This window comes from Fundidesulfovibrio terrae (assembly GCF_022808915.1).
GTDB lineage: Bacteria > Desulfobacterota > Desulfovibrionia > Desulfovibrionales > Desulfovibrionaceae > Fundidesulfovibrio > Fundidesulfovibrio terrae.
The window spans coordinates 170,946-227,149 of the sequence record NZ_JAKZFS010000004.1; the positions used below are offsets into that span (position 1 = coordinate 170,946).

General features: G+C 65.2%; 55 protein-coding genes (2 of these 55 cut by a window edge). 25 read left to right on the top strand and 30 right to left on the bottom strand.

Features of this window, described 5'->3' with window-relative positions; genetic code table 11:
* From ahbC to ML540_RS13690, 14 genes are all read left to right on the top strand, one after another.
* On the top strand, positions 1 to 1,121 hold the 3' portion of the coding sequence (gene ahbC / locus ML540_RS13625; RefSeq protein ID WP_243362036.1) for a 12,18-didecarboxysiroheme deacetylase. Its footprint begins 61 nt before the window's first position; the window shows 1,121 of its 1,182 coding nt (coding positions 62–1,182); its start codon lies beyond the left edge, outside the window; its stop codon occupies positions 1,119 to 1,121.
* Between the two features lie 335 nt (positions 1,122 to 1,456).
* Entirely contained in the window at positions 1,457 to 2,431 is a 975-nt protein-coding gene (gene hemB / locus ML540_RS13630) for a porphobilinogen synthase (protein WP_243362038.1), read from the top strand.
* A gap of 9 nt (positions 2,432 to 2,440) precedes the next feature.
* Positions 2,441 to 3,634, top strand: a complete 1,194-nt coding sequence (ahbD, locus tag ML540_RS13635) for a heme b synthase (RefSeq protein ID WP_423747895.1) — start codon at positions 2,441 to 2,443, stop codon at positions 3,632 to 3,634.
* Between the two features lie 86 nt (positions 3,635 to 3,720).
* The gene (gene ahbA / locus ML540_RS13640; protein ID WP_243362041.1) at positions 3,721 to 4,173 is read left to right on the top strand and encodes a siroheme decarboxylase subunit alpha; all 453 of its coding nucleotides are present in this window, start codon (positions 3,721 to 3,723) and stop codon (positions 4,171 to 4,173) included.
* Positions 4,170 to 4,835: a ribulose-phosphate 3-epimerase gene (gene rpe, locus ML540_RS13645; protein ID WP_243362043.1), complete on the top strand. Its 666-nt coding sequence runs from the start codon at positions 4,170 to 4,172 to the stop codon at positions 4,833 to 4,835. The genes ahbA and rpe overlap by 4 nt, the downstream gene beginning before the upstream one ends.
* A complete protein-coding gene (locus ML540_RS13650) occupies positions 4,832 to 5,161 on the top strand; it encodes an Hpt domain-containing protein (protein ID WP_243362044.1) in 330 nt (109 codons plus the stop codon). Before rpe ends, ML540_RS13650 begins: the two co-directional genes overlap by 4 nt.
* Before the next feature lie 61 nt (positions 5,162 to 5,222).
* Positions 5,223 to 6,179: a GDP-L-fucose synthase gene (gene fcl, locus ML540_RS13655; protein ID WP_243362046.1), complete on the top strand. Its 957-nt coding sequence runs from the start codon at positions 5,223 to 5,225 to the stop codon at positions 6,177 to 6,179.
* 5 nt (positions 6,180 to 6,184) lie between these two features.
* Positions 6,185 to 7,348: a glycosyltransferase gene (locus ML540_RS13660; RefSeq protein WP_243362049.1), complete on the top strand. Its 1,164-nt coding sequence runs from the start codon at positions 6,185 to 6,187 to the stop codon at positions 7,346 to 7,348.
* Positions 7,349 to 7,429: 81 nt separating this feature from the next.
* Positions 7,430 to 10,429, top strand: a complete 3,000-nt coding sequence (locus ML540_RS13665; RefSeq protein WP_243362051.1) for a DUF2079 domain-containing protein — start codon at positions 7,430 to 7,432, stop codon at positions 10,427 to 10,429.
* Positions 10,422 to 11,984, top strand: a complete 1,563-nt coding sequence (locus ML540_RS13670) for a DUF2079 domain-containing protein (protein WP_243362053.1) — start codon at positions 10,422 to 10,424, stop codon at positions 11,982 to 11,984. Before ML540_RS13665 ends, ML540_RS13670 begins: the two co-directional genes overlap by 8 nt.
* On the top strand, positions 11,981 to 14,851 hold the full coding sequence (locus tag ML540_RS13675; protein WP_243362055.1) for a hypothetical protein: 2,871 nt from the start codon (positions 11,981 to 11,983) through the stop codon (positions 14,849 to 14,851). The genes ML540_RS13670 and ML540_RS13675 overlap by 4 nt, the downstream gene beginning before the upstream one ends.
* A complete protein-coding gene (locus tag ML540_RS13680) occupies positions 14,848 to 16,089 on the top strand; it encodes an oligosaccharide flippase family protein (protein ID WP_243362057.1) in 1,242 nt (413 codons plus the stop codon). The genes ML540_RS13675 and ML540_RS13680 overlap by 4 nt, the downstream gene beginning before the upstream one ends.
* 10 nt (positions 16,090 to 16,099) lie before the next feature.
* Entirely contained in the window at positions 16,100 to 16,675 is a 576-nt protein-coding gene (locus tag ML540_RS13685) for an SIS domain-containing protein (protein WP_243362059.1), read from the top strand.
* A 132-nt stretch (positions 16,676 to 16,807) separates the two neighbouring features.
* Entirely contained in the window at positions 16,808 to 17,668 is an 861-nt protein-coding gene (locus tag ML540_RS13690) for an isocitrate lyase/PEP mutase family protein (RefSeq protein ID WP_243362060.1), read from the top strand.
* Between the two features lie 353 nt (positions 17,669 to 18,021).
* On the opposite strand, the gene ML540_RS13695 is transcribed toward ML540_RS13690, so the two are convergent.
* The gene (locus ML540_RS13695) at positions 18,022 to 18,939 is read right to left on the bottom strand and encodes an SPFH domain-containing protein (protein WP_243362062.1); all 918 of its coding nucleotides are present in this window, start codon (positions 18,937 to 18,939) and stop codon (positions 18,022 to 18,024) included.
* Positions 18,940 to 18,942: 3 nt separating this feature from the next.
* Entirely contained in the window at positions 18,943 to 19,398 is a 456-nt protein-coding gene (locus ML540_RS13700) for an NfeD family protein (RefSeq protein WP_243362064.1), read from the bottom strand.
* A 199-nt stretch (positions 19,399 to 19,597) separates the two neighbouring features.
* Between ML540_RS13700 and ML540_RS13705 the strand changes: the two genes are divergently transcribed.
* Positions 19,598 to 19,888 carry a hypothetical protein gene (locus ML540_RS13705; RefSeq protein ID WP_243362065.1) on the top strand — a complete coding sequence of 97 codons (291 nt, stop codon included), beginning with the start codon at positions 19,598 to 19,600 and terminating at the stop codon, positions 19,886 to 19,888.
* An 86-nt stretch (positions 19,889 to 19,974) separates the two neighbouring features.
* Here the strand turns inward: ML540_RS13705 and ML540_RS13710 are convergent, their stop codons facing one another.
* A complete protein-coding gene (locus ML540_RS13710) occupies positions 19,975 to 21,168 on the bottom strand; it encodes an anaerobic nitric oxide reductase flavorubredoxin (RefSeq protein WP_243362067.1) in 1,194 nt (397 codons plus the stop codon).
* A 200-nt stretch (positions 21,169 to 21,368) separates the two neighbouring features.
* Here ML540_RS13710 and ML540_RS13715 point away from each other — a divergent pair, with 200 nt between their 5' ends.
* The gene (locus ML540_RS13715; protein WP_243362069.1) at positions 21,369 to 21,698 is read left to right on the top strand and encodes a hypothetical protein; all 330 of its coding nucleotides are present in this window, start codon (positions 21,369 to 21,371) and stop codon (positions 21,696 to 21,698) included.
* 84 nt (positions 21,699 to 21,782) lie between these two features.
* Here ML540_RS13715 and ML540_RS13720 read toward each other — a convergent pair whose 3' ends face one another.
* From ML540_RS13720 to flgB, 8 genes are all read right to left on the bottom strand, one after another.
* Positions 21,783 to 21,998 carry a hypothetical protein gene (locus tag ML540_RS13720; protein ID WP_243362071.1) on the bottom strand — a complete coding sequence of 72 codons (216 nt, stop codon included), beginning with the start codon at positions 21,996 to 21,998 and terminating at the stop codon, positions 21,783 to 21,785.
* Positions 21,999 to 22,206: 208 nt separating this feature from the next.
* A complete protein-coding gene (locus ML540_RS13725; protein WP_243362073.1) occupies positions 22,207 to 23,526 on the bottom strand; it encodes a FliI/YscN family ATPase in 1,320 nt (439 codons plus the stop codon).
* Entirely contained in the window at positions 23,523 to 24,257 is a 735-nt protein-coding gene (locus ML540_RS13730) for a FliH/SctL family protein (protein WP_243362076.1), read from the bottom strand. The genes ML540_RS13725 and ML540_RS13730 overlap by 4 nt, the downstream gene beginning before the upstream one ends.
* Position 24,258: 1 nt before the next feature.
* Entirely contained in the window at positions 24,259 to 25,254 is a 996-nt protein-coding gene (gene fliG, locus ML540_RS13735; RefSeq protein ID WP_243362078.1) for a flagellar motor switch protein FliG, read from the bottom strand.
* 3 nt (positions 25,255 to 25,257) lie between these two features.
* Entirely contained in the window at positions 25,258 to 26,856 is a 1,599-nt protein-coding gene (fliF, locus tag ML540_RS13740) for a flagellar basal-body MS-ring/collar protein FliF (protein WP_243362080.1), read from the bottom strand.
* A 23-nt stretch (positions 26,857 to 26,879) separates the two neighbouring features.
* Positions 26,880 to 27,227: a flagellar hook-basal body complex protein FliE gene (gene fliE, locus ML540_RS13745; protein ID WP_243362082.1), complete on the bottom strand. Its 348-nt coding sequence runs from the start codon at positions 27,225 to 27,227 to the stop codon at positions 26,880 to 26,882.
* 10 nt (positions 27,228 to 27,237) lie between these two features.
* Positions 27,238 to 27,675: a flagellar basal body rod protein FlgC gene (gene flgC, locus ML540_RS13750; protein WP_243362084.1), complete on the bottom strand. Its 438-nt coding sequence runs from the start codon at positions 27,673 to 27,675 to the stop codon at positions 27,238 to 27,240.
* Positions 27,676 to 27,677: 2 nt separating this feature from the next.
* A complete protein-coding gene (gene flgB / locus ML540_RS13755) occupies positions 27,678 to 28,091 on the bottom strand; it encodes a flagellar basal body rod protein FlgB (RefSeq protein WP_243362087.1) in 414 nt (137 codons plus the stop codon).
* 391 nt (positions 28,092 to 28,482) lie between these two features.
* On the opposite strand from flgB, the gene ML540_RS13760 reads away from it, so the two are divergent.
* Positions 28,483 to 29,055: a tetratricopeptide repeat protein gene (locus tag ML540_RS13760; RefSeq protein ID WP_243362089.1), complete on the top strand. Its 573-nt coding sequence runs from the start codon at positions 28,483 to 28,485 to the stop codon at positions 29,053 to 29,055.
* Positions 29,056 to 29,229: 174 nt separating this feature from the next.
* Positions 29,230 to 29,820, top strand: a complete 591-nt coding sequence (locus tag ML540_RS13765) for an IMP cyclohydrolase (protein WP_243362091.1) — start codon at positions 29,230 to 29,232, stop codon at positions 29,818 to 29,820.
* A gap of 255 nt (positions 29,821 to 30,075) precedes the next feature.
* On the opposite strand, the gene bla is transcribed toward ML540_RS13765, so the two are convergent.
* From bla to ML540_RS13810, 9 genes are all read right to left on the bottom strand, one after another.
* Complete coding sequence (gene bla / locus ML540_RS13770) at positions 30,076 to 30,954, bottom strand: class A beta-lactamase (protein ID WP_243362093.1); 879 nt, start codon at positions 30,952 to 30,954, stop codon at positions 30,076 to 30,078.
* 284 nt (positions 30,955 to 31,238) lie between these two features.
* A complete protein-coding gene (locus ML540_RS13775) occupies positions 31,239 to 31,865 on the bottom strand; it encodes an FMN-binding negative transcriptional regulator (protein ID WP_243362095.1) in 627 nt (208 codons plus the stop codon).
* A 101-nt stretch (positions 31,866 to 31,966) separates the two neighbouring features.
* Entirely contained in the window at positions 31,967 to 32,989 is a 1,023-nt protein-coding gene (locus tag ML540_RS13780; protein WP_243362098.1) for an alpha-hydroxy-acid oxidizing protein, read from the bottom strand.
* Positions 32,990 to 33,029: 40 nt separating this feature from the next.
* On the bottom strand, positions 33,030 to 34,601 hold the full coding sequence (locus ML540_RS13785; RefSeq protein ID WP_243362099.1) for a DHA2 family efflux MFS transporter permease subunit: 1,572 nt from the start codon (positions 34,599 to 34,601) through the stop codon (positions 33,030 to 33,032).
* Positions 34,602 to 34,605: 4 nt separating this feature from the next.
* Positions 34,606 to 35,682, bottom strand: a complete 1,077-nt coding sequence (locus ML540_RS13790) for an HlyD family secretion protein (RefSeq protein WP_243362102.1) — start codon at positions 35,680 to 35,682, stop codon at positions 34,606 to 34,608.
* Positions 35,679 to 36,191: a MarR family winged helix-turn-helix transcriptional regulator gene (locus tag ML540_RS13795; protein ID WP_243362105.1), complete on the bottom strand. Its 513-nt coding sequence runs from the start codon at positions 36,189 to 36,191 to the stop codon at positions 35,679 to 35,681. Before ML540_RS13795 ends, ML540_RS13790 begins: the two co-directional genes overlap by 4 nt.
* A 270-nt stretch (positions 36,192 to 36,461) precedes the next feature.
* A complete protein-coding gene (gene purN / locus ML540_RS13800) occupies positions 36,462 to 37,136 on the bottom strand; it encodes a phosphoribosylglycinamide formyltransferase (protein WP_243362106.1) in 675 nt (224 codons plus the stop codon).
* Between the two features lie 2 nt (positions 37,137 to 37,138).
* On the bottom strand, positions 37,139 to 38,656 hold the full coding sequence (cobA, locus tag ML540_RS13805) for a uroporphyrinogen-III C-methyltransferase (RefSeq protein WP_243362108.1): 1,518 nt from the start codon (positions 38,654 to 38,656) through the stop codon (positions 37,139 to 37,141).
* Positions 38,657 to 38,796: 140 nt separating this feature from the next.
* Positions 38,797 to 39,291 (bottom strand): peptidylprolyl isomerase, encoded by a 495-nt coding sequence (locus ML540_RS13810; RefSeq protein WP_243362111.1) that lies wholly within the window; start codon positions 39,289 to 39,291, stop codon positions 38,797 to 38,799.
* A gap of 175 nt (positions 39,292 to 39,466) precedes the next feature.
* Between ML540_RS13810 and ML540_RS13815 the strand changes: the two genes are divergently transcribed.
* Complete coding sequence (locus tag ML540_RS13815) at positions 39,467 to 39,715, top strand: hypothetical protein (protein ID WP_243362114.1); 249 nt, start codon at positions 39,467 to 39,469, stop codon at positions 39,713 to 39,715.
* A gap of 85 nt (positions 39,716 to 39,800) precedes the next feature.
* On the opposite strand, the gene ML540_RS13820 is transcribed toward ML540_RS13815, so the two are convergent.
* The 10 genes from ML540_RS13820 to ML540_RS13865 all read right to left on the bottom strand — a co-directional run bounded on the left by ML540_RS13820 (position 39,801) and on the right by ML540_RS13865 (position 50,186).
* A complete protein-coding gene (locus ML540_RS13820) occupies positions 39,801 to 40,925 on the bottom strand; it encodes a DegT/DnrJ/EryC1/StrS family aminotransferase (RefSeq protein WP_243362116.1) in 1,125 nt (374 codons plus the stop codon).
* Between the two features lie 62 nt (positions 40,926 to 40,987).
* Positions 40,988 to 43,597 carry an ArnT family glycosyltransferase gene (locus ML540_RS13825; RefSeq protein ID WP_243362117.1) on the bottom strand — a complete coding sequence of 870 codons (2,610 nt, stop codon included), beginning with the start codon at positions 43,595 to 43,597 and terminating at the stop codon, positions 40,988 to 40,990.
* Between the two features lie 48 nt (positions 43,598 to 43,645).
* Positions 43,646 to 44,278, bottom strand: coding sequence for a class I SAM-dependent methyltransferase (locus tag ML540_RS13830; protein WP_279343443.1), 633 nt, complete (start codon positions 44,276 to 44,278; stop codon positions 43,646 to 43,648).
* The gene (locus ML540_RS13835) at positions 44,275 to 45,282 is read right to left on the bottom strand and encodes a glycosyltransferase family 2 protein (protein ID WP_243362120.1); all 1,008 of its coding nucleotides are present in this window, start codon (positions 45,280 to 45,282) and stop codon (positions 44,275 to 44,277) included. Before ML540_RS13835 ends, ML540_RS13830 begins: the two co-directional genes overlap by 4 nt.
* 53 nt (positions 45,283 to 45,335) lie before the next feature.
* On the bottom strand, positions 45,336 to 46,031 hold the full coding sequence (locus tag ML540_RS13840) for an amino acid ABC transporter permease (RefSeq protein WP_243362122.1): 696 nt from the start codon (positions 46,029 to 46,031) through the stop codon (positions 45,336 to 45,338).
* 3 nt (positions 46,032 to 46,034) lie between these two features.
* Positions 46,035 to 46,733, bottom strand: a complete 699-nt coding sequence (locus ML540_RS13845) for an amino acid ABC transporter permease (protein WP_243362130.1) — start codon at positions 46,731 to 46,733, stop codon at positions 46,035 to 46,037.
* A gap of 77 nt (positions 46,734 to 46,810) precedes the next feature.
* Entirely contained in the window at positions 46,811 to 47,626 is an 816-nt protein-coding gene (locus tag ML540_RS13850) for an ABC transporter substrate-binding protein (RefSeq protein ID WP_243362139.1), read from the bottom strand.
* Between the two features lie 28 nt (positions 47,627 to 47,654).
* On the bottom strand, positions 47,655 to 48,383 hold the full coding sequence (locus ML540_RS13855) for an amino acid ABC transporter ATP-binding protein (protein WP_279343444.1): 729 nt from the start codon (positions 48,381 to 48,383) through the stop codon (positions 47,655 to 47,657).
* Between the two features lie 124 nt (positions 48,384 to 48,507).
* Positions 48,508 to 49,368, bottom strand: coding sequence for a cyclic di-GMP-binding domain-containing protein, MshE-related (locus ML540_RS13860; protein ID WP_243362141.1), 861 nt, complete (start codon positions 49,366 to 49,368; stop codon positions 48,508 to 48,510).
* Complete coding sequence (locus ML540_RS13865; RefSeq protein ID WP_243362143.1) at positions 49,365 to 50,186, bottom strand: tetratricopeptide repeat protein; 822 nt, start codon at positions 50,184 to 50,186, stop codon at positions 49,365 to 49,367. Before ML540_RS13865 ends, ML540_RS13860 begins: the two co-directional genes overlap by 4 nt.
* A gap of 105 nt (positions 50,187 to 50,291) precedes the next feature.
* Between ML540_RS13865 and ML540_RS13870 the strand changes: the two genes are divergently transcribed.
* From ML540_RS13870 to ML540_RS13895, 6 genes are all read left to right on the top strand, one after another.
* Positions 50,292 to 51,497 carry an efflux RND transporter periplasmic adaptor subunit gene (locus ML540_RS13870; RefSeq protein WP_243362145.1) on the top strand — a complete coding sequence of 402 codons (1,206 nt, stop codon included), beginning with the start codon at positions 50,292 to 50,294 and terminating at the stop codon, positions 51,495 to 51,497.
* Complete coding sequence (locus tag ML540_RS13875; protein ID WP_243362146.1) at positions 51,494 to 52,240, top strand: ABC transporter ATP-binding protein; 747 nt, start codon at positions 51,494 to 51,496, stop codon at positions 52,238 to 52,240. The genes ML540_RS13870 and ML540_RS13875 overlap by 4 nt, the downstream gene beginning before the upstream one ends.
* Entirely contained in the window at positions 52,215 to 53,375 is a 1,161-nt protein-coding gene (locus ML540_RS13880) for an ABC transporter permease (RefSeq protein ID WP_243362147.1), read from the top strand. Before ML540_RS13875 ends, ML540_RS13880 begins: the two co-directional genes overlap by 26 nt.
* Before the next feature lie 3 nt (positions 53,376 to 53,378).
* A complete protein-coding gene (locus tag ML540_RS13885; RefSeq protein WP_243362148.1) occupies positions 53,379 to 54,542 on the top strand; it encodes an ABC transporter permease in 1,164 nt (387 codons plus the stop codon).
* Positions 54,543 to 54,678: 136 nt separating this feature from the next.
* The gene (locus tag ML540_RS13890) at positions 54,679 to 55,665 is read left to right on the top strand and encodes a hypothetical protein (protein WP_243362149.1); all 987 of its coding nucleotides are present in this window, start codon (positions 54,679 to 54,681) and stop codon (positions 55,663 to 55,665) included.
* Between the two features lie 112 nt (positions 55,666 to 55,777).
* A protein-coding gene (locus ML540_RS13895; RefSeq protein ID WP_243362150.1) for a hypothetical protein crosses the window boundary here: on the top strand, positions 55,778 to 56,204 show its 5' end (the start). The gene runs 563 nt beyond the window's last position; only the first 427 of its 990 coding nucleotides appear in the window; it begins with the start codon at positions 55,778 to 55,780; its stop codon lies off the right edge, out of view.

Sequence of the window (56,204 nt, forward strand, 5' to 3'; positions counted from 1 at the left end):
GACGCCATTCCGGCAAGCTCCCTTCCCATCTGCTCCAGTTCTCCAAGGACAAGAAGCCGGTGGTGGTCTGGAACATGACCAAACGCTGCAACCTGAAGTGCGTCCACTGCTACGCCAAGGCCACCGAGGAGACCGGCAGCGACCCCATATCCACCGAACAGGGCAGGGCCCTGATCGACGATCTGGCCGCCTACGGCGCGCCGGTCATGCTCTTCTCCGGCGGCGAGCCCCTGGTCCGCAAGGACCTGGTCGAACTGGCCCACCACGCCGTGGGCAAGGGCATGCGCGCGGTCATCTCCACCAACGGCACCCTCATCACCAAGGAAAAGGCCCGCGAGTTGAAATCCGTCGGCCTCTCCTACGTGGGCATCTCCGTGGACGGCCTCGAGGAAATCCACGACAAGTTCCGCGGCGTGCCCGGGTCCTTCAAGAAGACTCTCCAGGGCATCGAGAACTGCAAGGCCGAGGGTCTCAAGGTCGGCATGCGCTTCACCATCAACAAGCGCAACTGGACCGAAATCCCGGGCCTGTTCGACCTGATCCGCGACTTGGAAGTGCCCCGCATCTGCTTCTACCACCTGGTCTACTCCGGGCGCGGCTCCGAGCTTATCAAGGAAGACCTGGACCACGCCGAGACCCGCCAGGTCGTCGACCTCATCATGGACAAGACCCGCGAGCTCTTCGAGGCCGGGCATGAGAAGGAAGTCCTCACCGTGGACAACCACGCCGACGGCCCCTACGTGTACTTCCGCCTGCTCAAGGAAGACCCCAAGCGCGCCGAAGAGGTCATGGAACTGTTGCAGTACAACGAGGGCAACAACTCCGGGCGCGGTATCGGCTGCATCTCCTGGGACGGCCAGGTGCACGCCGACCAGTTCTGGCGCATCCACACCTTCGGCAACGTCCTGGAGCGCCCCTTCTCGCAGATCTGGGACGACCCCAACATCGAGCTGCTCTCCAAGCTCAAGGACAAGAAGCAGTACGTGGGCGGACGCTGCAAGGACTGCCGCTTCCTGAACATCTGCGGCGGCAACTTCCGCGCCCGCGCCGAAGCCTACTACGGCGACGTCTGGGCCCAGGACCCCGCCTGCTACCTGACCGACGACGAAATTAAGAAGTAGAGAAGAGAAGAATAAAGATGCCTCCGGCGGCCAGGGGGAGAAGCCTCCCCCTGGACCCGGCAATAGCTTCGCGGGATTCGTGAGGCAGTCGGGCCAGGGCGCGGGATGAGCCGCCGGGATCGCGCCTCAAAGCAGGCGCTTATCCCGGCGGATCGCCATCGCCGCAACCGGCGATAAATAAAAGATTTATTAATAAAAGCATGAAGCGCGGCTTTGCGAGCTTCATGCCCGGCAAATCTCGCATCGATTGACGCGAAGCAATACAGGATTCCAAAGGAACGAAGTTCCTTTGGCCGCCGGAGGCATCTTCTCCGGCACGCTTTCCGGAGGACGCAATGTTCGACTTTCATCGCGGCCGCCGCCTGCGCCGCACCCCGGCCATGCGCGACCTCGTGCGCGAGACCGCCCTTTCCCGAAACGATCTGATCATGCCCTATTTCGTGGCTGAGACCGGCTCCGAGGACATGGTCAAGCCCATCGGTGCCATGCCGGGCCAGAACCAGCTGGGCATGAAGGCCCTGGTGGAGCGCGTCGCCCGCGCCGTGGACAAGGGTCTCAAGTCCTGCATCCTGTTCGGCATCCCGCAGGAAAAAGACCCGGTGGGCAGCCAGGGCTACGCCGAAAACGGCGTGGTGCAGCGCGCCCTGCGCGAGCTGCGCAAGAAGTTTCCGGACTTGGTGCTCATTACTGACGTGTGCCTGTGCGAATATACCTCCCATGGCCATTGCGGCATTTTGACGGACGACGGACGCGTGCTCAACGACCCCACGCTGGAGCTTCTGGCCAAGACGGCGCTGTCCCACGCCGAGGCCGGCGCGGACATAGTGGCCCCCTCCGACATGATGGACGGCCGCGTGGCGGCCATCCGCTCGGTGCTGGACGGCAACGGCCACGAGAACGTGCCGATCATGTCCTACGCCGTGAAATATGCTTCGGCGTATTACGGCCCGTTCCGGGAGGCCGCCGAGTCCGCCCCCAAGGCCGGGGACCGCAAGTCCTACCAGATGGACGCGGCCAACTGGCGCGAGGCCCTGCGCGAGGCTTCCGCCGACGTGGCCGAGGGCGCGGATTTCCTGATGGTGAAACCCGCCGGGCCGTATTTGGACATCATCCGGCTGGTGCGCGACAATTTCGACCTGCCCCTGGCCGCGTACCAGGTGAGCGGCGAGTATTCCATGATCAAGGCCGCGGCCCAGCTCGGCTGGATGGACCACGACGCGGTGATGATGGAGTCGCTCCTGGCCATCAAGAGGGCCGGGGCGGACCTGATTCTGACCTACTTCACGGAAGACGTGATCGAGCGTCTGTAAGGATATCGCATGCATCCGCATTCCAAAGGACATCCCGGAGCCCCGGCGGCCGGCCCGCAGCTTGCCGGTTCCCCCGGCGCGGGACACGCGGGCGGCGGCCATGGACTTGGCCACCCCGGCGGCCACCCGGGCGCCATGCCCAAGACCCTGCCCAACGGAGCGCCCCCGGTGCGTCTCGTCGCCTGGGAGATCACCCGGCGCTGCAACCTGGCCTGCAAGCACTGCCGGGCCGAGGCCCATTTCGAGCCCTATCCCGGCGAGCTGACCAACGCCCAGGCCAAGGCCCTTATCGACACCTTCCCCGAGGTGGGCAACCCCATCATTATTTTTACCGGCGGCGAGCCTCTCATGCGCCCCGACTGGGACGACCTGGTCAGCTACGCCAACGCCAAGGGGCTGCGCTGCGTCATGGCTCCGAACGGCACGCTCATCACCGCCGAGAGCGCCCGGCGCATGAAGGAAGTGGGCATCCAGCGTTGCTCCATCTCCATCGACGGCCCAGACGCCGCCACTCACGACGAGTTCCGGGGCGAGAAGGGCGCTTTCGAACAGGCCCTGCGCGGCATCCAGTACCTGAAGGACGCGGGGATAGAGTTCCAGATCAACTCCACGGTCACCAAGTCGAACCTGCACAACTTCAAGGAGATTTTTAAGCTCGTCGAAGGGCTGGGGGCCAGCGCCTGGCACATATTCCTCCTGGTGCCCACGGGGCGCGGCGCGGATATCCTGGCCCAGGTGATCACCGCCGAGGAATACGAGCAGGTGCTCAACTGGTTCTACGACTTCCGCAAGACCACCCGCATGCAGCTCAAGGCCACCTGCGCCCCGCACTACCTGCGCATCATGCGCCAGCGCGCCAAGGCCGACGGCGTTCCGGTGACGCCCGACACCTTCGGGCTGGACGCCATGACCCGGGGGTGCCTTGGCGGCATCGGGTTTTGCTTCATATCGCACTCGGGCGTGGTGCAGCCCTGCGGCTACCTGGACCTGGATTGCGGCAACGTGCTGGAAACGTCGTTTCCGGAGATATGGGCCAACACCGAGTGGTTCAGGAAGTTCAGGGACCAGAAGGCCTACGAGGGCAAATGCGGCCCGTGCGAATACCACAAGGTCTGCGGCGGCTGCCGCGCCAGGGCCTACACCATGAACGGCGACCCCATGAAGCCCGAGCCGCTGTGTACATATCAGCCCAAGCGGGGCTGAGAAGGATTGTCAGCGAGGCCGCCTTTGGGCGGCCCCGCTTTTTTCTGCTCTTTGCCTCCGAACTCCAATAGGCTATCATCCCCGCCATGGACGCACACGACCGCAAGATACTCGACATCATTCAATCGAATTACCCCATATCGCCGCGCCCTTACGCCGTTGTCGGCGAGCAGGTGGGGCTGACCGAGACCGAGGTGCTGGCCCGCGTGCGGGCGCTCAAGCAGAAGGGCATCATCCGGCGCATCGGGGGCAACTTCAGCTCGCAGCAGCTTGGCTGGCAGTCCACCCTGTGCGCGGCCCGCGTGCCCGAGGACCAGATCGAGTCCTTCGTGGCCGAGGTCAACCGCTATCCGGGCGTGACCCACAACTATCTGCGGCAACATTCCTTCAACGTCTGGTTCACCTTCATCGGCCCCTCCATGGAGGCCGTGCGCGAATCCCTCGCCGAGATCACCCGCGCCACGGGCATCTCCATCCTGAACCTTCCGGCCGAGAAGCTCTTCAAGATCAAGGTCGATTTCGCCATGGAGGAGTCATGATCCTCTCCCCCTCGCTTCTGTCCTCCGATTTCGGCCGCCTGGCCGAGGAACTGGCCGCCCTGGAAGAGGGCGGGCTTTCGTGGGTCCACTGGGACGTGATGGACGGGCTCTTCGTGCCCAACATCACCGTGGGGCCGCTGGTGATCAAGGCCCTGCGCAAGCGCTCGAAGCTCTTCTTCGACGTGCACCTGATGATCGAGCGCCCGGAGCGCTACCTGGGCGAGTTCGTGGACGCCGGGGCGGACCTGGTGTGCGTGCACGCCGAGGCCACGGCCCACCTGGACCGGGCCGTGTCCGAGATCGCCCGCCTGGGGGCCAAGCCCGCCGTGGCGCTCAATCCTTCTACGCCGCTGGACGTGGTGGAGTACCTGCTGCCCAAGCTCCACATGGTGCTCATCATGAGCGTGAACCCTGGCTTCGGCGGCCAGTCGTTCATCCCCTACTGCCTGGACAAGGTGCGCGCCCTGCGCGCCATGGTCAACGAGCGCGGACTGTCCACGCTGATCCAGATGGACGGCGGCGTCACCGTGGAGAACTGCGGCGAACTGACCCGGGTCGGAGCGGACGTGCTGGTGTCAGGGTCGGCGTTCTTCTCGTGTCCGCCTTACGGCCAACGCCACGATGCGTTCCTCGCGGCCGCGGCGGAAGGACCAGGGGCGTGAGCGCGGTCGCGGGCGATATACGCAAGCATTTCAAATCGGCCTTCGGCCTGCAGGACGCGGCGGTTGAAAGGCTCGTGGAGACCAGCCGGACGGCTCTGGCCCAGGGGCTCGGTGCGCTGCGGGGCGCCCTGGACCAGTCTGACGCGGACGGAGCGTCCCACTGGGCCCACAGCATCAAGGGCAATCTGCTCAACGCCGGCCTGGCGGATCTGGCGGCCCAGGCCGAGGACATCGAACGCCGGGCCATGCGGGGCGACACCGTGACCCCCTGTGCGAACCTGCTGCGGCTGGACGAGGCGCTGCGACCCTTCCTGAATGGGCACTAGCCAACCGGTGCCCCGCGTGGTAAGAGGCGCGGGCTTCAATTCCGCGGCATTGGACTCCTAAGTGAAATATTCGCGCATCTTCGTGGCAGGCCACAAGGGCCTCGTGGGATCGGCCGTGGCCAGGGTTCTGGAAAAATCCGGAGCCGATGTGGTCACGCGCACCCGCCAGGAGCTGGACCTCACGGACCAGGCCGCGGTGCGCCGCTTCATGGCCGACGTGCGCCCCGAGGCCGTGGTCCTGGCCGCAGCCAAGGTGGGCGGCATTCACGCCAACGACACCTATCCGGCCGAGTTCATCTGGAACAACTGCATCATCCAGTGCAACGTCATCGACGCGGCCTACAGAAGCGGCGTCTCCAAGCTGGTGTTCCTCGGCTCGTCGTGCATCTACCCCAAGTTCGCGCCCCAGCCCATGCGCGAGGAGCACCTGCTCACCGGGGCGCTGGAGCCCACCAACGAGTGGTACGCCGTGGCCAAGATCGCGGGCATCAAGACCTGCCAGGCGTACCGTCGCCAGTACGGTTTCGACGCCATAAGCCTCATGCCCACCAATCTCTACGGCCCGGGCGACAATTTCGACCTCTTGAATTCCCACGTGCTGCCCGCGCTCATGCGCCGCTTCCACGAGGCCAAGGTCAGCGGCGCGCCGAGCGTCACGGTGTGGGGCACGGGCAATGCCCGGCGTGAGTTCCTGCACGTGGACGACTGCGCCCACGCCATCGTGTGGTGCATGGAGAACTACAGCGGGGAGGACTTCCTCAACGTGGGCACCGGCCAGGACCTGACCATCCGCGAGGTTGCCCAGGCCGTGGCCCGGGTCGTGGGTTTTACGGGCGAGCTCGTTTTCGACGTCTCCAAGCCCGACGGCACCCCGCGCAAGCTCCTGGACGTCTCGCGCCTCGATGCCCTGGGCTGGCGCGCCTCCATCGTCCTGGAAGAGGGCCTCGTCGGCACCTATCGCTGGTTCCTCGACAACATCTGCTGCCTGCGCACCGAATCCCGCTTCGACGGATCCTAAACATCATGCGATTCAAATCCATCGTCCTGGTCAGCCACGTCACCGACCTGTCGGGTCCCTCCGAAGCGGTCGAGAACTACCTGAAGACCCGCTCCGACCGCCTGGGGGTCATCTACCACCCGTTCCACTACTGCGCGGACCGCCGTTCGCGCATGCAGGACTACCGGGGGGGCACGCTCCTGCGCGAGGCGCGCCAGGGGGGCTGGAATCTTCCGGCCCTGGCCACCTACGTCAAGGACGCGCTGTTCACGCTGTTCTATTTCCTGCGCCTGGGCGGCCGCTACGACGTGTACCTGGGGGCCGATCCCCTGAACACGGTGGTGGGCGTGGTGCTCAAATGGCTCGGACTCACGAACTTCGTCATTTTCTACACCATCGACTGGATGCCCGAGCGCTTCTCCAATAAGCTCTTGAACGCCGTGTACCACTGGCTGGACCGCTTCTGCGTGCGCCACTGCGACGCGGCCTGGAACATCTCGCCGCGAATCCAGGACGTGCGCCGCTCCCAGGGGCTGCCCGACGCCAAGAACGTCCTGGTGCCCGTGGGCGTCGACCTAGAGAAGATCGACCTCCCGGACAAGTCGGCCAGCGAACCGCGCGACCTGGTGCTCCTGGGCGCGCTGGCCCCGTCCAAGGGCGTGGACCTGGTGATCGATGCCTTCCCCAGGCTCAAGGAGCGCTTCCCGCAGCTTCGCCTGCACGTCATCGGCAAGACTCCCCACGACGCCGTGGAGGACGGGGTGGTCTACCAGCCCTACGAGCCGCGCCTGGCGGCGCTGGGCGAAGGCGTGATCCTGCACGGGGCAAAGCCCCACGACGAAGTGCTGGCCATGTTGCCCGCTTACGACGTGGCCCTGGCCCTGTACAAGCCCTCGCCCAACAACCTCTCCCAGTGGGCCGACCCCAGCCGGGTGAAGGATTATCTGGCCTGCGGCCTGCCCACCATCATCACGCCGGTGCCCGAGATCCACAAGGACATCGCGGCGCTGAACGCGGGCATCGTGGTTGACTACGCCGTGGAACCCCTGGCCGACGCCATCGGGCGCATGCTCGCCGACCCCGGCCAGTGGCGCTCCATGCGCGAGGCGGCCCTGGCCTACATGCGGTCCTATTCCTGGTCCTCCATCCTGGACAGGGTGTTCGAGGAGTCCTTCCGGGCCAAAGCGTGAGCCGGGGCCTGCCATCGACCTTCGCGGAGCGGAGAGGGTGTCCGGAGGGTGGATCCCTTTGGCCGCCGGAGGCCTCCCCCCATGCGTGACCCGGTGAAGAAACTTCTGGCGGTGCTGGCCGTCGTGGCACTCTGCACCGCATCCTTCCTGGGGGTTTTTCTGCGTCCGGGGCTGGTGGGCCATACGTGGGACTGGGGCATCCCGGCTTTCGCCGAGCAGTTCGCCTCCATGGCCCGGCACCACTTCTCCACCTGGGATGCGTACTTCGAGACCGGGCGCTACCATTATTTCAAGCTGGAGCTCCTCTACTGGCAGCTCATCACGCCCCTGGCCGCCATCGGCGGGGAGTGGATGTCCAAGCTCCTGCCCTGGGCCTTCGTCACGGCCTCGGGACTTGCCATGCTGCCCCTGGCCCGCCGGCTCGGGCTGAACTGGTTCTACGCCACCCTGGCGGCTCTTTTCTACGGGCTCTCGCCCTACACGTACAGCCGGGTGGTGGCCGGGCACATGCCCATGCTGGCCGGGTTCGCCCTGATCCCGCTTTTGCTGCTGGCCTTTTTCAACCTGGTGGAGAGGGTCCGGCTGAAGGGGCGCCTGTCCCCAAGGCTGGTCATCGTCTGCGGGCTGACCTTGGGGCTCACCTCACTGCACCCGAGCGTGGGCGTGGGCAGCGTGGCCATATTGTCGCTCGTGACGCTCTATTTCCTGGTACGGGGGCCCGGACGGGCGCGCCTGCTCACCGCACTGGGCCTGATCTTCTCCCTGGCCCTGCTCATGAACATCCACTTCATGGCCCCGTTCTTGGCCGACTACCTGGGCAAGGGGGCCATCCGCCACGGCTGGGGCCTTTCCGCTTCGGCCAAGGGCGAGGTCACGGTGGATACGGAACTGCCCATGCGCGAGGGCTTCCACCAGTCCACCAGCCAGCCCGTGGATGCGGTCATCCGCCTGGACCTGCGCCCGGGCATGGACACCGAGTATGCCTTCCCGTCGCCTTCCGGCATGCGCCTGCCCTGGGTGGCGTCGTCGCTGATCCTGGCGGGGTTGGCCCTATGCTCGTTCATGGCCCGGGGCCGGCGCGCCGCCGCGCCGGCCGAGACGGTTTCGGGACAATCCGGGGGGCAGGGGGCTGGATGCTGCGCGTGCGGCCCTCGAACCGGCCGAGAGGAGGCCAATGCCCTCTTCCTGGTGGCCGTGGTGGGGGTGCTTCTGGTGTGCGGCTCGCGTACGCCCTTCGGATTCGCCTTCTACCAGTGGCTGCTCAAGGGGCTGGTGCCCATCCTGTTCGCGGCCTTCTCCAACACCACCCGCTGGCTGCCGCTCATCGTGACCGCCTACGCCCTGCTGGCCTTCCGGCTGCCCCAAGCCTGGGAGGAGGGGGGGCTCAAGCGCCCCTGGCTCCTGCGCGCCGGGATGCTGGCCGTGGTGCTGGTCTTCGTGTCGCCGTTTCTTGGCCAGAAGCTCCTGGACAATTCGCCCAAGGACAAAATTCCCCAGCCCCTGGCCCTCAAGCACACTCCCGTCAATCCCGAGGACGCCAAGGTCTACTCCTTCCTGCGCGACCAACGGGACGGCTTCCGCGTGGCCTACCTGCCGCCTGTGGGCATCAGCTGGCCCGGCGATTCGCCCTACGGCTACGAGTGGTCCTCGGCCTATTCGCCCAAGCCCTTTTTCCTGGCCTTCTACAACAATCCCCTGGGCAACGAGATCATAAAGACCATGTTCGCCGAGCAGCCGAGCCCCCATCTGGACCGGCTCTTCGGGCTGGCCTCGGTGAAGTACCTGGTCTACCCCCACGACGCGTTCTTCATCTCCTACCAGGACTTCCAGCCTGGCTACCAGGGCTCGCCGGTGGTGGACGGGTTCAAGAACTACAAGCCCGTTCTGGACCGCGCCCTGTCCCTGCAGTCGGGCCTCACGCGCGTGGCCCGGTTCGAGACGGTGGACCTCTACCGCAATCCCCTGGCCGCGCCCTACGTCATGGCCGCCGACCAGCTGCTGGCCGTGGCCGACGCCTCGGGCGACGGCGCGGACCTGGTGGCAGCGTCGCTGCCGGACGTGACCGGGCTCGATATGTACCGGCCCGGACAGGCCCTGGTCTCGGCCGGGAACAACCCCGGGTTCCTGGCGCTTCTGGGCCGGGTCATGGGCCCGGAATCGGGACAGGACCGCGAGCGGGCCTTCCTTTCGGACCGCTCGGGCAAGCGCCAGGCCCTGGTGTACCGGGGCAGGCGCTACGAGCCGCCTTCCGTGGAATTCCGCAGGCTCGGCCCCACGGCCTGCGTGGTGCGCCTCTCCGGGGTGCGCGAGGGCGTGCCGCTTCTGTTCCAGGAGACCTTCCACCATGGCTGGCGGGCCTACCTCATGCCCGCCGCCGACGAAGAGACCGGGGTGCGCCCGGCGTCCCTGGCGCCCGGATATCGCGTGTTCGCGGACAACGAGGCCGAGCAGGCCTCTCCGGACGAGCTCCAGGACTACGTGGCCAAGGGCTTCGTGAGCACCTTGGGCGACGGCGCGACAAAGATCCGCCGGGCCGACGTGTACGGCCCCGGGGGCCGGGTGGTGGGGACCCGCACGGACGAGTTCACGGTCGATTTCGTGTCCAAGCGCTTCCTGACCACGGTGCAGAACGACAACCTGGCCAAGCCGCCGCTTTCCGCCGCCTGGGACGAGGGCTCGCTGGACCCGGCGGACCCCGCGCGCCTGGGCGACTCTGCGGCCGATCCGTTGTCTCCGTCCTTCTGGCGCGCCTCCGGGGCGTCCGAGGGGCGGGCCATGCCCTGGCCGGAACTCCTGCACTGGCAGGCGCAGGGCTACGCCAACGTCTGGTGGATCGAGCCGGAAATCCTCAAATGCCTTGGCCCCGACGCCAGCCGCTATGTGCGGCCCAACCCCGCGGGCGGCGTGGACATGGAGTTCGTCATCGAATTCCGGCCCCAGCGCTTCTACCTGATGGGGCTGGTGGCCTCGGGAGTCACGGTGGCCCTGGCCCTGTCGGCTCTGGCCGCCCTGAGCGCCCGTGCGGGACTGCGCGGGCCGGTCCGGAATGCTGAAAAGGGCGGAGGAAGCGGGCGTGGCTAGGTTCGGCATCATCCCCGACGAAAAGCCCCGCTGGCCCTGGACCATGGGGCTCACCCTCATGGGCGCGCTCACGGCTCTGGCCTGCATGCGCTACCTGGCGCTCAGATCCACGGTGTTCGACCTGGGAGTGTTCGTCTGCAACCTGACGGCCATGTCCGACGCCGGAGAGTGGTGGCGGGCGCTGAACGGGCACATCCAGCCCGTGCTCTGGCTGTACGCCTGGGCGATCAGCCCCCTGCCGGACTGGCTGGCCCCGCTTGGGCTCATGGTGGCTCAGGCAGTGATGCTCTCACTGCCGCTGCCGTTCATCGCCCGGCGCTACGGCGCGTTCACCGCCCTGGCCTATTTCGGGTACTTCGCAGTGTGGCACAACGGCCTGTTCGACTTCCACCCGGACCACTTGGCCGTGCCCATCGGATTCTGGTTCTTCTTCCGGGTGGCCGACGGTCGTCCCTGGGCCGCGGCCGTGGCCGCTCTCTCGCTGTGCTTCATCAAGGAGACCTTCGCCATCCAGGCGGCCATGTTCGGGCTGTATTTGGCTTTCCAGCGTCGCGGAGGGCTGCCGGGCATGATCGTGTTCATCACCGGCCTGGCCTGGTTCTGGCTGGCCACGGCCAAGCTCATCCCGTTCTTCACCATGGACGCAGGCGTGGGCGCCTCGGCCGGGGCCTTCGCCTGGATCGGCGGCGGATCGGTCATGGGCAAGATCTGGTGGGTGCTCACCCATCCGTTCGCGGTGCTGGGTACGGTGCTGGGCGACGTGAAAAAGCTGCGCTATCTTGCGGCCCTTGTCGGCGGCCTGGCCTTCCTGCCGCTTCTGTCGCCCGGGCCGCTCTTCGTCACGCTGCCCACGCTCGCCCTGTCGCTTCTCTCCACGCGCCCGGACTACTACTCCGTCACCAACCACTATACGGCAGGGCTCATCGCGCCGCTCATAGTGGCTTTCGGCCAGGCCGTTCCCCTGGCCCGGGACATGGTGCAGGCGCGCCACTCCCGCGTGGACCGCTGGGCAGGAATCCTTTTTCTGGCGCTCCTGGCCGGGCACATCGCCCTCTCGCCCTCGCCCGTGTCCGTGCACTTCTGGCGCAACGGCGGCTTTTCCGGATTCTGGCCGGATTCGCGCGACACGCGCATCATCCGGGCCATGGAGACCATCCTGCCCTCGGATATCTCCCAGGTGGTCATCACCCAGAACAGCCTCAACTGGGGCAAGGCGGTGACCCGCTCCTTCTCCAACAGCTTCCCCATGGCCGTGTTCGAGCCGCACCTGGCCCAGAACTCCGGGCAGGCCACCCTGGCGGATTTCCGGCGTTTCATCTGGACCGGCGAGAAACCGGTGTTCCCCGTCACCGAGAGCCTGGCCGAATACGTGGTCCTGGACCTGAAGCGCCCCTGGTTCGTGGTGGACAAGGGCTGCGAGTGGAAGGACGGGGCCTGCCGCGACGAGAGCGTGGCCGCCGTGTTCCGCGAGAACCTGGAGAAGGTCCAGTCCCGGTTCGACACCGTGCACGAGGACGACGGATTCATGATCCTCAAGCGGAGGCAGCCCGAATGACGCGCCTCTTCACGTTTTTCTTCTGCCTGCTGCTGCCCGTGGCCGCGCTGGCCGAGCCGGCCCGCTTCGAGGCCAGGACGCTCGCGCTGCCCCCAGCGCTCTGGGAGGCGGGCGGGACCGCTGTGTCCGGCCAGCTCTACGGGCGGGTGGCCATGCGCAAGGTGAAGTACGCGCGGGTCCTGGCCGAACGCGCCCTGGACCTTCCGGCCCAGGCGGCCGCCTGGAGCGGGACCGGGACCGCGGGAGAGGGCGGGGGCGTGCGCCGCCTGGAAATCGCCGCGCCTGGAGCCTCCCTGGCCGGTTTCAACGAAGCCCGGCTCGACTACCTTACCGCCGATCCGGCCCGGCCCGGCTGCCTGGGCCTGGCCGTGGCCCTCGCAGGGCCGGGGCGTACTGAAATCTTCGTCTCCGACCCCCTGGAGACCGTGGACCAGCTCACTCCCGGCTTCGCCGACGCCCCGGCGCGCGACGCCGTGGACGTGGCCCGCGCCGACTGGACGGCCAAGGGCCTGCGCTACCAGATATCCAGGCTCCTGGACCGCGAGCCGGACCAGCTCTGGCGCTACTCGCAGGACGGCCTCTCCACTTTCGTGCAGCGCCGCTTCCGCAAGGACCTGACACGCGTGGGAGCCATCGACGTGGTGCTCGCGCGCGGTCAGGACGTGCAGGTGAACCTGGTAGTCTCGCTCGATGCGGCGGGCAAGGGCAAGACCGTGTTGGACTGGTACGCCATCCCCAAGCGCATCTTCGATCTGGGCGACGGGCGCACCATCCTGCGCCTCTACGTGGGCCGCCACCTGCGTGAGATCGCTCCGGGGGCCAAGGCCGTTTCGCTCAAGGAAATGGCCCTGATGTTCTTCAAGCAGAACCAGGACGACGTGGTGCGCAGCCGCAACGTGGAGCGCATCCTCTTCGTGCCTTCAGGCCTGGACTCGGCCGCCGTGGCATCAGGGCTGCCGCGAAACCTTCCGGCCCGGGCGCGGGAAGTGTTCTCGGGTCGGGGCGAGCTGGCAGCCAACCTCGAAGAGTTGCGGCAGGCGCCTTTCAAGGACATGGCCCTGTCGTCCGTGGCCGTGCTCCAGTCCCCCCAGGACCTGGGCCAGCCTTTCGCCCAGACCCTGGAAGGGGCGCGCTTGGCCGACGTGGCCCCGCGCCGGGACGTGCCGGCGCTGCTCGCGGCCACGGCCGAGCGCTGCTCAAGTTTCGGCGCTCCCTGCGACATCGAGGACGCAAACGGCCTGGTGGGCCAGGACCCGCTTTGGAGTGTGGATTTCGGCGCGCTGTCCCAGCCCGGTGGCGAGCCTGCAGGCCAGCCGGGGGAGCAGCCCCCCGTGGCTCCGGCCTTCGCGGGCCAGATGCTCTCCTCGCCCGGGCGCCTGGCCTTCTCCTCGGCCCCGGACGGCCTGGGCGTGGAGTGCTCGGGCGGCGGGCTCACGCTGGAGACGGGCGCTTCGTTCACTCCGGAGCCCGGCCGCGCCTACAGCCTGTGGCTGGAGCTGGGCCGCGCCCGCCAGGGGCTCTCGGGCGTCACGGCCCAGGCGTACGGCTCGGGGCGCACCGTGAGCGTGGCCGTGAAGCCCGGCATGCCCGCCGTGTTCCCGGAACTGCCCCCCAAAGTCGAGGGAGTCCGGCTCGACTTCTCGGCCACCGGCCCGGAACTGTCCCTGACCCTGCGCCGGGCCGTGCTGCAAAGCTGGGACAAGGCCGCGCCCAGGCGCAACCTGTTCTCGGCCCGTTACCTCTTCGACGAATCACGCGACCTGATGGCGGCTCGCACCGGCCCCGCGAGCCTTACGCTCTCGGCCTCGGGCCCGGCCTTCGATCCCCAGTGGCTGGTGCTCGACCTGGCCACCCCCCCGTGGAACGCCGCCGACGAGCCCCCCTGCGTGGATGTGGCCTTCGGCGGCAGGCATGCCAAAATCCCGTTGCGCTCCCCGTCCTCGCGCGTGGCCGTGTACCTGCCGGGGGCGCCCGGCCTGGACGCCAGGGCCAACACGCCGGGCTGGCCCGCGATTTCCCTTGCCCTCACCGGGGGGGCGAGCGGGGCCGGGCTCGAGTGTCCCCGCGCGGTGTTGGCCGGGCAGCGCCTGGCCACCTGGCCCCAGGTGCTCGAGACCCAGGGGCTCCTTGACCTGGCCGGCGACGAGCGCACCCTGTCCGGCCTGGATCAGGCCCAGGCCGAAAGCATGGCCAATTCGGCCCGCTGGCTGCCCATGGGCAAGGCCGACGTCCCGTCCGGCACCGGCCCGGTACGCTTCGCGCGCAACCCCTGGCTCGAAGTGGAGGCGCTCCTCCTGGCCGACGCCTCGGGACCGGCGCTCAAAAGCCTGGGCAGACCGGCGCAGGCTGCCGGACAGGGCGGCGCCAAGACGGGCAAGCTGCTCGGCATCCTGGTCGGTACGGCCGCGCTGTGCCTTGCCTGGCTCGCGGCGCGCCGGGGCGTGTCCGCCAAGGCGTTCGAGGCCCTCGGCGACTGGCTGGACGCCAGCGCCGGGCCTTCTGGCGCGCCTCTGCGGGTGAAGCCGTGGCTCATCGCCGCGTTGGCCGTCCTGGCCGCCGGCATTCTCCCCGGAGCGGGAGGCGTTCGGCTCGTCACCATGCTGGGGACGCTTCTGGCCGTGCCGATCTGGCGGGCGCTCCGGGTGCGGATCGCAAGCAGGTTCCCGGGCCTTGCCGGAGCCGCCTCGCTCCATTATTGCTCCGGCTTCCTGGCTTGCGCGGCCCTGGCCGCCGCCGTCCGGGCGGCGGGAGCCGCTCCCGTATCCGAAACCTTCGGCATGTGCGGTCTCTGGCTCTTCTGCGCCGCCCTCGCCACCCACTTCAAACGCCGCCCGAACGCCCACGATTCGGCCGGGAGCACTCAGTGAAACGGTTTCTCAAGCAGAATTTCATCATCCTCGTGCTCATGAACTCGGGCAACGTGTTCAACTACCTCTTCCAGCTCACCGCCGGGCGTGCCCTGACCCCGGACGAGTTCGGCAGCTTCAACGCCCTCAACTCCAGCACCGTCATCCTGGCCGCGCCCCTGGGCGTGGTGCCGCTCATCATGGCCCGGTTCACCGCCGGGTTCGCCCTGGACGGCATGGGCCGGGTGCGCGGGCTCTTCGACAAGGCCCTGCGGCTTACAGGCGTGGCAGCCGCCCTGGCCCTGGTCCTGGGATTCTTCGGGGCGTCCTGGCTCAAGGACTTCCTGCACCTGCAGTCCCTGTCGCCCGTGTATGTGCTGGTGGGCATGGTCTCCCTGTCGCTTCTGGTGCCCGTGCCCCTGGGCATCCTCCAGGGCCTGCAGCGCTTCACGGGATTCGGCCTGGCCGGAGCCAGCAACGCCGCGACGCGTTTCCTGGCCTGCCTGGTGCTGCTCACCTGGTTCGGACAGGGCGTCACCGGCGCCATGCTCTGCGGCCTGATCGCCATCGTGACGCAGTGGGGCATCTCGCTCGTGTACCTGAAGGACCTCTTCCGGGTGACCCCGGCCCCCCTGCCCGACGGCTTCCAGAAGGAGATGGGCAAATACGCCCTGGCCATGATCGTAAGCTCCGTGGTCACCATGTGCCTGAACAACCTGGATCTTGTCCTGGTGCGCCACTTCTGCCCGGGCGACGAGGCCGGTCTCTACGCCACCGCCGCCATCCTCGGGCGCATCGCCTTCTACGGGCCCTCCGTGCTGGTGAGCGTGCTCTTCACCGAAGCCGCAACGGCTAAGGCCAGCGGCCAGGAGGACAACAAGAGCCTGTGGATGTCGCTGGGTATGACCGTGCTTCTGGGCGGCGGGTTCGCCCTGGTCTGCGCAGTGGCCTCGAAGCTTGTGATCACGCTCCTTTTCGGGGCTCAATACGAGGCTGCAGGGCCGATTCTTTCCGTGCTCAGCGCCGCCATGGCCCTTCTGGCCACCGCCAACGTGCTCTTCGCCTATTCCCAGGCCCGCAGCGAATTCGGTTTCATGTGGGTTCAAGGCCTGGGGGTTGCACTTTTTGCGGGCCTGGTGGCATTCAAGCACGAAAGCGCCATGCAGGTGGCCGAAATGCTGCTCGGCTCGGTGGTCTTCATTCTGCTGGCCACCCTGGCCTGGTTTTTCCTGAAAGTCCGCCGGGCCAAGGCGGCGTAGGAGAGCACCCGTGAAAAGTTCCGCAGCCGACTTCTACCGCACCATGTGCGCCCTGACCGAGTCCATCCTCTACACCGGCACGGGTGGCGACACCCTGGACCTGGCCTCCGGCGTTGCCGCCGGAGCCGAACTGCTGCACCGCCGGACACAGGGCGGAAACAAGCTCATGTTCATCGGCAACGGAGCCTCGGCCGCCATCTCCTCCCACATGGCCACCGACTTCTGGAAGACCGGCGGCATGCGCGCCCTGGCCTTCAACGACGCCTCCGGACTCACCTGCATCGGCAACGACTTCGGCTACCCCCACCTTTTCGAAAAACCCGTGGAGATGTTCGCCGACGAAGGTGACGTGCTGGTGGCCATCAGTTCCTCCGGGCGATCGGAGAATATTTTGCGCGCCGCTGCCGCCGCTCGGGCCAAGAAGTGCCTGGTGCTCACGCTCTCTGGCTTCGAGCCGGACAACCCGCTGCGCGCCCTGGGCGACGGCAACTTCTACGTGCCCGTGCGCTCCTACGGCCAGGTGGAAGTGCTGCACCACTCCATCTGCCACTGCTTGCTGGATACGATTGTCGCTACGAGAAGATAGGACGGGACCGAACTTGCCGGGCTCCGCCCGGACCCGGCAGGGCGCCGCCCTGCACCCGCCAGGGAAGGAACTTCCCTGGACCCGTTATAGCTTCGCGTCCGGGGCGATACCTTATCTCATGAAAGGCCAGTCATGAAGAATACCACCCGATTGAAAGATCTCATCAAGAGCCCGGAAATACTCAGGATGCCCTGCGTCCACGACGCGCTTTGCGCCCGAATCGCCATGCAGGCGGGATTTGCGGCGCTGTGCGCGGGCGGCTACGGGGCCAGCGCCTCCCTGCTGGGCCAGCCCGATGTGGGGCTCATGACCATGACCGAGATGGCCGACCACATCCGGCGCCTGACCGACTGCGTGGACCTGCCGCTTCTGGCCGACGGCGACACCGGCCACGGCGACGTCAACAACGTGGCCCGCACCGTGAAAGCCTTCGAAAAGGCCGGGGCGGCCGGGATATTCATCGAGGACCAAGTCTCGCCCAAGCGCTGCGGCCACATGGAAGGCAAGGATGTCGTGGGGCGCGAGGAGATGCTCGCCCGCATCAAGGCCGCCCTGGACGCCAGGACCGATCCGGATTTCGTGGTCATGGCCCGCACCGACGCCCTGGCCGTGCTGGGCATGGAAGAGGCGCTCACGCGCGGCAGGCTCCTGCTGGAAGCCGGGGCCGACATCATCTTCGTGGAAGCCCCCAGGACCGAGGCGGAACTTGCCCGCGTGGCCGCCGAAATCCCCGGCCCCACCTTCACCGTGTACCTGGAGGGCGGTAAGATTCCCATGCTCCCCGCCGACAGATACGGTGAACTGGGTTTCTCCGTGGTGGCCTACGCCACCTCGGGGCTCTACGCCGCCGCCCACGCGGTCCGGAAGGCGATGGACGAGATCAAGCGCTCGGGCGAGACCCGCGCCCTCCACTCGGACATGATGGATTTCCATGGCTTCAACGAGATGCTGGGCCTCTCTGAAATCAGGCGAAAAGAAAAGAAGTATTTCTGATTGTTGCAAGCCTAAGACAATCGATAGGCGTTCGATAACCTGACGAAAATACCCGGCCCCGGGCCGTCCACGGACGGTCCGGGGCCGGGCATTTTCGTGCGCGAAGCGCGAAACGGGATTCCAAAGGGCGGAGCCCTTTGGCCGCTGGAGGCTTCTTCCCTCCAGCCTCGCCCGCATGTCGACCCACGGCAAAGCGAGAGCCGCAAGCATGCCCAAGGCAGGATTCCGACAGGCGCTCGCCCGCTAGCCGCCGGAGGCTTCTTTCCTCCTCCAGCCGTGCCTGCTCGCCACAACGCAGCGGAGGAGGCACCTGCCAGCCGCATCGGCGGCTTCCTCTCCCCAATCCCCCGCAGCTAGGACGTCTTCTTGATGGTCTGCATGGCCGTGGCGATCATCCCGGCCACGTCGGCGGTGTTCTGGGGGATGAGCATGGTGGTGGACTCCCTGGCCAGCTTGGCGAAGGCGTCCACGTACTGTTCGGCCACGCGCAGGTTGGCGGCGGTGAGGCCCCCTTCGGCGTTCAGGGCCTCGGACACCTGCTTGAGGCCGTTGGCGGTGGCCGCGGCCACCAGTTCGATCTGCTTGGCCCGGCCTTCAGCCTCGTTGATCTGGCGCATCTTCTCGCCCTCGGAGAGGTTGATGGCCTGCTGCTTCTGGCCCTCCGAGATGTTGATGGCGCTTTGTTTCTGGCCTTCAGCCAGGGCGATCTGGGCGCGTTTTTCCCGTTCGGCGGTCATCTGGGCTTCCATGGCCTGTTTCACGGATTCGGGCGGCACGATGTCCTTGATCTCGAAGCGCATCACCTTGACGCCCCAGGCCTGTGCGGCCTCGTCCACGGCCTTGACCACCTCGGCGTTGATGAGCTCGCGTTCCTCGAAGGTCTTGTCCAGGGTGATCTTGCCGATGGCCGAGCGCAACGACGTCTGGGCCAGCTGCGTGGCGGCCATGCGGTAGCTGGAGATGCCGTAGGCCGCGAGCCTGGGATCGTTGACCTTGATGTACACCAGGCCGTCCACGTGCACGGTGACATTGTCCTTGGTGATGCAGGGCTGCGACGGCGTGTCGCCCACCTCTTCCTTGAGGGAGAACTTGTAGGCCACCCGGTCCAGCAGCGGCACCAGGATGTGGAAACCCGCTTCCAGGGTGCGGCTGTACTTGCCAAGGCGCTCCACCAGGAAGGCGCTCTGCTGGGGCACCACGGTCACGGACGTGAGGACCAGCACAAGAACCAGTCCGGCCAGGGACAGAGTGAAAATCATGAGCGAATCCATGGGTTATTGCTCCCGTGCGACCTTGAAGAGGGTGTGGTCGCCGTTGACGTCTTCCACGATGCGAACCGTCTCGCCAGCGGGAATGTGCGAATCGGCCACGGCCGTATAGAACGATCCGCGCGCCTTGATGCGGCCCGCGGTTGCGCGCGAGATGTCTTCCGTCACCACCGCCGCGGTTCCGACGAAGGATTCCATGCGCCTGAGAGGATCGCCCGAGTCACGCAGGCCGCCCTGGAAGATTTTCTTGAACGTGGTGCGAAGCGTCGCCAGGCTGGCCACCGAGGCGGCCGCGAAGAGCATGGCCTGGTAGGGCAGGGGGATGTCGAAGGCCCAGGCGGCCAGGGCCGTTATCAGCGCGCCCAGGCCGAAGAACATGATGACGAATCCGGGCAGGATCGCCTCCAGGGCGATGAACCCGAGCCCGATGAGCGCCCAGAGGACCGGCGGGGACCAATGCATCGAAACGTCTCCTTGGATTGCGGTTCGACCGCAACGCTATCATTGTCGGATGAAATCCGCCATGGCACCGGCAGGGCAAGCCTCCCATTCCGGTCGTATTCGAAATTTTCGGAAACGCTTGCGCGCAAAGGCTTCCAGCGGCTATCACTTGGCCGGGCGTGTTTTCCGGCCCGCACATGAAACCGCGAAGCAGATGGCGATGGGCAGCGAAACCCTCATACAATGGGAACTCGACAGCATCGACGAGGAAACCCTCAAGTGGCTGTACGAGTTTCCGTCCTGGAAACGGCGCAAGGCCGAGCGGCCGGAGGAAGTGACTATCCGGTTCCTGCTCGATTACATGGCCGCGCGCCTTTACGACTACTATTTCATCCAGCGCAACTACTCCTACTTGGTGCCCCTGCTGGAAGCCTACTCCAAGGAGTACGGCGACGTGGAAGGGCTCACGCGCCTGATCGAGGACGTGCGGGCGCGGCTTGCCAAGGCGTGACGCCTTGCCTGGCCGCGCCACGCGTGACGCTTCGGATCTCGGGCCGACGTCCGGATTGAGGTTCGTCCCCGACGTCGATCCCTGTGTCAGCCCAGGTTCCCGGCCAGCTCCCGGCCGAAGGCCAGGCACTGCTCCAGGCCGGACCCGTCGGGCTGCCAGGAGAGCTTGAGCCCCGGGGCGGCCAGCTCGAATCCGGCCCCGGACAGGCCCTCCTCGATCATCTTCACCGATTCGCCGCTCCAGCCGTAGGAGCCGAAGGCCGCGCCCTTCTTCTTCTTGAATCCGAGCCCGCGCATCTCCTCGAGCACGGCGGCGACGCTGCGCAGGATGCCCCGGTTGAAGGTGGGCGATCCCACAGCCACGGCCTTGGACTTGAAAACCTCGGTGATCAGGTCGTTGACGTCGGCCTTGGCGGCGTTCAGGCACTTCACGGTCATGGATGGGCGGGCGTCGCGCATGCCCTGGGCGATGCCCTCGGCCATATGGCGGGTGGCGTTCCACATGGTGTCGTAGACCACCACGGCCTGGTCCTCCTGGTAGTCGTCGGCCCACTTGAGATAGGCCTCCACGATGCGCAGCGGGTCCTTGCGCCAGATGACGCCGTGGCTGGGGCAGATCATGGACACGGGGAGCTTGAGGGCCAGCACGTCATTGATCTTTTTCGTCACCAGTCTGCTGAAGGGAGTCAGGATGTTGGCGTAGTACTTGATGGCTTCCTGGAAGAGCTCGCATTCGTCCACGGTGTCGTTGAAGAGGGTCTCGCAGGCCAGGTGCTGGCCGAAGGCATCGTTGGAGAACAGGATGTTCTCCCCGGAGAGGTAGCAGAACATGGTGTCGGGCCAGTGGAGCATGGGGGCCTCCACGAAGGTGAGGGCAAGCCCGGCTCCCAGGTCCAGGGTGTCGCCGGTCTTGACCACCTGGAAGTTCCAGTCCTGGTGGTAGGTGCCCTTGAGCGACTTCACGCCGTTGGCCGTGCAGTAGACGGGGAGTCCCGGCCGGGCGCGCAGCAGTTCGGGCATGGCGCCGCTATGGTCGGGCTCGGCATGGTTGGCCACCAGGAAGTCGATGGAATCGAGCACGCCGGCGCGGGCCAGGTTTTCCACGAATTCGCTCGCGAAGGGGGACCACACCGTCTCGATGAGCGCGGTCTTCTCGCCCCGCACGAGATAGGAGTTGTAGGACGAGCCGTGGTGGGTGCTGTATTCCTCGCCATGGAAACGGCGCAGTTCCCAGTCGACTTTTCCGGCCCAGCTGACGCGCTCGGTGATGGCCTTGAGCATGGCGATCCTCCGTGGATGATTTGGACCACCCTCATAGCGCAAGGGCGTGGCTGGAGCAAGGCGGACGGGCGTTTCAGGGGGGGCGCTCCGGGAGAGAAATTGAGAGGAAAGCGCGGGACCCGGTGCCGATGCGGGTGGACGGGCCGGAGGGTTCTGTGCGACCCTCGCAGCAAATCATCTTGAGGGAGATACGACAGGTTATGCAGCTTGCAGTGAAAATCGCGGGCCTGATGCTGGCCGCGTCGGTGCTCGGAGGGTGCGCGGCGCGCGGCCCCATGACCGATTCGGAGTTCCTGGGCTTCTGTCATTCGGCCGACAAGCGGCGCGCCGGTTGCGACAGCGTGGCCATGTGCGACACGTATCTCCAGGTGGTGGGCAAGCCCCAGGCAGGGCTCAAGCCGTGCCTGGACGGATGCGCCCAGGTGCGCGCCCAACTGGGCGCGGCGCACACGCTGGGAGGCTGCGCCGGGGCCGCCGCGGCGGGCAATGACTGGTGCCAGCGCTACTGCCGGACCCTGTACCCCGAATAGGCGCTTCCCGCCTGCATGGAGCAGCGCAATCGGCGGGGCGTCCCGAGCCTGCGCCTTCGAAAGTTATTCTGCCGGATTGCGGCGCTAGCCCACCAATTCGGCTTCCCAGGCGTCCACGTGGTAGAGGCTGGTGCCTGGGTTCTTGGCCCATGCGCTGGTGAAGTGCATGCTGGTCTCCACCGGCCAGGAACTCTTCGTGGCCAGGGCCGCTTCGATGGAACCGGCCTGGATTTCTTCCCACTGCGTGACTTCGAGCTTCATGTTGGGACCGCTGACATAGCGGACGCGGTAGGTCGGCATGGGGTGCTGCACCTCGTTCGGGAGTGATACGGGATGGATACCCCGGCCGGGCGCGGCAGGCAAGGACGCGCGGAGAGCGCGACTTTGCGCGCTTCCCGTCATCTTTCTCTTTCGGCTGGATTCGCATCGGCCGATGCGAAGCTGGAAAGGATTCCAAAGGAACGAAGTTCCTTTGGCCGCCGGAGGATCTTCTCTTACTCTTCTGCCCTCACGTCCCCGTCATGGCCTGCAGCGTGGCGAAGCTCCCTTCCAACGTCTCCGATTCGCTGACCTGCTGCTGCAGGTAGTTCCTCATGGGGCCGATCATCTGCAGGGCCTGGTCGATGTCGGGGTTGGCCCCGGCCTGGTAGGCTCCGATGTTCACCATGTCTTCCACGCGTTTGTATGTGGCGAGCATGCGAAGAAACGCCCGTCCGGCCATGAGGGCTTCCTTGGGGGTGACGTCGCTTCTCAAACGGCTGATGCTCCGGAGCACGTCGATGGCCGGGAAGTGTCCCTGGTCGGCCAGGTCTCGGGTGAGCACGATGTGCCCGTCCAGGATGGAGCGGGTGGAGTCGGCGATGGGCTCGTTGAAGTCGTCGCCGTCGACCAGCACCGTGTAGATTCCGGTGATCGATCCCACCGTGTTCCTGCCCGCGCGCTCCAAAAGCTTCGGCAGGTGCGCGAACACCGACGGCGTGTATCCCCGGGTCGTCGGGGGCTCGCCGGCGGCCAGTCCGACTTCGCGCCCGGCCATGGCGAAGCGGGTGACGGAGTCCATCATCAAAATGACGTCGTTGCCCTGGTCGCGGAAGAATTCGGCCATGGCCGTGGCCGCGTAGGCGGCGCGCATGCGCACCAGGGGGCTCTGGTCCGAGGTGGCCACCACCAGGACAGAGCGGGCCAGGCCCTCGGGTCCTAAATCTTTCTCGATGAATTCCAGCACCTCACGACCGCGTTCGCCGATGAGGCCGATGACGTTGACGTCGGCCTTGGTGTTGCGGGCGATCATGCCCATGAGCGTCGACTTGCCGACGCCGGACCCGGCCATGATGCCGACCCTCTGGCCCTTGCCCAGGGTGAGCAGACCGTTGATGGCGCGCACGCCCACGTCCATGGGTTCGGTGATGCGGGGGCGGTCCAGGGGGGCGGGCGGGTCGCCGTAGAGCGGGTAGTAGCGCCTGGGGTCCAGCGGGCCCTTGTTGTCGATGGGGTTGCCGAAGGCGTCGATGACCCGGCCCAGGAAGCGCTGGCCCACGGGCAAAAGCGGCGGGGTGGCGGTGTTCTGGATCAGGCACCCCTGGCTCACGCCGCGCAGGTCGCCGTAGGGCATGAGCAGGCAGGCGTCGTCGCGGAACCCCACCACCTCGGCGGGCACGCCCTTGTCGTCCGCGCCGCCTTCGCCCATGAGGCGGCAGACCGCGCCCAGGGGGGCCTTGATGCCCTTGCCCTCGGCGATGAGGCCCACCACCTTGCTCACCTTGCCGTAGGTGCGCACGGGGTCGAGCTCCGAGAGCAGGGTGACGCAGGCGTTGGCGTCCAGGCTCATGGCTGGCCCTCGTTGAATTCGACGCGGCTCAGAAGGTCGGAAATCTGTTCAAAGCGGGTGTCCAGGGTGTTGTCCACCATCCCCGCTTCGGATTCGAGGCGGATGCCGCCCGGGGTCATGGCCGGATCGGTCTTGATGCGCCACGCGCCCAAGCTTGGGTGGGCCTTCTTGGCCTCTTCCAGGAGCACTCCCACGACTTGCTCGTCGTCGGGGTTCACCAGCACGGTGAAGCCCTGGCGGGTGTCGAGCAGTTCGATGGCCTGGTCCATGAGGTTGCCGAGCACCTCCTGGCGGCGTTCGCCCAGTTCTGTGTGCAGGGTCTTTTCCACGGCCAGCCTGAGAAGCGCGGCGAATTCCTGGCGGTGCCGGGCCCAAAGGTTGGCGCGGTCGGCCTCGAGCCCCTGGAGCATGACGGCCAGCGACCCGCCCATAGCCGAGAGTTCGGCCTCGCAGGCCTGGCGGGAGTCGGCCAGGCCCTGCTGCAGGCCCTCCTGGCGGGCCTGTTCGCGGATGGCTTCGGCGTCGGCCATGGCCTGGTTGAGGATTTCCTTGGCCTTGGCCTGGGCCTTGGCCCGGACCCTGGCCCAGAAGGCCAGTTCGGTCTGCTCGTCCAGGGTCTGGGTCTTGATGCCCTCGATCTCGTGGACGGTCATCTCGGAGGGCCCGGCCGTGCCGATGCCCATGACCACCCGGGCGTTGCCGGGCAGGAAGCCGCCGGAATTTGTATCCATGCTAGATGAAGACATCGCCGCCGCCTCGGCCGATGGCGATCTTGCCTTCGGCCTCCAGTCTTCTCACGGTCTTGACCACGTTCTGCTGCGCGGCCTCCACGTCGGCCAGGCGCACGGGCCCCATGATCTCCAGGTCTTCCTTGATCATGGTGGCGGCGCGCTCGGAGAGGTTCTTGAAGAACTTCTCCTTGAGGTCGTCGGAGGCGCCCTTGAGGGCCTGGGTGAGCTCCTCGTTGGAGACTTCCTTGAGCAGTTCACGGATGGAGCGGTCGTCCAGGGCCTTGACGTCCTCGAACACGAACATGAGGTTGCGGATGTCCTCGGCCATCTGCGCCGATTCCTCTTCGATTTCGGAGAGGACCTCTTCTTCGGTCGCGCGGTCCACCGCGTTGAGGATTTCGGCCACCGCCGTGACGCCGCCCACCTTCTTGCCTTCTTTTCCACCCATGGCGATGAGCTGGTTTTGCAGCACCTTGTCCACTTCCAGGAGCATCTCCTCGGCCACGGCCTCCAGGCGCGCCAGGCGCATGAGCACTTCGGCCCGCACGCCCGAGGGCAGGTTCTGGAGCAGCTCCGCGGCCTGGTCGGGATGCAGGTGCCCCAGGATGAGGGCCAGGGTCTGCGGGTGTTCGCTTCTGAGTATCTGGGCCAGGATGCGCGGGGAGACGTTTTCCAGCTCCTGGAAGGGAGTGGGCCCGGAGGCGATCTCCAGCGAATCCATGATGTACTTGGCGGTGTCGGAGTCCAGCGCCTTGGAGAGCATGCGCTTGACCGTGTCCGGGCCGCCCACCAGCAACTCCTGACCGAACTGCATCGTCTCGTTGAACTCCTTGAGCACCTCTTCGACGCCTTCCTTCTCGATGGTGTCGATTTCCAGCATGGCCTTGGAGATGCGGGCGATCTCGCCCCTGTCCATGCGTTTGAACACCTCGGAGCAGAATTTGTCGCCGAGCGCCAGGCAGAGCACGGCGGTCTTTTGCGGTCCGGTCAGGGCCATGGCTTACGCAGCCTCCTGCTTGAGCCATCCTCGAAGGATCTGGATGGCCTGTTCGGTGTTGGTCTCGAAGAGCTGCTGCGCCAGAACCTTGGCGTTCTCCAGCCGCTTCGAGATTTCCAGCAGTTCCGACTCGTCCTCTTCGGGCTCGGCCAGGGCGATGCGCCGTTCGGCCTCGGGCAGGCGGTTGAGCTGCTCGATCTCCTCGCGAGTGACGCGGGGGCGGATGAGGGCCATGACCACCGGGCGCACCACCAGGAGCAGGAAGAGGAACACCAGGAGGCCGTTCAGGAAGGGCTTGCCCAGGCGCTGGGCGTATTCCAGCATGTTCTGGGTGAGGCTCGGCTCGGCCATCAGCTCGCGCTCGCCGAAGGACATGGAGCTCACCTCGATGGTGTCGCCGCGCTTGAGATCGATGCCCACCGCGCTGGATACGGCCTGCTTGATGCGCTCGATCTCTTCGGCGGGCCTGGGGATGAACTTGGGTTCCTTGCTGTTCGGATCCTGAATGTAGTCCACGATAACCGCGACGGAGAGGCGCTGCAACTCCCCGGAAGGGGCCACGATCTCCTGCTGCTCGGCGTCGATCTCGTAGTTGGTGATGCGCTTTTCCTGAGACTGGTCGACCTTGTTCTGGGTGCCGGAGAAGCCGTCACCCCGGAAGTTGGTCTCAGGCACGGAGCCGTCCACGTTGGCCTTCTGGTTGGTGGAGGATTCCTCGCGGGTCTCGGAGCGCACCACGGTCTTGTTGGGGTCAAAGCTCTGGCGCTTGGTGACGCGCTGGGAGAAGTCCAGGCTGGCCGACACCTTGGCGATGGACTTGCCGCCGCCCACGATGGGGGTGAGCAGTTCCTCGATCTTGCGTTCGATGTTCTGCTGGTAGTTGTTGCGGAAGTCGAACTGGGTATTGGTGAGGCCGTCGATGCTCCCGCCGTCCTTGGCCTGGTAGACGATCTTGCCCGCGGTGTCGGTGATGGTGACGCGGCTGGGGTCCAGGCCTTCCACGCTCATGGCCACGAAGTTGACGATGCCCTGAATCTGCTTCTGCTCGAGCTTGGCCCCGGGCTTAAGCGTCAGCACCACCGAGGCGCTGGACTTGCGCTGCTCCTCGATGAAGAGGCTCTTGGCGGGCAGCACCAGGTGCACCCGGGCCTTGTCCACGGCGGGGAATTCCGAAATGGTGCGCGCCAGCTCGCCCTGCAGGGCTCGCTGGTAGTTGATGCGCTGCACGAAGTCGGTCTGGCCCACCTTGGTCTCGTCGAAAATCTCATAGCCCAGGCCCGCGCCGCGCAGCTTGCCTTCGCCAGCCACCTTGATGCGGGTCTCGCTCACCTGGTCGGCCGGGACCAGGATGGTCTGGCCGCCGTCCTCGAGCTTGAAGGGCGTCTTGTTCGCCTTGAGCATTTCCATGACGCGGTTGGCGTCGTCCTGGGCCAGCTTGGTGAAGAGCACCTTGTAGTCGGGCTGGTTGAACCACAGGACCATCAGCACGAAGGCGGCGACCACCGAGACGGCGACTCCGGCGAACAGGATACGCTGGGCCATGGTGCGGGCGGACCAGAAACGGGTGGCCTGATCCCAGAGCGATTTGAGCAGAGCGGGCATGGAAGGCTCCTATCGTTTAGCGCCTAGAAAGGCATCTTGACCAGTTCCTTGTACATATCCATGACCTTGTTGCGCACGGTGGAGGTCATGGACATGGCCAGGCCGGCCTTCTGCAGCTGGATCATGAGTTCGTGGACGTTCTGGTTCTCGCCGGTGGTGAAGGAGGACACCATCTGGTCCTTCTTGATCTGTTCGGCGTTGACGTCGGCCAGGGAGCTCTTGAGCGAATCCACGAAGTTGGTCTTGTGGCTGCCCGAGGTGCCGAAGGCCTCGGCCACTTTCTGCTGCACGCCCTGGGCGCCCGTGGTGCCCAGAGTGTTCTGGCCCATGGCGGCGCGGTAGGCGTTGATGCCGATTGGACTGATGGCCATGGCGAGTCTCCTAGCGTCCGATCTCAAGGGCCTTGTTGTACATGGCCTTGATGGTGCTGATGGTGGTGGTGTTGGCTTCGTAGCCGCGCGAGGCCTGGATCATGTTGGTCATTTCCTCGACCACATTGATGTCGGGATATTGAACGAAGCCGTTGGCGTCGGCGTCGGGATGGCCGGGCTCGTAGACCTGCTTGGTGGGGCGGTTGTCGTTGACGATGCCCGTGACGCGCACTCCCTGGAGTTCCTGGGAGAGGGCGGAGTCCATGGCCTTGCCGAAGGGAGTCGCAGGGGTGGACTCCAGGGCCACGGACTTGCGCTGGTAGGGCCCCTGCCCGTTGGCGGTGCGCGTGGTCTTGGCGTTGGCCAGGTTCATGGAAATGACGTTCATGTAGGTGCGCTGGGCCGAGAGGGCCGAGCCACCGATGTCGAGGGCTGTCATGAAGTCCATGATTACTTGCCTCCTTCCGCGATGATCTTGGAGATGCCGTCGAAGTTGGACTTCATCACCGTGGTCAGCGCGTTGTACATCAGGGAGTTCTTGGCCATGGTGGACATTTCCTTGTCCATGTCCACGGCGTCGGCCCCGTAGATGGTGCGGGGCTTGAATTCCTTGACCACGTCGCCCTGGTAGTCCGAGGCGTCGTAGGTGCCGGGAACGTGCTTTCCGTTGGTCCGGGTCATGCCGCTGCGCAGGTCGGCGGTGCCGATGGCGTTCTGGAGGTCGGATTCGAAATCCAGGGAGCGGGCCTTGTACCCGGGTATGTTGATGTTGGCCAAATTGGACATGACGAGGTTTTGACGCTCCAGGCGCAGATCCATGACCTTGGCGATCAAGTTCGCGTTGGCTCCGTAGATGTCCGTCATGGCGTGGCTCCTTGGGCGGCGGCTGATTTTGCCGGGCTCTCTTCGCTCGGCGGGAGGCCGCCCCGGCCCATCTCATAGCAACTCCCGTTCCAAATGATTAACCATCCGGAATGTAAGAAAAACATCCAAAATGGCGTAACCTGGCATGCGGCGTGCTCCTCTTATTATGGTTGCCTGCCCGTCGGAGGAATTTGCCTGTCCCGGCGGTTGGCACGCAGATTGCTTGGGTGATCTCGCCGGTGTGCCGGTCCCCGGGAGGGACATTCGTCGGACACCGGTTGCGGAAGGGGAGGCGGGAGGCCAGGACGGCCATCCCGGCTTGGGAGAATCGACAGGACGCCACGCCCGGGAGAAGGTTTTGGCGAGGCGTCCATCACCGGAGGGGACAGTCATGAGCGGTCATCTGGACTACGAAATCAACAAGGAACTGGGCGAGTGCTACTTGTTCATGGGCGACCTGGACAAAGCCGAAGAGTATTACCGTAAGGCCATGAGCTCCAATGGAGTCCATCCCGAGCCCTACCTGGGGCTGGCCACCATCTGCGTGCACCGGGGCAACCTGGACGACGCCTTCAGCTTCTACCGCAAGGCGGCCAACGTCGAGGCCAGCGACAAGTCGCTGTCGGGCATGGCCCTGATCGAGATGGAACGCGGCGAGCACGACGCGGCCTTCAGCCACTTCTCGCAGGCTCTGGACCACAACCCCGAGAACATGGTGGCGCTCTACAGCATCATCAGGATCGGCCAGGCCACGGGACGCCTGGGCGAAGTGGTTCCCCATCTGGAGAACTACCTGTCCATCGAGCCCCTGAAGCACGACATGAGGTACTCCCTGGCGGGATGCCTGGTGGCCGCCGGACGCGAAGGCGACGCCAAGGCCCAGTTGGACCGTATCCTCGAGCACGACCCGGCCCATGCCTGCGCCGTGGAACTCAAGGACCACCTGGAAGCCAAAGCGGCTTAAAGCGCGCTCCGGAACAATTTTTCGACGAATCTCCCCTCCCCCATTGGTTCCCGGTCCGGTACCGCTCCCGGCGGCCGGACCGGGAATCAAATCAAGACGGGCGGGAGATGACGGAACCGGGTTGCCAAGCGCGGGCTATTTTGGCACTGCCAAGCCAAAACAAGCGAGGCAGCCATGGATCTATTGCCCATTCGCAGGGCCATTCTCTCGGTCACGGACAAGTCCGGACTGGCCGGGTTCGCCGCATTCCTGCACGAAAACGGCGTGGAGCTTGTCTCCACCGGCGGCACCAAGAAGGCCATGACCGACGCGGGGCTTCCCGTCACGGCCGTGGACCAGGTCACGGGATTCCCCGAAATGCTGGGCGGCCGGGTAAAAACCCTGCACCCCAACATCCACGCGGGCATCCTGGCCGACAAGGACAATCCCGAACACCTCTCCACCCTTGAGTCCTTCAAACTCAAGCCCTTCGACCTCATCTGCGTCAACCTCTACGACTTCGCCAAGGCCGCACAGGCCAAAGCCTCCCTCAAGGACGCCGTAGAACAGATTGACATCGGCGGCCCCACCATGCTCCGGGCCTCCGCCAAGAACTTCCACAGCATCCTGGTCGTGCCGTCCCCGGTCCATTACGAGGCCATCGTGGCCGAACTGAAGGCCAACGGCATGAAGGCGACCCTGCCCCTGCGGCACAAAATGGCCGTGGAGACCTTCAAGGCCACCTCAGCCTACGATGCCATGATCGCGGGGTATCTGGGACAGTAGAAGAGTAAGAGAAGAGGGAGGCGCTTCAGGCGGCAGGGGAGGCTGAAGAGGAAGATGCCTCCGGCGGCCAAAGGGACCAGTCCCTTTGGAATCCCCAGTTGCTTCGCGTCGGGTGATGTGAAGCCGGACAAGATGCGAAAGAAGGCAGGAAGCGCGCAAGGCCGCGCTTCCTGCCTTTATTTGTGGAGAATTCCAGGGCGTCGGGGCCTGGCACAAAGCGCTTGAGAAAAACGCGCTGCCGGGGGGAGCGGAAGATCAATCCCGATGCGTCAAAATCCTTGCGGCGGAAGCGATGATCTCGTTCTTCGCTTTCGCGTCCTTGCCGTCCTGGGTGTAATACACGGCCAGGATGACCGCGCCTCCGCCGTCGGGCCAGAACACGGCGACGTCGTTCGTCGTGCCGTAATCCCCCGTGCCCGTCTTGTCGCCCACGACCCAGCCGGAGGGAATCCCGGCGCGGATGCGCTGGTTGCCCGTCGTATTGTTCAGCAGCCAGTGCATAAGAATATCCTGCTGTATTTTGGGAAGGACATTCCCAAAAAACAAGCTGCGGATGGCGTTGGCCATGCTGTCGGGCGTGCTGGTGTCCCTCGGATCGCCGGTGATGGCGGTGTTGAGTTCGGGCTCCCGCCTGTCCAGGCGGAAAGCGTCGTCCCCCAGGCCCCTGGCGAACGCCGTGACGGCTTCCGGGCCGCCGAAATGGCGCATCAGGATATTGGTCGCGGCGTTGTCGCTGTACATGATGGCTGCGCCGCACAGGTCCGAGACGGTCATCTCCTCGCCGATCTGCTTGGACACGATGGGGGCGTATTTCTCGATGTCCAGGCCCGTTATCCGAAAACGCTTGTCGAGGAGCTTGGGGTCCTCGACGCTCTGGTGGAGAATCTTCGCGACAAGAATGATCTTGAACGTGCTGCAAAAGGGGAAACGCTCGCCGCCCCGGTAGGACACGAGCGATCCGTCGCGCGTGTCCAGCATGGCCACGCCCAGGCGGCCGCCGTGCTGGCGTTCCAGCTCAGCGATTTTCTGGAGGGGAGATGCGGGCTGCTGTGCGCGGGAGGCTCCGGCGCCCGCGATCAGCATGAGAGCGAGCAGCAAGAAGGAGGCGAAAGTGCGGGGGAGGCGTCCGGACATGGCGTTGATCGTTCCTCGGGTCAATGCGTTCAACCAAAAGACGCTTTCGCCGGGCGCGCCCTCGCATATCCCGCGAAGCGATAAGCCGGGGTCCGGGGGGGGGGGGGGGGCCCCCCCCCCCCCCCGGCACGATTTTTTTGTCGAGCAGGGGGCGACCCCACCCGCCACAGCAACCGCTAAAACAAAACGCGGGTGGCCGGGGGCGCCCCCCCGCATACCCCGGGGGGGGGGGGGGGGGGGGGGGGGGGGCGGCCCCCCCCCCCGCACCCCGGAGGCATCTTTTCTTATCCGATGCGCTGCTCGACGAGACGCGCCATGTCCTCGTCCGCGTTCTCGCGGCGAAGGCCCTCGGCCACGCCCCGGCGGTCCGGCTCCGGGCGGTTCTGGCTCACCTTCCACTTGCCTTCGATATGATCGACCACAATCTCGACCCCCACGATTCCTTTGAGCATGGTGGCGATGAACTCCCCGGGCGCGTCGGAAACATGCCACGGGGCCGTCCGCCGGCTTTCCTGGCTGTCGGTGAGGGCTTCCACCTGCCCGCGCAGCCAGGAGGGCTCATCGATGACCCGCGCCCGGCCGCGCGCCTGGACCACGGCGTAGTTCCAGGTCGGGACCACTTTCCCGTGCTCGGCCTTGGAAGGATACCACGACGGAGTGATGGGGGCGTGCGGGCCCTGGAAAACCACCAGGGCCTCGCATCCCTCGCGCAGGGCGTTCACCTGGTCGTTGGCTTTCGCGATATGGGCGCGTAGGGTGCCCTTGGCCCCGTCCACGGCGACGAGGAAGGGTGCCAGGTTCGCCAAAAGGCCGCCGGAACCGGCGGTGACGAGAGTGGCCAGGGGATGGGCGCGCATCAGGGCGTGCAGCACTTCCAGACGGTCTTCACGAAAGATTTCCGGCAGATACATGAGCCCTCCGAGACGCGCGGTTCAAAATTCCGGTTCGCACGGGAAAAGGCTGCCGGGGTCGGTTCCCCGCCCCGGCAGCCTCGCGATGTGTCCGTGCCCGGTTACGGGCGGGCGGCCAGGATATCCGGCGACACTTCCCTGACGCTGGCGGTGCCGGTGAGCAGCATCGCCGACACCAGCTCGCCCTGCATCTTGCCGAGCCAGGCGGCCACGCCCTCCACGCCGCCTCCGAAGGCGGCCACGGCCATGGGGCGTCCCACCAGGGCGGAGTCGGCTCCCAGGGCCAGGAGCTTCAGCACGTCGGCGCCGGTGCGCACCCCGCCGTCGGCCAGGATCACGGCCCGGCCCTTCACCTTGGCGGCGATGGCGGGCAGCACTTCGGCCGCCCCGGGGGTGTGGTCGAGCACGCGTCCTCCGTGGTTGGAGACCACGATGGCGGCGGCTCCGGCGCTGACGGCCAGTTGGGCCTCGTCGGGGGTCATGACGCCCTTGACGATGAAGGGCAGGTTTGTGGAGGCGGCCAGTTCCTTGAGCTCCACGAAGGTCTTGGGACCGACGGGCTGGCCCTTGAGGGCCATGGTGATCAGTCCGGCTCCGTCGATGTCCATGCCCACGGCCACGGCCTTGGCTTCCTCGGCGTCGCGGATGAGGGAGAGCACGGCGTCCTGGGCGCGGGGCTTGATGAAGGGCACGCCGTGGCCGTTGTGGGCGGCGATGGCCTTGATTCCTCCGGCGTACATGGCTGGGTCGGCTCCGTCGCCGCACATGCCCATGGTTCCGGCGGCCTCGCAGCCGGCGATGATGATTTCGCTGTAGACGTCCTCGGCGAGCCTGCCGCCCATGTTGTAGACCACGCCGGTCATGGGCGCGGCCAGGATGGGCATGGAGAGGGTCTTGCCGAAGAGGCTGACGGTGGTGTCGGCCTCCTTGACGCCGTGGATGGTGCGCATGTTGAGCCGCCAGGCCTTGAGGGCCTCAAGGTTGGCGAAGAAGGCCGAGCCGGAGCCCGCCCCGCCCATGCCGGGCACTTCTCCGGCGCAGGCGCGTCCGTCGCAGACCGGGCACACCCGGCAGTATCCTTTCATCTCTTCCCGGGCCTTCTTGCGAAGAGCGGCCATATCCATAATTCGTAGCCTCCGTTCTTGGCGGTTGAGTCGTTGGGATCTAGTGCATCGGGACGTCGGCGGCGGGCTTGGCGGCTCGCCGCAGGATGAGCACGCCGGGGATGCAGATGATGCTGATTATCCCCAACAGCCGGAAGTTGTCGATATAGGCCATGAGGGCGGCCTGCTGCCCCAGGAGGCCCTGGAGCACGCCCAGGGCCTTGGCCTTGGCCAGCACGGGGTCGCAGCTCTGGGCCATGAAGGCGGTTATGCTGTGCAGGTACTGCTGGAAGACGGGGTTCGTGGGGGCCATGTTGGCGCACAGGATGTTCTGGTGGGTCTGGGCGTCCCGGGAGATCATGGTGGTGACGATGGAGATGCCCACGCCGCCGCCGATGTTGCGCATGAGGTTGAAGATGCCCGAGGCGTTGCCCATCTGCTCCACGGGGAGCCCGCCCATGGCCGTGGTGGTCAGGGGCACGAAGATGAGCCCCAGCGAGAGGCCCATGATGACGTTGGGCCAGGCGATATGGGCGGAGGTGATGTCCAGGTTGATGCCCGCGAAGTGCAGCGACGTGGCCGCCAGGATGGTGAAGCCGATGCCGATGAGGATGCGGCTGTCCACCTTGCCGATCAACTTGCCCACGATCATCATGGAGATGATGGCCCCGATGCCGCGCGGGCTGAGCGCCAGGCCGCTGTCCAGGGCGGAGTAGCCCATGAGGCCCTGGAGGAAGAGCGGCTGCAGGGTGATGGTGGCGTAGAGCACCATGCCCAAGAGGGTCATCATGGCCGTGCCCGTGGCGAAGTTGGCGTTTTTGAACACGCGCAGGTTGACGATGGGGTGCTCGGCCTTGAGCTCCCAGACGATGAAGGCCAGCATGGATACGGCCGAGAGCACCGAGAACCAGAGGATCCAGGGGGCCTCGAACCAGTCCTCGCGCTGGCCCTTGTCCAGCACGATCTGGAGGGTGGTCAGCCACACGGCCATGATGGCGAAGCCGATGTAATCCACGCTGGCCATGCGCTTGCGGGCCTCGGCCAGGTACGGGGGGTCTTCCACGAAGGTCTGGCACATAAGGTAGGCCAGCACGCCCACGGGCAGGTTGATGTAGAACATCCAGCGCCAGGAGTAGTTGTCCGTGACCCAGCCGCCGAGCGTGGGCCCGATGACCGGCGCCACGACGACGCCCAGGCCGAAGATGGCCATGGCCACGCCGCGCTTCTCGGGCGGGGCGCTCTCCATGAGGATGGACTGGGACAGCGGCTGCAGCGCTCCGCCAGCCGCGCCCTGGAGGATGCGGGCAAGGATCAGCATGGGCATGCTGGTGGCGGCTCCGCACATGGCCGAGGCCATGGTGAAGAGCACCACGCAGGTCAAGAGGAAGCGTTTGCGGCCCATGCGCACGGAAAGCCATCCGGTCATGGGCAGCACGATGGCGTTGGACACCAGGTAGCTGGTGAGCACCCAGGTGGCCTCGTCCTCGCTGGCCGAGAGGTTTCCGGCCATGTGGGGCAGGGCCACGTTGGCCATGGTCGTATCCAGCACCTCCATGATCGTGGGCAGCATCACCGACATGGCGATGACCCACAGGTTCACGGAAGGGCGCCAGGGTTGCGCGGTCTGGCTCATGGCGTCACCGCACTTTGACCTTGGGGACCACGGACATGCCGGGGGCCAGGTGCATGCCGGCTTCGGCGGAGGCCAGGTCGAAGACGATCTTCACGGGCACGCGCTGTACCACCTTCACGTAGTTGCCCGTGGCGTTCTGGGGCGGCAGCAGGCTGAAGGCCGCGCCGGTGCCGGCCTGGATGCTGTCCACGTGGCCCTTGAAGGCGTGGCCGGGGTAGGCGTCCACCACCAGGTCCACGATTTGTCCGGGCAGCATGCCGCTCAGCTGCGTCTCCTTGAAGTTGGCCACCACCCAGATGTCGTCCTGCACCACGGAGAGGACGGACTGTCCCACCTGCACGTAGTCGCCGGGTTCCACGGCCTTCTTGGTGACGCGTCCGCCCACCACGGAGGTGATCTCGCAGTAGGCCAGGTCGAGCTTGGCCTGCTCCACGGCGGCCTTGTTCTTTTCCACGCCCGCCTGGGAGGTCTGGATCTGGGTGGCCGCCAGGGCGGCCTGGGCCTCGGCCGCGGCCACGCGCTTGCGCGAGGACTGCAAGGAGGCGGAGGTGGTGCGCGACAGGGTGTCGGCGTTGTCGCGGGCCTGCTGGGACACGGCTCCGGTGTGCACGAGCTGGTTGTAGCGGGCCAGGTCGGTGGCCGCGTTGCCCGCCTGGGCCTGGGCGGAGGCTTCGTCGGCCTTGGCCTGGTCGGCTGCGGCCAGGGCGACCTGGTGCTGGGAGCGGGCCTCCTGGAGCTTCTGCTCGGCCTCGTTCAGGTTGGCAAGGGCCTGATCCAGCTTCACCTGGAAGGTGGCCTTGTCCAGCTTGATGAGCACGTCGCCAGGGGCCACGCGCCGGTTGTCCTCCACGAGGACCGTAAGCACCCGCCCGGCCACCTGAGGGGCCACGGAGGTGACGTGCCCGGCGATGAACGCGTCGTCGGTGGTTTCGAAGGCCCGTGCCTGCCACCACCAGAACCCGGCGACCGCCAGGGCTGCCAGGGCCAGGATCGCGGCCACGGCGGCCGCCGGCTTGCGGGGTTTGCGGGCGGCGCCGCCGTTGCGGGGATTCACTGCCGAGCTGCGTACTTCTTCCTTCACTTCGGGATCTCCTCGGCGCATTGCCCGGCATCGAGCCGGACTTTCGATAAGAGGGTGATGAGCGTTCTGAGTTCGTCCTGGGTGAGCCCGGACATGACGTCGGACTGGGCCAGGAACAGGTCCGGCAAAACGTTGTCGAGCACCTTCTGGCCTTCCTGCGTCAGCCCGATGCGCACCACGCGGCGGTCCTCGGGGGACTCCTCCCGCCTGACCAGCCCGTCGCGGACCATGCCCGAGAGCACGGCCGAGACCGTGGGGGTGGTGACGCCGGCCATCTCGGCCAGCTTGCACACGGGCACGGGCTCGTTTTCGCGGCTCAAGAGGCACAGGATCATGAACCGGCCGTATGACAGCCCCAGCTTGCCGAGCCTGCGCTCGGCGTTGTGGTGCAGGATGGTGCCGGTGCGCAACACGTGCAGGTATGCTTCCGTCACCAGGAGGTCCATGGTGGGGTAGCGGGCGGCCTTTTCAAGCAGGGTCTGGTAACTGGGCAATTCCTTGAGAATCATGGTGAGCCTCCAAACGTTAGCTGGCAAATAATTAGACGCCTAATGGCTGTCAAGTGGAAATCCTGCATACTTGTCGAGACCGGATGCGGACAAGGTTACGGGGGCATCGGAAATATCCAAAAACACGCGCAGGAGCGGCTGCGCCGGAGCACGACCGGGCATTGGCCGCGACGCCGCGCGCAAAGGGAAGGGGGGCGGATTCGTTCCGCCGCGTCCGGCGGGATTGGATGAAATGCCTGCAGGGCCCAGGCAACAGCCGGGCGAAGAGGGCTAGAAGCCGAGTTCCAGGGGGGGGTTCACCAGCGCGCCGGGAACTTCCCCGGCCTTGGGCACCGGCGCGGGCTGAACCCGCACCTTGCGGCCCTCCAGGCGCAGACGGTCGGTGGCCAGCCACTGCACGGCCTGGGGCAGCACACGGTGCTCGCAGGCCAGGATGCGTCCGCCCAGGGTCTGGCCGTCATCCTCGGGATAGGCGGGCACGGCAGCCTGGATGATCACCGGGCCGTGGTCCATGATCTCGTCCACGAAATGCACGGTGCAACCGGAGATGGCCACGCCGTAGTCGGCGGCGTCGCGCGGGCCGTGCACGCCGGGGAAGCTCGGCAGAAGGGCGGGGTGGATGTTGATCACCTTTCCGGGGAAGGCTCTCAGGAACTCGCCGGTGATCATACGCATGAACCCGGCCATGACCACGGCCTCGCCCCCGGCCTTGCGGATGGCCCGGATCATGGCCCGGTCGAACTCGGCCCGGTCCGGGTAGTCGGCGTGGGGGATGCAGACGTGGGGCAGCCGGTGCTTGCGGGCACGCTCCAGGCCGTAGGCGCCCTCCTTGTTGGAGAGCACCAGGGCGATGCGCGCATCGAGCGCCCCTTGCTCGATGCGGTCGATGAGGGCCTGAAGGTTGGACCCGGAGCCCGAAACCAGGACGGCGATGGGCAGCGCCACTATCAGCCCTGCACCACCGCGTCGGCCAGAGCCTTGGCCAGGGCCGGGATGGTGTACGCTTCAGGCTGGATATCCGGCTCGAAGCCATGCTTTTTCAGCGTTGCCGCCGTGATGGGGCCGATGCAGGCGATCTTCACCTTGGAGCGCAGGGGGGCGAGCCTGTCCGTCGGGATCATGGCGAAGAAGTTGTCCACCGTGGAGGAGCTGGTGAAGGTGAGGTAGTGGATCTCGCCTTCCTCGATGGCCGCCACCACCTCGTCCGGGTCCTGCTGGGCCAGCTTCGTCTCGTAGACCGGCAGCACCGTGACCTGAGCACCGGCGCGGGTGAGCTCCTCGGGGAGCACCTCGCGGGCCTGGGCAGCGCGGGGGATGAGCACCTTCTTGCCGCCGATCTGGAGGGCGAGCAGTCCTTCGACCACGGACTCCGCGATGAACTTCTCGGGAACGAAGTCGGCCTTGATGCCCCGGTCGAGCAGGGCCTGGGCCGTGGCGGGCCCGATGGCCGCCACCTTGAGCCCCCCCATGGCCCGGGCGTCCAGGCCCATGGCGGCAAGCTCGTGCCAGAAATATTTGACCCCGTTGGCCGAGGTGAACACCATCCAGTCGAAGCAGGAGAGGCTGCCCACGGCCTCGCGCACCGGGGCGGTGTCGGCCAGGGGAGCCACGTCGATGGTGGGGTATTCCCAGGTGCAGGCTCCCATGTCCTCCAGGATGCGCACCAGGTCGCTGGCCTGCTCGCGCGAGCGGGTGACCACCACGCCCTTGCCCAGAAGCGGGCGTTTTTCGAACCAGTTGAGCTTGTCGTGAAGCCCAACCACCTCGCCCACCACCAAAAGCGACGGGGCCTTGAAGCCCTGGCGCTTGGCCTCGGCCGGGATCTCCTCCAGGGTGGAGACCATGGAGCGGTGGCGGCAGGTGGTGCCCCAGCGCACCAGGGCTGCCGGGGTCTTGGGATCGCGGCCGCCGTCGATGAGGCGGCGGGAGATGTCGGTCAGGTTCTTGACGCCCATGAAGAAGATGAGCGTGGACGCGGCCTGGGCCAGGGCGGGCCAGTTGTGGGCGGACTCGTCCTTGGTGGGGTCCTCGTGGCCGGTGATGAAGCTCACGGAGGAGGCGAACTTGCGGTGGGTGATGGGGATGCCCGCATAGGCCGGGGCGGCCACGGCGCTGGTCACGCCGGGGATCACCTCGAAGGTGAGCCCCTCTTCCAGGAGTTCCTCGGCCTCTTCAGCGCCGCGCCCGAACACGTAGGGGTCGCCGCCCTTGAGGCGGGCAACCACCTTGCCCTCCTTGGCCTTGGCGACCAGGAGCTTGTTGATGTCGCCCTGGGGCAGGGTGTGGTCCCCGCCCTTCTTGCCCACGTAGATCACCTCGGCGTCGGGGCGTCGGAAGTCCAGGAAGGCCTTGTTGGCCAGGTAGTCGTAGACCAGCACGTCGGCGGTCTCCAGCACGCGCTTGGCCTTGAGGGTGAGAAGTCCCGGATCGCCGGGTCCCGCGCCGATGAGATAGACGTTGGGCATGTGTGTAAGCCTTGGGGCGTTGGCGTTTGTCAGGGCGGCCTCTCCGGTCGTGACCGGATGGGCCGCCCTGGTGTGGTCGTCAGGAAACGGCGGGTCGGGATGTCCGGCCCGCGTCGACGCGGTCGCTTTCCTAGCGGGGGCTATTCCTCGCGCAGGACGCTGTTGATGGTCACGGGCTCCACGGGAACGTCGTCGTGGAATCCGGCCCGGCGGGTGCGCACCTTCTTGATCTTGTTGACCACGTCCATGCCGTCCACAACCTTGCCGAACACGCAGTAGCCCCAGCCATCGGGGGTCTTGGACTTGTGGTTCAGGAAGTGGTTGTCGTTCACATTGATGAAGAACTGGGCGGTGGCGCTGTGGGGGTCCATGGTGCGGGCCATGGCCAGGGTGCCGGTGAGGTTCTCCAGGCCGTTGTCGGCCTCGTTGACCACGGGGGCGTTGGTGGGCTTTTCCTTCATGGTGACGTTCATGCCGCCACCCTGGATCATGAAGTTGTCGATGACCCTGTGGAAGATGGTGCCCTCGTAGAACCCGTCGTCCACATACTTGAGGAAGTTGGCCACGGTGGCGGGGGCCTTGTCGGGGTAGAGCTCGATAGTGATCAGGCCCATGGAGGTTTCCATTAGAACCATAGCGTTTCGCTCCTTGGCGTGGTCTTTCTTTGTCCGGGCGAAATAGCTCACATCCGGCCCGGAGTCCATCCCCGGCGCGCCCCGCAAGTCAATTGCGAAAATTGTAAAAACGTGTGGTTTTTGTGCAGGGGTGTGCTAGAAAGGAGCCAGTTCGTTTCTTACCAAGGAGAAAACGATGACCAAGGCCACCTGGGAGAAAGTGTTCGAGTACGCGTCCATGCCGGTACACGGCACGCTGTCGCGCAAGCTGCGCAAGGGGCTCAAAATCCAGATCAACGAGGGCAAGGTCTATGAGCAGGCCACCCTGTTTCTGGGCGAGGAGTTTTTGCGCGTGACCGAGAAGTCCGGCAAGGAGTCGGTCAACACCTATTACGGCTGGGAAAAGCTGGTGTGCGTGCGCACCATCGGGGAAACCGAGGAATAGGCGAGGGATAGACGCGTCCGAAAAAGCCCCCTCCGGACGGTCCGTCCGGAGGGGGCCTTCGTTTCTTGACAGGGACAGGAGGCGGCTAGCTGGAAGCGGTGACTTCCAGGACCTGCTCGATCACATAGTCCACCTGCTCGTCGCGCAGCTGCGTGTAGAAGGGCAGGGTGATGGTCCTGTCGCCGATGGCCTCGGCATTGGGGAAGTCCCCACGCCCAAAGCCGAATGTGTCCTTGAAGTAACTCAGCAGGTGGATGGCCCGGAAGTTCACGGCCACGCCGATACCGCGCTGCTGCAGGGCGTGGAGCGTGGCGTCGCGGCGGGCAGGGTCTGTCCAGATGGTGTAGAGGTGGTGGGCGCATTTGCCGACGACCTCGGGGCGGCCCAACCGGGGATGCCTGTCGAAAGCGTCCGCATACCGTTTCCAAAGGGCGTGGCGCTTTTCCCAGAGGGAATCGAGCCGGTCGATCTGGCCGACGAGCAGGGCCGCATGGATGTCGTCCAGGTTGCACTTCCAACCCAGTCGCTCCAAGTCGTAATGCGTGTACAGCTTGTGGTAGCGGTCCGCCGCTCCCTTGCTCATGCCGTGCAAGGCCACCATGCGCACCCGCGCGGCCAGGTCGGGATCGGAGGTCGCAAACGCCCCTCCCTCGCCGCAGGTGAGGTTCTTGGTGGCGTAGAAGCTGTAGCACGCGCAGGTACCCAGATGGCCGGGACGGTATCCGTCGCGCTGCCCCTCCACGCAATGGGCGCAGTCCTCGATGATGTAAAGGCCGTGCTTGTCGGCGAGGGCCTTTATGGAAGGCATGTCGCACAGAGTGCCGTACAGGTGGACGGGAATGACGGCCTTGGTGCGCGGGGTGACGGCCTTCTCGATGGCTTCCGGGGTGACGAGTCCGGTAGCCGCGTCCACGTCGACTATCACCGGCGTGGCCCCCGCGTGCATGACGGCGCTCGCGGTCGAAAGGAAGGTCATTGCCGGCACGATGACCTCGTCTCCAGGCCCGACCCCCAGGGCGACAAGGGCCATGTGCATGGCGGAAGTGCACGAATTCACCGCCACTACGTGCTCCAACCCGGTATAGTGGGAAAACTTGCGTTCAAATTCGGCGGTCACAGGGCCGGTTGACAGGAAAACGGAGTTCAGCACCTTCACCACGTTGGCGATGTCAGCCTCGTCCAGGGCGTGGCGGTAGAATTCGACTTTCATAGGTAGCCTAGGTGAGGTAAAAGGATTGATGCGATAATACAGTGTGTTGCCCTAAAGGTAGGCTACAGGTCATCGTACACCAACTCGATGAAATGATGCCCCGGCCCGACGGGAACTCCGACGGTGTTGCCGGGCGATTTCTCAGGGAGTACCCCTGCGCCGTCGACTCGGGCCTTCCAGAATGGATGGTAAGGAAGAGCAAAAGCGACAAGCCCGTCTGTCTTGACAGTTACGGAAGCAAATGCATGCTTAAGGGAATATGAACAGGATTCCACGGGCAGAATGTCCGTTGGATACGCCTGGATGGCCTGAACGCTGCACGAGGCTCCTGGAGCAGCCGGGTTGAGTTCGTATCCCGGCTGAACTCCTTCCGCCAGGGGCAGGGGCACATCAACGTCATTGTGCCCGGCGCCAAGGTAGATGCTCAGGGGGTGTTCCCCGCCCTTGAGAAGAAGATCGAACGGGCCGTCGCAGTCGACGACCATCCGCACGCGCAAGAGGTTCGGCCCAGGCCGCGCGCTCTCCATCGGGTACAAAGGGCCAAAGGTTTTCAGCTTGTGGCGCTCGAGCAGACCCATCCAGCGCGGCTTCACGCCATAGCGCATGCCCTCCGCTGGCGCTGAGAGAAAATGGGCCATCCCTGTGTATCCTCCGAACGTATAAAGACGCATTCCTTGAGGGAAGGCCGCGCCGGCGGGCAGGGCGGTTGGCGTCAGGGCGTAAGCCGGATCGTTCTCGACCTTTTCGGTAAAGGCCTGGTCCTGGAGGGCAAGAACGTACTTCACGCCCCAGAGGGCCATGAGCTCCGGCGGCAGCTGGTGCAGATAGGCAGCCGGCGAGGACGGGTGGCGGATGGACGACAACAGGAGCCCCTGGCCGATGGGAATGAAGCGATTATCAACGTGCGAATACATGGTGAGGGCATTGGGAAACACCCCCGAGGCCTTGTACTGCAGAACGGTAAACGGTTCGGTGGAGATATCGGCGAATACCGAGCCAAGCGCTGCATCCGCGTCGGCAGGCCCGGGGGAGCCTCCAAGAGGGGCCTGCGGCACGCGCCTGTAAACGGTGTAGATGTCGTCCTGATAGAAATTGTACGGCTCCCTGGGGAGGTCGCTCCCGGTGTCGAAGCGAGCGAGGGTTTCGTAGCGGGAATTCGAAAAAGGTGCCTGAAGAGGGTTCGTCTGCACCCACAAGACATAATCCGGCATGGCCTTCCCTGTTTCCTCGCCCTGGCGGCCTAGGGGGAGAATCCTGTGGCGGAAGGGGTCGGCTAGGAAACGGTCGTTGAACGTCAGGTGGTTCCCTGACGCGATCGGCAATCCGAGGGAGGTGCCTGGGGGTATGTTTCTGTCCACCCATGCTTGCGCCAGCTGCCTTGTGGAGGGCCCGGACAGATACCTGAGCACATTAATGTTGTTCGAAAATCCGTGGCCGATCAACACGATGACACATGCCCACGCAGTGAGATGCGCCAAGGGACGGCGGCGTGCCGCAGCCAGCGCACCGTCGAACAGAACAGCGATCAGCAGAAGCGTCAGCAAGGCTTGGCTGTAATAGTAGTAGGTGATGTTCAGGATCACGTGGTTGTGGGCGATCACCCAGAGAAACACCGGGTGCAGTAGGTAGAGGGCGACGAGGCAGGACCAGGGCGTGACAAGCCGTTTCTCGCGCAATGCGCGGTATCCGCCGTACGCCAGCGCTGGAAGGGCCAGCACTCCGAGGGCCCGGCCGAGAAAGGGCGCGAAGTGGGTCAGGCGAAACCAGATGGTGTAGCCGATGCCCCCCGGCAGGTCTTCTTTCGCGGGGATGGACGTATACCGGGTGATGAAGTCGAAGAAAATGAGAAAGCCGGGCAGAATCCTCGGATTCGCGACGACGAAGACCACAATGCCAAACAGGGCGGAACGCCAGAGAAGCTTGCGTTGTTCAGGTCCCCACAGCGAGTTCCAGCGGCGGTGCATGCCGCTGGCGGCACATACCGCCAAGGGGAAAACGGCAGACGCCATGGTGAACTTCATGGACGCGCCAAGCGAAAAGAACAGCACGGCAAGATAAAGATTGCGGGACCTGCCGTGCTTTTGAAATGCGAACTGGTGCAGCAGGGAAAGCATGGTGAGTGCAAAGACGACGCCGTCGGGCTTGAGGCGCAGCTCGAATCCAGTCAGGAAAGGCATCGCGGCTACGAGCCACGCGGCCAATTCGCCAGCTCTTCGGCTGAAGAAGTTGTTCAGGAGCCAAAAACAAGACAGCGGCAGAAGCGTCAGAACGGCAAGTTTGTAGAAGGCGAAAAGCTTGAATATCCGGCCCAACTCGCCCGGATAGAGCACGTACATGGAGCGGTCGTCGAAACGTTTGATCCAGCCGAGCTTCGCTCCCAGCCACATGACGGGCTTGGCCACGTGCAGAAGCGGGCCGCCGAAATTGGTGGCCACATCGAAGGTGTTCGTGGTGGGGCCGAAATACCACAGGGCATGCATGATGCTGACCTGGGCGTCGTCCTCGTAAGTGTTGACCGGGATGGCTTTTGACGTATTGAGAACATATCCTTCCGAATCTGAAACGCCGCGCATCTGCAGTATCGCGGAGACGTTCACGAAAACGAAGACCAGCAGGGCGATGCATACGGAGGGAGGCAGTCCATACGAGAGAGAGTCGTCTGTGTCGGCCATGGGTGTGCCTGTACTTTGCGCCTGCGTATTGAATGCGGACACGCCGTGCTAGCGCGACCGTGTCATGACAAGCGAGAGTTTCCTGCCCATCACCGGCCATTTGAAAATAAAAGCCGGGTTGTCGAACTCGACAAGTTCTTGAATTTCGAGGTTACCGGCAGACTGAATGAGGGAGATCAGCTCCTGCGTCGTCCGGACGTGCTCTCCCTCCTCCAAGCGCAGAATGAAACGCTCCAGAAGACCCGGCGCGGGATTGGTGGCGTAGTCGATGACGACTATCTTGCCATTCTCGGCCAGATACCGGGGCGTACTACGGAAAATGGAGATCAGTTCCTCGTTGGGAATGTGGTGGCAGGAGCCGCAAAAGAGGATGAAGTCGAAATGGCCTTCTAGGCCTTCCAGGGTGCGCACGTCCTGACAGATGAAGCGCATGTGCGGGTATGCAGCGAATCGTTTCCTGGCCGTGGCGATAGCGTCGGGATCGATGTCAACACCAAGGAATTCCTTAGTGTTGCCCGTGAAGTTGACGCTGTCCAGGCCCAGGGAGCACCCGACTTCCATGACCCTCGAGAAGCGGGGAAGATGGCGCAGGACGTACCGCTTCCTGAAAAGGACGCCACAAAGGACATACTGGACGAAAAGCCAGAGCCGGGGAAAGCGAGATTGGAGAGGGACGCTCATGTGCTGGAGTCGGATTTGGCCGGGGTGCTCGTCGTCTCTTCCATCACCAGCCAGGCCCGTTGCCGGGACGAATTGTGTTTCACCCGGTTGATCATGAAAGCGAGAACACCCATAAAGAAAAGATTGACGCCCAACGAGGCGATTTGAACAATGAAAAGGGTGGTGAACCCGGAAGGATCGATGACCTTGATCAACCGCAGGAATACGACCACCGCACCGGCCAACCCCATGATGAGCATGAGAAACAGGCCTAGGACGAAAAACATCTTCAGCGGGATTTCCGAGTAGAGCATGATGGCCCGTAACGAAAGCCGGATCAGCCCTCGCAATGCGACCTTGGAGACGCCGCTGGCCCGTGCCTGGCGGTCGAGCGCCACTCCCTTTTGCCTGAATCCGGCCCAGGCCCTGAGGCCGGGGAAATAGGGCTCGGAGTCAGCGCTCTCGACGATGGTCCTGGCCACCGGCAGCCGGATGATGGAAAAGGTTCCGGAGTTGCGCGGAATGGGAAAGTTGGAACTGCGCGAGAGAAGATTATAGAAGATGGGGGCGAAGGTACGCATGATCCAGCCGTCATGGCGTTGTGCCCTGACTGCGTGGACCACGTCATGGCTATGCGCGTGGTCGAACAGGAGCGCGAAGTCTTCAGGGCGGTCTTGCAGGTCTCCGTCGATGACGCCGATCCATTCGGCGCCCAGTTCCTGAGCCATGTGGCAGGCCGCGCTGCAGCCGGCGATAACGCTCTGCTGGTGGCCGAAATTGCGGGAGAGCCTGACGAGCCGGATCGGGACGGGATAGGTGGCGAAGAGTCGCTTGATGTGCGTGACGGTTTGGTCGCGTGATCCGTCGTCCACAACGACGACTCCCAGGAGGCCCGCCTCCGAGTGCACGGCCAGCCGCCGGAAAAATTCATCGACGTTGTCCTCCTCATTATACATGGGGACAACGACCACAAACGAATTATCTTGTGTGCGTTCCATTTTGTTTTCGAGACAACAGCGCCCCATACGGATCAGCCGGTCGATGGCTGACGTCGGCGTTTGTGGCGCGCGTTCCCTCCCTACCGCCCCCGGGCCTGGTAACGGTTGATCTTCGCTTCGAGCCTGCGCGAGGCTTCGGTCAGCACGAAACAAACCACGAAATAGAGCACGGCGATGGTGATGAAGATCTCGGCCGGGGCGTTCATGGTGCGGTTGTTCACCTGGGTGGCCATCTTCATCAGTTCGCCCACGCCGATGATAAACCCCAGGGAGGTGTCCTTGGTGAGCGAGACGAACTGGTTCACGAAGGAGGGGATCATGTTGAAGAGCGCCTGGGGCAGGATGACGTGGATCATGGTCTGGGTGTGCGAGAGCCCGGAACCGCGCGCGGCCTCCATCTGGCCCTTGGGCAGCGAGAGTACGCCCGCGCGCACGATCTCGGCCACGTAGGCGCTGGTGAACACGATAAGCGCTATCATGGCCGACTGGTCGCCGGGCAGGCTCTTGCCCAGGAGCACCGGGGCCAGGAAGTAGAACCAGAAGATGACCATGAGCAGCGGCGTGCCGCGGATCACCTCGATGTAGGCCAGGGCCGGAATCCGCAGCCAAGCCTTCTTGGACAGACGCATCACCCCGACGAGAAGTCCCAGCCAGAAGGCCCCGAAGATGCCCCCCAAGGCCATGAGGATGGACAGGGCAAGCCCGCCGATGGGGCCCTTGGGGAAGGCTCCCCACAGAAAATAGTCCAGGTTGTTCCAGACGACGTCCCAGTGCATGGCTTACCTTCCCATGCGCAGGACGCGCGTGTTGTAGACCTGGATCGTGGCTGAGACCACCAGCGATATGGCCAAGTAGATGAGCGTGGCCACGGTGAACGACTCGAATCCGTGGAACGTGTACGACTCGATCTGCCGGGCCATGTAGGTCAGGTCCATGACCCCGATGGTCATGACCAACGAGGAGTTCTTGATGAGGTTCAAGAACTGGGAAATGAGCGGCGGAATGATGATCCTGAATGCCTGGGGCAGGATCACATAGCCCATGGCCTGCATGAAGGAGAGCCCGCAGGCGCGCGAGGCCTCAAGCTGCGTCTTGGGGATGGCGAAGATGCCCGAGCGCAGGTCCTCGGCGATGAACGCCGCGGTGTAGACGGTCAGGGCGATGACGCCGGCGGCGAATTCGAAGTCCTGCTTGTAGAGCCATTGGTTCCAGCTCTCGGGCAGCACGGCGGCCGAGCCGAAATACCAGAAGAAAATTTGCACGAGCAGCGGCGTGTTCCGGAAGAATTCCGTGAATGCGAGGCTGAACCACACCAGGGGCCTCACGCGCGACATGCGCATGACGCACACCAGGGTGCCCAAGGCGAGCGAAAAGACGGTGGAAATCGCCGAAACCTTGAGGGTGGTGACGAGACCATCGACGATCCAGTCGCCGTATTGTCCCGAAACCACCAAAGACCAGTCGAATTGATACGCCAACGTGCTGCTCCACTGGGCCGCGCGGCGCGGCCCGAAAAGCCGGGGAGCCCTGAGGCCCCCCGGCCGTTAGGCTTTGTCTACGGCCAAAGCTCCATGGTCCAGGTCAGGGGGATGTAGAACTTGGTGTCCTTGCCGAACCACTTGTCGTAGATCTTCTGGTATTCGCCGGTGGTCCACATTTCCATCAGGGCGAAGTTGACCGCGTCGCGGAACTTGGAGTCGTTCTCCACCATGCCCAGGCCGTAGGGCTCGGCGGAGATGGCTTCGCCCACCAGGTCGTAGTCCTCGGGCTTGTCGTCCTTGTTCTTGATGCCGAGCAGGATGGCGTCGTCGGTGGTCACAGCGTCGACCTTGCCCTGCTTGAGGGCCAGGAAGGCCTCGGGGTAGGTTTCGAAGGAGACGATGGTGGCCGCGGGCTGGGCCTTCTTGGCGTTCTGCTCGGAGGTGGAGCCCTTGGCCGAGCCGATCTTCTTGCCGGCAAAATCCTTGATGGAGGTGAGGCCGGAGCTCTTCTTCACCAGGAGCTTCTGCTGGCTGAGGAAGTAGGTGATGGAGTAGTCGATGGTCTTGTCGCGTTCCCGGGAGTGGGTCATGGTGGCGGCAACGATGTCGATGTCGCCCTGGGTGAGCATGGGGATGCGGGTGGAGGAGGTCACGGGCTTGATCTCAAGCTTCACGCCGAGCTTGGTGGCCAGGGCGTTCATGAGGTCGATCTCGAAGCCGACGATCTGCTTGGACTGTTCGTCCACGTAGCCGAAGGGAGGCTGGGAGTCCTTCACTCCGGCAACCAGGACGCCCTTCTTCTTGATGTCGTCGAGCTTGCCCGCGAAAGCGGGGGAGACGCACATAGCCAGGACCAGGATGGCCGACAAGGCCGCTGCGAGACGCTTCATCGAAACCTCCACTCGGGATTTGGGGTTGCTAGAGGATTTCCTTGAGGAACGCCCGGGTGCGTTCATGCTTGGGGCTCTTGAAGAACTCCTGCGGCGGGCCGGATTCGATGATCTCGCCTCCGTCCATGAAGATGACCCGGTCGGCCACCTCGCGGGCGAAGCCCATCTCGTGGGTGACGCAGAGCATGGTCATGCCGTCGCGGGCCAGGTCCTTCATGACGTTGAGGACTTCGTTGATCATCTCGGGGTCCAGGGCGGAGGTCGGCTCGTCGAAGAGCATGACCTTGGGCCGCATGGCCAGGGCGCGGGCGATGGCCACGCGCTGCTGCTGGCCGCCGGAGAGTTCGGCGGGATATTTGTGGGCCTGGTCGTGGATGCCCACGCGTTCCAGAAGGTCCAGGGCGGTGCGCTCGGCTTCGGTCTTGTCGGTCTTGCGCACCTTGACTGGGGCCAAGGTGACGTTTTTGAGCACGGTGAGGTGCGGGTACAGGTTGAACTGCTGGAAGACGATGCCGATCTCGGAGCGCAGCAGGTTCACGTCCACGCCCTTGTCGTGGATGTCCTTGCCGTCGAAAAGAATGGTGCCGCGCTGGTATTCCTCCAGGCGGTTCACGCAGCGGATGAGCGTGGACTTGCCCGATCCGGACGGCCCGCAGATGACCAGCACCTCGCCCTGCTCGACTGACTCCTCAATGCCCTTGAGCACGTGGAAATCCCCGTACCACTTGTGGACATCCTTGAACTCGATCATGGGCATTGGGCGGTCTCCTGAGTGAATGAAGTGGCAAAATCCGGTAAACCCGATGAAATTACCCGGATATGGCCGCTTGTCAAGAACGCAGCCCCCGGGCGACTTCCGGGGAGTCGTCTTGGCCGCGCGGCTACGCCGGGTCTCCGGCCGGGGCGGGGAACACCTGGATGGAAAGGCCCACTCGGGTCCTGGGGCAGGCGAGCAAAAGGCGCAGGCAGTCTCCGGGAGAGACGATCTCGCCGTCGGAAGCGTATTCGCAGCGCCACTGGCGCGGCGAATACGCCCGGAAGGATTTGCGCAGGTAATGCCCGATGGTGCCGATCATTTCCCCCACGCCCAAGTCGCACCCCTCGGGGCGGGTGTCACGACCCGTGGCCGCTTTGTTGATGGCGGCCACCATCTGCTCGTCCATGTGCAGGCAGAAACGCAGGAGAATTCCCCCACATCCGGGAAGCTCCGAGGTGAAGCGGTAGGGCAGGCGCGCCAGATCGGCCTCCTCCAAGGCCCGGTGGGCCTTGAGGGGGCAGCGCGCGAAGCGCAGGAAGGCCCGCTCCAGCGACGCTACCAGCTCCCGCAGGGAGAGCCGGCCGCAATGTCCCTCGAAGAGCTTGTCCAGGGCGGCGCGCCGTTCGTTCTCGCTGTGGGCGTAGCCGTCGAGGCTCTCCCCGAATTGTTCCGGGGTCAGGTGGCCCAGGGTGAGCAGCGCCTCTCCCAGGTGCACCTGGTGGACGTGCTGGCGGAACAGCAGCGCGTCCATGGCGTGTCTGGACACGAAGCCCATGGCCACGGCCAGGGCGCCGAAATTCAGGTCGGTTTCCCGCTGGGTGGCCAGCACGGCCTCCACCTGGTCCGGGGTGAGCAGGCCCGCGTCAACGGCCAGGTCTCCCAGGCGCCGGTTGGCTTTTTCCTGGTGGGCGGCGGCTTCGTCGATCTGGGCCTGGGTGACGATGCCGCGTTCGAGGAGGTAGCTGCCGAGAAAATGAACGCTCACTGGCCGCCTTCCTTCGGGCTCGCGGGTGGCGGTGTCCCGACGGCGGGGCCTTCGAAGTCTTCGATCATTTCGACCATCTTGGAGCTCATGTATTCCTGGAACTTGCGGGCAACCGGGAAGTCCGGACGCGCGACCAGGGCCTTTTCGAGGAACCGCTTGGCGGACCTGAGCCGCCCCTTTTCGAAGAGCACCCGGGCAAGGTTGTAGAGCAGGTGCTCGTCGTCGGGGCTCAGGCGCAGGGCCTTGGCGTAATGGCCCAGGGCCTGGGTGTGCATGCGGTTCTTGCGCAGCTTGATGCCGAACTCGTTGAAGAGGTGCTTGTACTCGGGCGCGAAAGTCCCGCTGAGGCGCGAGAGCTTGTGGAAGACGATGCGGGCGCTGTCGGTCTCGCCCCGGTCCAGGTAGGTCAGGCCCAGGCCGAACGAGGCCCGGATGTGGTCCTCGTCCTGGCGCAGGACGTTCTTGTATTCGAATTCGGCCGTGAAGAGCTGTCCTTCGCCGCGCAGGCGGTCCGCCTCGTCGGTGGCCTTCTCGATGCGGGCCAGGGCGGGCAGGACCTTGTCCAGGTAGATGTGCGGTGCAGGGATGAACTTGTGGAGCAGTTCGTCCTTGGTGATGGTTCTGGGTTCGCCGTGGGGGATGTAGGTTTCGCTCAAGGCGCGGCAGGTGACCGTGCCTTCCCCGGTCTCCTCGGCGAAGATGTGGACTGTCTGTTTGACCCGGCGTTTGGTGGCCCCGAAGCCCACTGTGGTGACGGTTTCGGTGGCGAAAACCCCGCGCAGGATTTGGGGGGAGGGTACAGCTTTTTCCGGGGACATCCTCTAAAAATTCCTATACCAAAGTCCCCCCTTCTGTCCATGCGGACGGCATGACCGAAATTGCTGATGACCTGCGTCATGGGCTTGGCTATAGTTCGCCCCGTCATGAACCAGGATCTCGGAAAACTTCGCATTGACCGTCAGGCATCGGCCTCCGCGCAGGGCCGCCGGCGGGTCGGCAAATGGATCTGGGCCGCTGGCGCCGCGCTGGCCCTGGCGGCCGTTGCGGCGCTCATGCCGCACACCCGGGAAGTGGAGACCGTCCAGGCGGTCATGGTCTACCCCACCCGGGCCTTCACCCAGGTCAACGCCACGGGGTACGTGGTGGCCGACCGCAAGGCCGCCGTGGCCGCCAAGGTCACCAGCACCCTGGTGTGGCTGGGCGTGGAGGAGGGCAGCCGGGTGAAGGCCGGCCAGCTCCTGGCGAGGCTTGAGAACCTGGACGTGGCCGCCGCCCTGGACAAGGCCCGGGCGGACCTGGCCGCAGCCGAATTCAACGTGGACGTGGCCAAGGCCGAGCTCGCGGACGCGCGCCTGAACCACGACAGGCTCGAGCAGCTGGTGAAGAAGGACCTGGTGGCCCGCTCCGACTACGACGCGGCCGTGGCCCGCCTGCACAAGGCCGAGGGCGCCCACGGCAACGCCGTGCGGCAGGTGGCCTCGGCCAGGGCGCAGGTGGAGGCGGCCAAGGCCCAGGCCGGGTACACCGAGATACGAGCCCCCTTCGACGCCGTGGTGCTCACCAAAAGCGCCGACGTGGGCGACATCGTCACCCCCATCGGCGCCTCCACCACGTCCAAGGCCTCGGTGGTGACCATCGCGGACATGAACTCCCTGCAGGTGGAGGCGGACGTGTCCGAGTCCAACGTGGCCAAGATCCGCCAGGGCCAGCCCGTGGAGATCATGCTGGACGCCTTCGGCGAGGAGCGCTTCCCGGGCTATGTGCACATGATCGTGCCCACCGCCGACAAGACCAAGGCCACGGTGCTGGTCAAGGTGCGCTTTGACGCCCTGGACCCCCGGGTGCTTCCCCAGATGAGCGCCAAGGTGGCCTTCCTGGAACGCGCCCCCACCCCGGACGAGCGGGCTCCCCGGCTGGCTGTTCCCGTCAAGGCCGTGATCGACGCGGGCGGAGGCAAGGCGGTGTTCCGGTCCGAGGGCGGCGTGGCCGCTCTCACCCCGGTGAAGGTCGGGAACACCCTTGGAGATATGTTGGAGATTGTTGAAGGCCTTTTGGCCGGGGACCGGGTGGTGCTCTCCCCGCCCGCCGCGCTCAAGGACGGCGACAAGATCGCGGCGGCCGGAAAATGAGCGCGTCCGGAACCTCCCAGGCCGCAGGGGGCCGGGCCGGAAACGGCGAGGCCCCGCTCATCGAGATACGAAACCTCTGCAAGTCCTACCGTCGCGGCGGGCAGGAGATCCCCGTGCTGGCGGACGTCTCCTTCGACATCGCCCGGGGTGAGTTCCTGGCCCTCATGGGGCCGTCGGGATCGGGCAAGTCCACGCTCCTCAACTGCCTGGCGGGCATCGACCGGGTGGATTCGGGCAGCATCACGGTCGCCGGGCAGGACATCACCCTTCTGGGTGAAACGGAACTGGCCGATTGGCGCAGCCGCAGCGTGGGCTTCATCTTCCAGTTCTACAACCTGATCCCCGTGCTCACCGCCCTGGAGAACGTGGAGCTGCCCCTGCTGCTCACGAGCCTGCCCGGCCGGGCCCGGCGCGAGCACGCCGAAAGGGCGCTTTCCGCCGTGGGCCTGTCCGAGCGCATGGACCACTACCCGGCCCAGCTCTCAGGCGGGCAGCAGCAGCGCGTGGCCATCGCCCGGGCCATCGTCACCGACCCGGACATCCTGGTGGCCGACGAGCCCACCGGCGACCTGGACCGGGTGAGCGCCGAGGAAATCCTGGGCCTTCTGGACCGGCTGAACACCGAGCTCGAAAAGACCATCATCATGGTCACGCACGATCCTCGCGCCGCCAGAAAGGCCCACGTGCTGCGCCAACTGGACAAGGGGGAGCTCTCCCGTGTTGCTGGTCAGGCTGGCCTTTAGGAACGCCTTCCGCCACAGGCTCAGGTCGCTTCTGACCATCCTGGGCGTGATGGTGGCCATCCTGGCCTTCGGACTACTCCGCACGGTGATCGACGCCTGGTATTCCGGCGTGGCCTCGAGCTCAGCCAACCGGCTGGTCACGCGAAACGCCGTGTCCCTCACCTTCTCCCTGCCCCTGGCCTACAAGGAGAAGATCAGGGCCGTGCCCGGCGTCACCAAGGTCTGCGCGGGCAACTGGTTCGGCGGCATCTACATCGACGAGAAGAACTTCTTCGCCAACCTGGCCTACGAACCCCAGACGCTGCTGGAGCTCTATCCCGAATTCGTCATAGACGACGCCGACCAGAAGGCGGCCTTCCTGCGCGACCGCAAGGGCTGCCTGGTCGGGGCCAAGCTGGCCAAGCGCTTCGGGTGGAAGGTGGGCGACAACATCACCCTGCGCGGCACCATCTTCCCAGGCGACTGGGAGATGACCGTGCGGGCCATCTACCGGGGGGCGCGCTCCACCACCGACGAGACGCAGCTCTTCTTCCACTGGGCCTACCTGGACGAGACCATGCGGGCCAACTACCCCGCCCGGGCCGGACAGGTGGGCTTCTACCTGGTGGGCATCGCGGACCCGGACAAGGCCGCCGAAATTTCCAAGGCCGTGGACGCCCAGTTCGCCAACTCCCTGGCCGAGACCCTCACCGAGACCGAAAAGGCTTTCCAGATGAGCTTCGTGTCCATGTCCGAGGCCATCATCCTGGCCATCCGGCTGGTGAGCTTCGTGGTGGTGCTGATCATCCTGGCCGTGGCCGCCAACACAATGGCCATGTCCGCCCGCGAGCGCACAGGCGAATACGCCGTACTCAAGACCCTGGGGTTCCGCGCCCCCACCGTGGCCCTGCTCATTGCCGGGGAATCCCTGGTCTTGAGCCTGACCGGAGCCGGGCTGGGGCTCGCGCTCATCATCCCCTGCGCCAAGGCCTTCGGCACCTTCATGACCGACTTCTTCCCGGTGTTCGCCGTGTCCGACCAGACCATCCTCTACGGCCTGCTGGCGGGAGTGGCCGTGGGCGTGCTCTCCGGGGTGTATCCGGCCTGGTACGCGGCCCGGGTGCGCATCGCCGTGGCCCTTAGGAAGGTGGGCTAGGCCGTGGCCATCCCCTTGAGCTATTCCTGGCGCAACCTGCTGACCCGGCGGGCCACCACGGCGCTCACGGCCGGGGGCATGGCCCTGGTGGTGTTCGTGTTCACGGCAACGCTCATGCTGGCCGAGGGGCTGCGCCAGACCCTGGTGGCCACGGGCAGCCCGGACAACGCCGTCATCCTGCGCAAGAGTTCCGAGACCGAGGTTCAGTCCTCGGTGGACCGCAGCTCCGCCAACGTGGCCGCCACCATGCCCCAGGTGGCGGTGGACGTGGAAGGGCGGCTCATGGCCGCCAAGGAGCTGATCGTGCTCATCTCGCTCACCAAGAAGAGCGGCACGGCCTCCAACGTGGCCATCCGGGGGACCAACTACGCCTCCCTGGAGCTTCGGCCCCAGGTGGTCCTCAAGCAGGGGCGGCTGCCCGAGCCGGGGTCCACCGAGATCATGGTGGGGCAGAGCGTGGTGTCCAAATTCGCGGGCGTGGGGCTGGGCCAGAGCCTGCGCTTCGCCCAGCGCGACTGGACCGTGGTGGGCGTGTTCGACGCGGGCAACACAGGCTTCGCCTCCGAAATCTGGGGCGACGCCGAGCAGCTCATGCAGGCGTTTCGCCGCCAGAGCTATTCCGTGGTGGTGGTCAAGCTTTCGGACGCCTCGGATTTCGAGGCCTACCGCTCCGTCATCGAGGCCGACCCGCGCCTGCAGGCCGAGGTCAAGCGCGAGCGCAAGTACTACGAGGACCAGTCCAAGGCGTTGTCGCGCTTCCTCAAGGTGCTGGGCATCTCGCTTACGGCCATCTTCTCCATCGGGGCCATGCTGGGGGCCATGATCACCATGTATTCGGCCGTGGCCAACCGGGTGGGCGAGATCGGCACGCTCCGGGCCCTGGGGTTCAAGCGCCGGGAGATAATGCTGGCCTTCCTGGCAGAGTCGCTGCTGCTGGGGACGCTGGGCGGGGCGGCAGGCACGTTCTTCGCGGCTTTCTTAAGCTTCATGACCTTTTCCACCACCAACTTTCAGACCTTCGCCGAGCTGGCCTTCCGCTTCACCCTGACGGGTGAGATCGCCTCCTGGTCCATGGGGTTCGCGCTGTTCATGGGCGTGGTTGGCGGGTTCCTGCCGGCGCTTCGGGCCTCGCGTCTGAACATTGTGGAGGCCCTCAGGTCGGGGTAGAAGGCGTTGAGGGGACGCAGGCGCGGGAGCGTAACGCCCGGGGCTGTCTTGCAGCCGGAGGATATTCGTCCTATAAGATTTTCGTCTTGTCGATTTCGGGTGAGTGATATTTTGTGACAAGGCTTTCAGGTGCCCCATGCGTCCCATCCCGCTTCATGTCTTGCTCCTTGTGCTGCTGGCCGCGCTCGCCCTGACGTCACCCGCATGGTGCGGCGCGGGTGAAATACGCCAACTCACGGCCGAGCTCGACAAGGCCAAGGACGCGATTTTCCTGCCGGATTCGAGCACGCTTCGGGACAGGACGCTGGCCCAGTTCGCCGAGAGGCCGCCCGGTCCCGGCTGGGCGGACTGGAGCGTGTCGGACCTCCCTTCGTTTTCCCTGGCGTATGATGTGCTGGAACTGCTCCGGGCGGCCGACGTCCTGGGCTTCCTCGACCGGCGTGACGCCACGGCCCGGAAGGTGCTCCTGGAGATGGCCGGGCGTATCAGGGACACGGGGCGCGAGGATGCGCGGTGGCTGGCGAGGACGGGCCGGTGGATCCAGGCGAGCGTCAGCATCCCGCACGCCCAGGACATGGTTGGTCACGCCCGGGAGAAGAGCCCGGAGGTCAGGCGGCTTCTGGCCAGACTCAAGGCAGCATTGCGGGCCGAAGCCTTGGCCGGGGGGCCGCCCCCGAAGGGGCGGCCCGTGTTGGCGGAATCTTTCCCAGATTATGCGAAGCTTGTGCGCGACAGCAACACTCTCGTTCCCCTGGCTATTAAATTGGAGCGGGAGCACGGCGCGGCTATCCCGAGGGATTGGCCGCGCCGCATACGGATCACCCAAACGTGGGCCAGGGGGCGCGCGGACGTCCTGAACATGATCTCTGCCGCCAAGCTCTCGGAGAAGAGCCCCAAACCCGCTCTCGAATATGCCGAATTCTTCACCGACGAAGCCGGGTGGGCGCTTGAAGGTGTGATCCATAACACCTGGTGGGACGACGATGGATACAAGCCGTTCCTTGCCTGGGAGCAACCCCTTGCCAGAAAGCTTCGAAGCGTGATCGATGCTTTTTTCGACATCTATTACGGGCCAAGCTACGACCGTAATGCAGAGATCAGGCATTGGCTCCACCGGGAATAAACGCGCTATCGCGTTTTCCCATCCCATTGCCCAGGGAACATGTCCCGGACGTAGTCAGGATTAGGCCGGGGGGTGCCTTCACGTTCAGCATCATAATCCCGGGGGTTAGGAAATGAAGTTTACAGCGGCCGTGCTGTTTCTCTTAGTGTCAAATATCTGGTGTATACCCGTCCGCGCCGATACCATCAGTTTCGAGCAGGCCGTGGCAACGCTTGATGCCGCCCACAAGCTCCAACAGGAACAGTTGCATCTCTGGCGCGGGGAGCCGGAAGCTCTTCGGGCACGTCTGGCCAAGAATCCTCCCGGACCGGGCTGGGCGGATTTCGGCTGGTCGAATTTTCCCGTGGCGGGTGACACCGACAAGCTTCTGCTGCTTCTCCACGCGGCGAAGGATCTTGGCCTACTCGGCAGGAAGGACAGGGCTTCCAGGCTGATTTTCTTCAACATCGCCCACCGATATGAGCAGGCAGCGGATGGAATTGGCACTTGGAATGATAAGACGGCGAGGTATCTTGAAAAATTCAAGGGGACCTCAGAGT

Bases quoted from the DNA above. Each gene is read 5' to 3' on its own strand.
- ML540_RS13715 (WP_243362069.1), top strand. From the start codon at position 21,369: ATGCAGCTTGCAGTGAAAATCGCGGGCCTGATGCTGGCCGCGTCGGTG.
- ML540_RS13820 (WP_243362116.1), bottom strand. From the start codon at position 40,925: ATGAAAGTCGAATTCTACCGCCACGCCCTGGACGAGGCTGACATCGCC.
- ahbD (WP_423747895.1), top strand. From the start codon at position 2,441: ATGCATCCGCATTCCAAAGGACATCCCGGAGCCCCGGCGGCCGGCCCG.
- ML540_RS13665 (WP_243362051.1), top strand. From the start codon at position 7,430: ATGCGTGACCCGGTGAAGAAACTTCTGGCGGTGCTGGCCGTCGTGGCA.
- ML540_RS13760 (WP_243362089.1), top strand. From the start codon at position 28,483: ATGAGCGGTCATCTGGACTACGAAATCAACAAGGAACTGGGCGAGTGC.
- ML540_RS13870 (WP_243362145.1), top strand. From the start codon at position 50,292: ATGAACCAGGATCTCGGAAAACTTCGCATTGACCGTCAGGCATCGGCC.
- ML540_RS13825 (WP_243362117.1), bottom strand. From the start codon at position 43,597: ATGGCCGACACAGACGACTCTCTCTCGTATGGACTGCCTCCCTCCGTA.
- fliE (WP_243362082.1), bottom strand. From the start codon at position 27,227: ATGGCCATCAGTCCAATCGGCATCAACGCCTACCGCGCCGCCATGGGC.
- ML540_RS13780 (WP_243362098.1), bottom strand. From the start codon at position 32,989: ATGGATATGGCCGCTCTTCGCAAGAAGGCCCGGGAAGAGATGAAAGGA.
- hemB (WP_243362038.1), top strand. From the start codon at position 1,457: ATGTTCGACTTTCATCGCGGCCGCCGCCTGCGCCGCACCCCGGCCATG.
- ML540_RS13795 (WP_243362105.1), bottom strand. From the start codon at position 36,191: ATGATTCTCAAGGAATTGCCCAGTTACCAGACCCTGCTTGAAAAGGCC.
- ML540_RS13840 (WP_243362122.1), bottom strand. From the start codon at position 46,031: ATGCACTGGGACGTCGTCTGGAACAACCTGGACTATTTTCTGTGGGGA.
- ML540_RS13830 (WP_279343443.1), bottom strand. From the start codon at position 44,278: ATGAGCGTCCCTCTCCAATCTCGCTTTCCCCGGCTCTGGCTTTTCGTC.
- ML540_RS13700 (WP_243362064.1), bottom strand. From the start codon at position 19,398: ATGCATTGGTCCCCGCCGGTCCTCTGGGCGCTCATCGGGCTCGGGTTC.
- ML540_RS13765 (WP_243362091.1), top strand. From the start codon at position 29,230: ATGGATCTATTGCCCATTCGCAGGGCCATTCTCTCGGTCACGGACAAG.
- fliF (WP_243362080.1), bottom strand. From the start codon at position 26,856: ATGCCCGCTCTGCTCAAATCGCTCTGGGATCAGGCCACCCGTTTCTGG.
- cobA (WP_243362108.1), bottom strand. From the start codon at position 38,656: ATGCCCAACGTCTATCTCATCGGCGCGGGACCCGGCGATCCGGGACTT.
- ML540_RS13810 (WP_243362111.1), bottom strand. From the start codon at position 39,291: ATGGTTCTAATGGAAACCTCCATGGGCCTGATCACTATCGAGCTCTAC.
- ML540_RS13660 (WP_243362049.1), top strand. From the start codon at position 6,185: ATGCGATTCAAATCCATCGTCCTGGTCAGCCACGTCACCGACCTGTCG.
- bla (WP_243362093.1), bottom strand. From the start codon at position 30,954: ATGTCCGGACGCCTCCCCCGCACTTTCGCCTCCTTCTTGCTGCTCGCT.
- ML540_RS13835 (WP_243362120.1), bottom strand. From the start codon at position 45,282: ATGGGGCGCTGTTGTCTCGAAAACAAAATGGAACGCACACAAGATAAT.
- ML540_RS13695 (WP_243362062.1), bottom strand. From the start codon at position 18,939: ATGGATTCGCTCATGATTTTCACTCTGTCCCTGGCCGGACTGGTTCTT.
- ML540_RS13785 (WP_243362099.1), bottom strand. From the start codon at position 34,601: ATGAGCCAGACCGCGCAACCCTGGCGCCCTTCCGTGAACCTGTGGGTC.
- rpe (WP_243362043.1), top strand. From the start codon at position 4,170: ATGATCCTCTCCCCCTCGCTTCTGTCCTCCGATTTCGGCCGCCTGGCC.
- ML540_RS13710 (WP_243362067.1), bottom strand. From the start codon at position 21,168: ATGCTCAAGGCCATCACCGAGCGCGTCAGCTGGGCCGGAAAAGTCGAC.
- ML540_RS13875 (WP_243362146.1), top strand. From the start codon at position 51,494: ATGAGCGCGTCCGGAACCTCCCAGGCCGCAGGGGGCCGGGCCGGAAAC.
- ML540_RS13850 (WP_243362139.1), bottom strand. From the start codon at position 47,626: ATGAAGCGTCTCGCAGCGGCCTTGTCGGCCATCCTGGTCCTGGCTATG.
- ML540_RS13815 (WP_243362114.1), top strand. From the start codon at position 39,467: ATGACCAAGGCCACCTGGGAGAAAGTGTTCGAGTACGCGTCCATGCCG.
- flgC (WP_243362084.1), bottom strand. From the start codon at position 27,675: ATGGACTTCATGACAGCCCTCGACATCGGTGGCTCGGCCCTCTCGGCC.
- ML540_RS13675 (WP_243362055.1), top strand. From the start codon at position 11,981: ATGACGCGCCTCTTCACGTTTTTCTTCTGCCTGCTGCTGCCCGTGGCC.
- ML540_RS13855 (WP_279343444.1), bottom strand. From the start codon at position 48,383: ATGCCCATGATCGAGTTCAAGGATGTCCACAAGTGGTACGGGGATTTC.
- fliG (WP_243362078.1), bottom strand. From the start codon at position 25,254: ATGGCCCTGACCGGACCGCAAAAGACCGCCGTGCTCTGCCTGGCGCTC.
- ML540_RS13775 (WP_243362095.1), bottom strand. From the start codon at position 31,865: ATGTATCTGCCGGAAATCTTTCGTGAAGACCGTCTGGAAGTGCTGCAC.
- ML540_RS13890 (WP_243362149.1), top strand. From the start codon at position 54,679: ATGCGTCCCATCCCGCTTCATGTCTTGCTCCTTGTGCTGCTGGCCGCG.
- ML540_RS13865 (WP_243362143.1), bottom strand. From the start codon at position 50,186: ATGTCCCCGGAAAAAGCTGTACCCTCCCCCCAAATCCTGCGCGGGGTT.
- flgB (WP_243362087.1), bottom strand. From the start codon at position 28,091: ATGACGGACATCTACGGAGCCAACGCGAACTTGATCGCCAAGGTCATG.
- ahbA (WP_243362041.1), top strand. From the start codon at position 3,721: ATGGACGCACACGACCGCAAGATACTCGACATCATTCAATCGAATTAC.
- ML540_RS13725 (WP_243362073.1), bottom strand. From the start codon at position 23,526: ATGAGCCTGGACGCCAACGCCTGCGTCACCCTGCTCTCGGAGCTCGAC.
- ML540_RS13690 (WP_243362060.1), top strand. From the start codon at position 16,808: ATGAAGAATACCACCCGATTGAAAGATCTCATCAAGAGCCCGGAAATA.
- ML540_RS13730 (WP_243362076.1), bottom strand. From the start codon at position 24,257: ATGGATACAAATTCCGGCGGCTTCCTGCCCGGCAACGCCCGGGTGGTC.
- ML540_RS13705 (WP_243362065.1), top strand. From the start codon at position 19,598: ATGGGCAGCGAAACCCTCATACAATGGGAACTCGACAGCATCGACGAG.
- ML540_RS13720 (WP_243362071.1), bottom strand. From the start codon at position 21,998: ATGCCGACCTACCGCGTCCGCTATGTCAGCGGTCCCAACATGAAGCTC.